43 protein-coding genes (1 of these 43 running past the window's edge) are annotated in these 47,974 nt (G+C 38.5%); 30 read left to right on the top strand and 13 right to left on the bottom strand.

The features are described from left to right. The 7 genes in view from pcnB to yjgA are tightly spaced (at most 44 nt apart) and all read left to right on the top strand, a layout consistent with a single transcriptional unit that may run on beyond the window. Positions 1–948 carry the 3' portion of a polynucleotide adenylyltransferase PcnB gene (gene pcnB, locus CDA10_RS12955; RefSeq protein ID WP_089605998.1) on the top strand. Its footprint begins 525 nt before the window's first position, so only the last 948 of its 1,473 coding nucleotides appear in the window; the start codon falls outside the window, past its left edge; it ends in the stop codon at positions 946–948. Next, positions 948–1,430, top strand: a complete 483-nt coding sequence (gene folK, locus CDA10_RS12960) for a 2-amino-4-hydroxy-6-hydroxymethyldihydropteridine diphosphokinase (protein WP_089605999.1) — start codon at positions 948–950, stop codon at positions 1,428–1,430. The genes pcnB and folK overlap by 1 nt, the downstream gene beginning before the upstream one ends. Before the next feature lie 44 nt (positions 1,431–1,474). Next, the gene (gene panB, locus CDA10_RS12965) at positions 1,475–2,284 is read left to right on the top strand and encodes a 3-methyl-2-oxobutanoate hydroxymethyltransferase (protein WP_089606000.1); all 810 of its coding nucleotides are present in this window, start codon (positions 1,475–1,477) and stop codon (positions 2,282–2,284) included. Positions 2,285–2,286: 2 nt separating this feature from the next. Further along, positions 2,287–3,132: a pantoate--beta-alanine ligase gene (gene panC, locus CDA10_RS12970; protein ID WP_089606001.1), complete on the top strand. Its 846-nt coding sequence runs from the start codon at positions 2,287–2,289 to the stop codon at positions 3,130–3,132. 27 nt (positions 3,133–3,159) lie between these two features. After that, positions 3,160–4,011: an RNase adapter RapZ gene (rapZ, locus tag CDA10_RS12975; protein ID WP_089606002.1), complete on the top strand. Its 852-nt coding sequence runs from the start codon at positions 3,160–3,162 to the stop codon at positions 4,009–4,011. Next, a complete protein-coding gene (locus CDA10_RS12980; protein WP_089606003.1) occupies positions 4,008–4,277 on the top strand; it encodes an HPr family phosphocarrier protein in 270 nt (89 codons plus the stop codon). The genes rapZ and CDA10_RS12980 overlap by 4 nt, the downstream gene beginning before the upstream one ends. A gap of 2 nt (positions 4,278–4,279) precedes the next feature. Then, positions 4,280–4,819, top strand: coding sequence for a ribosome biogenesis factor YjgA (yjgA, locus tag CDA10_RS12985; protein WP_089606004.1), 540 nt, complete (start codon positions 4,280–4,282; stop codon positions 4,817–4,819). Positions 4,820–5,179: 360 nt separating this feature from the next. On the opposite strand, the gene CDA10_RS12990 is transcribed toward yjgA, so the two are convergent. Together CDA10_RS12990 and CDA10_RS12995 are read right to left on the bottom strand one after the other, a co-directional pair. After that, a complete protein-coding gene (locus CDA10_RS12990) occupies positions 5,180–6,826 on the bottom strand; it encodes an acyl-CoA synthetase (protein ID WP_089606005.1) in 1,647 nt (548 codons plus the stop codon). Between the two features lie 190 nt (positions 6,827–7,016). Further along, positions 7,017–8,063 carry an AraC family transcriptional regulator gene (locus tag CDA10_RS12995; RefSeq protein ID WP_089606006.1) on the bottom strand — a complete coding sequence of 349 codons (1,047 nt, stop codon included), beginning with the start codon at positions 8,061–8,063 and terminating at the stop codon, positions 7,017–7,019. A 121-nt stretch (positions 8,064–8,184) separates the two neighbouring features. Here CDA10_RS12995 and CDA10_RS13000 point away from each other — a divergent pair, with 121 nt between their 5' ends. The 5 genes from CDA10_RS13000 (at position 8,185) to infC (ending at position 15,086) form a co-directional block, all read left to right on the top strand. Continuing rightward, complete coding sequence (locus tag CDA10_RS13000; protein WP_089606037.1) at positions 8,185–9,909, top strand: neutral/alkaline non-lysosomal ceramidase N-terminal domain-containing protein; 1,725 nt, start codon at positions 8,185–8,187, stop codon at positions 9,907–9,909. Between the two features lie 12 nt (positions 9,910–9,921). Then, complete coding sequence (locus tag CDA10_RS13005) at positions 9,922–11,208, top strand: D-arabinono-1,4-lactone oxidase (RefSeq protein ID WP_089606007.1); 1,287 nt, start codon at positions 9,922–9,924, stop codon at positions 11,206–11,208. A gap of 26 nt (positions 11,209–11,234) precedes the next feature. Then, positions 11,235–12,395 carry an alanine racemase gene (locus CDA10_RS13010; protein ID WP_089606008.1) on the top strand — a complete coding sequence of 387 codons (1,161 nt, stop codon included), beginning with the start codon at positions 11,235–11,237 and terminating at the stop codon, positions 12,393–12,395. 211 nt (positions 12,396–12,606) lie between these two features. Beyond that, positions 12,607–14,529 (top strand): threonine--tRNA ligase, encoded by a 1,923-nt coding sequence (gene thrS, locus CDA10_RS13015; RefSeq protein ID WP_089606009.1) that lies wholly within the window; start codon positions 12,607–12,609, stop codon positions 14,527–14,529. Between the two features lie 5 nt (positions 14,530–14,534). Then, positions 14,535–15,086: a translation initiation factor IF-3 gene (infC, locus tag CDA10_RS13020; protein WP_081399935.1), complete on the top strand. Its 552-nt coding sequence runs from the start codon at positions 14,535–14,537 to the stop codon at positions 15,084–15,086. 92 nt (positions 15,087–15,178) lie between these two features. On the opposite strand, the gene CDA10_RS13025 is transcribed toward infC, so the two are convergent. Next, entirely contained in the window at positions 15,179–15,577 is a 399-nt protein-coding gene (locus tag CDA10_RS13025) for an SPFH domain-containing protein (RefSeq protein ID WP_089606010.1), read from the bottom strand. A gap of 681 nt (positions 15,578–16,258) precedes the next feature. Between CDA10_RS13025 and CDA10_RS13030 the strand changes: the two genes are divergently transcribed. From CDA10_RS13030 to CDA10_RS13040, 3 genes are all read left to right on the top strand, one after another. Further along, on the top strand, positions 16,259–16,876 hold the full coding sequence (locus CDA10_RS13030) for a glutathione S-transferase N-terminal domain-containing protein (protein WP_089606011.1): 618 nt from the start codon (positions 16,259–16,261) through the stop codon (positions 16,874–16,876). A gap of 70 nt (positions 16,877–16,946) precedes the next feature. Then, on the top strand, positions 16,947–17,234 hold the full coding sequence (locus CDA10_RS13035; protein ID WP_089606038.1) for a hypothetical protein: 288 nt from the start codon (positions 16,947–16,949) through the stop codon (positions 17,232–17,234). Between the two features lie 26 nt (positions 17,235–17,260). Continuing rightward, positions 17,261–17,686 (top strand): YqaA family protein, encoded by a 426-nt coding sequence (locus CDA10_RS13040; protein WP_089606012.1) that lies wholly within the window; start codon positions 17,261–17,263, stop codon positions 17,684–17,686. Between the two features lie 405 nt (positions 17,687–18,091). Here the strand turns inward: CDA10_RS13040 and CDA10_RS13045 are convergent, their stop codons facing one another. Next, the gene (locus tag CDA10_RS13045) at positions 18,092–18,847 is read right to left on the bottom strand and encodes a TonB family protein (RefSeq protein ID WP_089606039.1); all 756 of its coding nucleotides are present in this window, start codon (positions 18,845–18,847) and stop codon (positions 18,092–18,094) included. A gap of 139 nt (positions 18,848–18,986) precedes the next feature. After that, positions 18,987–20,255: an MFS transporter gene (locus CDA10_RS13050; protein ID WP_089606013.1), complete on the bottom strand. Its 1,269-nt coding sequence runs from the start codon at positions 20,253–20,255 to the stop codon at positions 18,987–18,989. Between the two features lie 226 nt (positions 20,256–20,481). On the opposite strand from CDA10_RS13050, the gene rpmI reads away from it, so the two are divergent. After that, the gene (gene rpmI, locus CDA10_RS13055) at positions 20,482–20,676 is read left to right on the top strand and encodes a 50S ribosomal protein L35 (RefSeq protein ID WP_002054552.1); all 195 of its coding nucleotides are present in this window, start codon (positions 20,482–20,484) and stop codon (positions 20,674–20,676) included. A gap of 11 nt (positions 20,677–20,687) precedes the next feature. Continuing rightward, entirely contained in the window at positions 20,688–21,047 is a 360-nt protein-coding gene (gene rplT, locus CDA10_RS13060) for a 50S ribosomal protein L20 (RefSeq protein ID WP_089606014.1), read from the top strand. A gap of 75 nt (positions 21,048–21,122) precedes the next feature. On the opposite strand, the gene CDA10_RS13065 is transcribed toward rplT, so the two are convergent. Next, the gene (locus CDA10_RS13065) at positions 21,123–21,527 is read right to left on the bottom strand and encodes a DUF1398 family protein (protein WP_089606015.1); all 405 of its coding nucleotides are present in this window, start codon (positions 21,525–21,527) and stop codon (positions 21,123–21,125) included. Positions 21,528–21,586: 59 nt separating this feature from the next. On the opposite strand from CDA10_RS13065, the gene CDA10_RS13070 reads away from it, so the two are divergent. The 3 genes from CDA10_RS13070 to CDA10_RS13080 all read left to right on the top strand — a co-directional run bounded on the left by CDA10_RS13070 (position 21,587) and on the right by CDA10_RS13080 (position 23,067). Continuing rightward, entirely contained in the window at positions 21,587–21,964 is a 378-nt protein-coding gene (locus tag CDA10_RS13070; RefSeq protein WP_089606016.1) for a hypothetical protein, read from the top strand. Positions 21,965–22,092: 128 nt separating this feature from the next. Further along, positions 22,093–22,290: a hypothetical protein gene (locus tag CDA10_RS13075; protein ID WP_089606017.1), complete on the top strand. Its 198-nt coding sequence runs from the start codon at positions 22,093–22,095 to the stop codon at positions 22,288–22,290. Between the two features lie 282 nt (positions 22,291–22,572). Then, the gene (locus CDA10_RS13080) at positions 22,573–23,067 is read left to right on the top strand and encodes a GNAT family N-acetyltransferase (RefSeq protein WP_089606018.1); all 495 of its coding nucleotides are present in this window, start codon (positions 22,573–22,575) and stop codon (positions 23,065–23,067) included. Positions 23,068–23,447: 380 nt separating this feature from the next. On the opposite strand, the gene CDA10_RS13085 is transcribed toward CDA10_RS13080, so the two are convergent. Beyond that, a complete protein-coding gene (locus CDA10_RS13085; protein WP_089606019.1) occupies positions 23,448–24,467 on the bottom strand; it encodes a hypothetical protein in 1,020 nt (339 codons plus the stop codon). Between the two features lie 217 nt (positions 24,468–24,684). On the opposite strand from CDA10_RS13085, the gene pheS reads away from it, so the two are divergent. The 3 genes from pheS (at position 24,685) to CDA10_RS13100 (ending at position 28,551) form a co-directional block, all read left to right on the top strand. After that, positions 24,685–25,665, top strand: coding sequence for a phenylalanine--tRNA ligase subunit alpha (gene pheS / locus CDA10_RS13090; protein ID WP_089606020.1), 981 nt, complete (start codon positions 24,685–24,687; stop codon positions 25,663–25,665). 211 nt (positions 25,666–25,876) lie between these two features. Then, positions 25,877–28,258: a phenylalanine--tRNA ligase subunit beta gene (gene pheT / locus CDA10_RS13095; protein WP_089606021.1), complete on the top strand. Its 2,382-nt coding sequence runs from the start codon at positions 25,877–25,879 to the stop codon at positions 28,256–28,258. Then, complete coding sequence (locus tag CDA10_RS13100; protein ID WP_010117259.1) at positions 28,255–28,551, top strand: integration host factor subunit alpha; 297 nt, start codon at positions 28,255–28,257, stop codon at positions 28,549–28,551. The genes pheT and CDA10_RS13100 overlap by 4 nt, the downstream gene beginning before the upstream one ends. A gap of 197 nt (positions 28,552–28,748) precedes the next feature. Here CDA10_RS13100 and CDA10_RS13105 read toward each other — a convergent pair whose 3' ends face one another. The 3 genes from CDA10_RS13105 to trxA all read right to left on the bottom strand — a co-directional run bounded on the left by CDA10_RS13105 (position 28,749) and on the right by trxA (position 31,337). Further along, entirely contained in the window at positions 28,749–29,030 is a 282-nt protein-coding gene (locus tag CDA10_RS13105; RefSeq protein ID WP_089606022.1) for a hypothetical protein, read from the bottom strand. Between the two features lie 380 nt (positions 29,031–29,410). Then, complete coding sequence (rho, locus tag CDA10_RS13110) at positions 29,411–30,679, bottom strand: transcription termination factor Rho (protein WP_089606023.1); 1,269 nt, start codon at positions 30,677–30,679, stop codon at positions 29,411–29,413. A 331-nt stretch (positions 30,680–31,010) separates the two neighbouring features. Next, positions 31,011–31,337, bottom strand: coding sequence for a thioredoxin (gene trxA, locus CDA10_RS13115; RefSeq protein WP_010117254.1), 327 nt, complete (start codon positions 31,335–31,337; stop codon positions 31,011–31,013). Positions 31,338–31,628: 291 nt separating this feature from the next. Here trxA and ppx point away from each other — a divergent pair, with 291 nt between their 5' ends. From ppx to CDA10_RS13140, 5 genes are all read left to right on the top strand, one after another. Next, on the top strand, positions 31,629–33,149 hold the full coding sequence (ppx, locus tag CDA10_RS13120; RefSeq protein ID WP_089606024.1) for an exopolyphosphatase: 1,521 nt from the start codon (positions 31,629–31,631) through the stop codon (positions 33,147–33,149). Between the two features lie 104 nt (positions 33,150–33,253). Next, entirely contained in the window at positions 33,254–34,078 is an 825-nt protein-coding gene (locus CDA10_RS13125) for an acetyl-CoA carboxylase carboxyltransferase subunit alpha (RefSeq protein WP_089606025.1), read from the top strand. Next, complete coding sequence (gene tilS / locus CDA10_RS13130) at positions 34,015–35,406, top strand: tRNA lysidine(34) synthetase TilS (protein WP_089606026.1); 1,392 nt, start codon at positions 34,015–34,017, stop codon at positions 35,404–35,406. Before CDA10_RS13125 ends, tilS begins: the two co-directional genes overlap by 64 nt. Beyond that, a complete protein-coding gene (gene proC / locus CDA10_RS13135) occupies positions 35,403–36,233 on the top strand; it encodes a pyrroline-5-carboxylate reductase (RefSeq protein WP_089606027.1) in 831 nt (276 codons plus the stop codon). Before tilS ends, proC begins: the two co-directional genes overlap by 4 nt. Before the next feature lie 28 nt (positions 36,234–36,261). Then, positions 36,262–36,831, top strand: coding sequence for a YggT family protein (locus CDA10_RS13140; protein WP_089606028.1), 570 nt, complete (start codon positions 36,262–36,264; stop codon positions 36,829–36,831). Between the two features lie 206 nt (positions 36,832–37,037). On the opposite strand, the gene polA is transcribed toward CDA10_RS13140, so the two are convergent. Next, positions 37,038–39,803, bottom strand: a complete 2,766-nt coding sequence (polA, locus tag CDA10_RS13145) for a DNA polymerase I (RefSeq protein ID WP_089606029.1) — start codon at positions 39,801–39,803, stop codon at positions 37,038–37,040. 165 nt (positions 39,804–39,968) lie between these two features. On the opposite strand from polA, the gene CDA10_RS13150 reads away from it, so the two are divergent. Next, the gene (locus tag CDA10_RS13150; RefSeq protein WP_089606030.1) at positions 39,969–43,505 is read left to right on the top strand and encodes a DUF2339 domain-containing protein; all 3,537 of its coding nucleotides are present in this window, start codon (positions 39,969–39,971) and stop codon (positions 43,503–43,505) included. A gap of 353 nt (positions 43,506–43,858) precedes the next feature. Here the strand turns inward: CDA10_RS13150 and CDA10_RS13155 are convergent, their stop codons facing one another. Together CDA10_RS13155 and CDA10_RS13160 are read right to left on the bottom strand one after the other, a co-directional pair. Next, positions 43,859–44,797: a mechanosensitive ion channel family protein gene (locus CDA10_RS13155; RefSeq protein ID WP_089606031.1), complete on the bottom strand. Its 939-nt coding sequence runs from the start codon at positions 44,795–44,797 to the stop codon at positions 43,859–43,861. Positions 44,798–44,813: 16 nt separating this feature from the next. Then, the gene (locus CDA10_RS13160; RefSeq protein WP_089606032.1) at positions 44,814–45,635 is read right to left on the bottom strand and encodes a hypothetical protein; all 822 of its coding nucleotides are present in this window, start codon (positions 45,633–45,635) and stop codon (positions 44,814–44,816) included. A 99-nt stretch (positions 45,636–45,734) separates the two neighbouring features. Between CDA10_RS13160 and gspE the strand changes: the two genes are divergently transcribed. Then, positions 45,735–47,222, top strand: coding sequence for a type II secretion system ATPase GspE (gene gspE / locus CDA10_RS13165; protein WP_089606033.1), 1,488 nt, complete (start codon positions 45,735–45,737; stop codon positions 47,220–47,222). The last annotated feature ends 752 nt before the right edge of the window (positions 47,223–47,974 follow it).

Raw genomic sequence — 47,974 nt, forward strand, 5'->3', positions numbered from 1 at the left:
TTACGTACTTTACGTTTTGCGGCTAAATTAAATTTCAGTATCGATTCTAAAATTTTGGAAATCTTTACCGAAGACATGACCCAGTTATTGAGAGATGTGTCTCCACATCGTCTTTATGATGAGTCGCAAAAGCTTTTTACAATGGGGCATTTGCATCGTGTTATGCCAATGTTGATTGAGTTCGGTGTATGGAAGCAGTTATTTGCAGACATTGATACTGAAATCACACCATTCATTGAACGTGCAGCGAAGAATACCGATCAGCGCATTCAAATGGGTAAAACCATTAACCCTGCATTTTTCTATGCTGTGTTGTTATGGAATAATTTCTTAGCACGTTGTGATGTTTATCATGCAAAAGGTGTTGTAGCAGCGGAAGCACGCGCTCAAGCAGGTTTAGATGTGTTAAAACGTCAAGCCACACGTACCATTATTCCACGTTTTGCCGAAACCTTTATTCGTGAAGTTTGGGAAATGCAAAGCCGTTTGTTGAATCCAAAACCTCAGCAAATTGAAGCACTTTCAGGGCATGCACGTTTCCGTGCAGGTTTTGACTTTTTACTTCTAAGAGAAAAGTCAGGTGATACTTCTACCAATGGCATGGGCGCTTGGTGGGAAGCTTATCAAGACATGTCTTCGGATGAAAAAGAACGAGCAATTAGTGTTTATAATCGCCAACGTGCCAAGAGTCGTCGTAAAGTTGCAGAAACTGCTGTAGAAGAGAAAGCAACTTCTGCACATATTGAGCCATTGGTGAAAGAGCAAGAGTCTCGCAGTCGTCGTACTCGTAATAAACCAACTGCTCGTACTTCATCGAGTGACTCCCGTAATAGAAATGATTTCAAATCATCTGTAAATTCAGGTGAAATCAATGCGGATCATCCGATTACTAAGCGTCGACGTGTACAACGTGACCTTAGTCAAGTTATTTTTGGACCTACGCAGTAATGATGAAGACCTACATTGGTTTGGGCAGTAATTTAGGTGATTCTGAGCAAATTTTACGTGAAGCCGTAGAAAAGCTCAGAACATTAGGTACTGTTTCAGTTTCAAAACTGTATCAAAGTCCGCCAATGGGACCTCAAGATCAACCTCATTATTATAATGCTGTTGTAGAACTAAGCACTCAGTTAGAGCCATTGGCTTTGTTAGATGAGCTGCAACGTATTGAAAATGAAGCAGGTCGTGTGCGTCTACGTCATTGGGGTGAAAGAACTTTAGATTTAGATCTTTTGCTTTATGCTGAAAAAAACATTATAAATGAGCGACTCACAGTACCGCATATTGGTATTTTAGAGCGTGATTTTGTGGTGATCCCCTTATTAGATCTCGATCCTTCACTGCAAGTGAAAGGGCAGTCATTGCAAAATTTAGATCTCGTGCAACATTCAACACTCAGCGCTCTTGTAGATCAGACTTGGGCAGATTGATTTTGTGAATATGCAAGAATTCTCATCGATAGAGGAATATCGTCATGATTAGTCTAAGTGATTTAAGGCAGTTTAAATCTCAGAACCGTAAATTTTCATGCTTAACTTGCTATGATGCAAGTATGGCAAAGGGTATGGAAGTTGCTGAAATTGATACTATTTTAATTGGCGATTCCTTGGGGATGACCATTCAAGGGCATGATTCTACATTGCCTGTGACTGTCGCTGATATGGCATATCATACTGCTGCTGTGCGTCGTGCAAATCAGCATTCATTTATCTTCTGCGATTTACCTTTTATGAGTTATGCAACGCTGAATGATGCGTTGATAAATTCTAAAACTGTGATGCAAGCTGGCGCTCAAATGATTAAAATTGAGGGTGGTGCTTGGTTGGCTGAAACGGTTCAAGTGTTAACACGAAATGGTATTCCTGTTTGTGTACACTTAGGCTTAACGCCACAATCTGTTCATGTATTTGGTGGTTATAAACTACAAGCCAAAACACGTGAAGCAGCAGATCAGCTTATTGCGGATTGTAAAGCGGTTGTTGAGGCGGGTGCAGCGGTACTTTTATTAGAATGTGTACCTGCGCAATTGGGTAAAGAAATTACTGAATTATTCCCACATGTACCTGTGATTGGTATTGGTGCAGGTGTGGAAACGGATGGTCAAGTTCTGGTTGTACAAGATATGCTGGGTTTGACCTTTGGTAAAGTTGCACGTTTTGTCCGTAATTTTATGAAAGAACAAGCAGGTGAAACTGCTATTGTTGACGCATTTAAGGCATATCATGTTGCTGTGCAAGATCAATCTTTCCCTGCACAAGAACATACTTTCCAAGTCGAGCTGTAAACATGAAAACAGAAACTACCATTCAAGGATTAACAGCATCGCTTAACCCTGCTCGATCATCACGTAAAAGTATTGGATTTATTCCGACGATGGGTAATCTTCATCAAGGGCATTTAAATCTGGTTCGTGAGGCACGTAAGCTATGTGATGTTGTGGTGGTCAGTATTTTCGTGAATCCAATTCAATTTGGACCGAATGAAGACTTTGATAATTATCCGCGTACTTTAGAACAGGATAGTCATCTTTTGGCTGAAGTCGGTTGTGACATTGTTTTTGCACCGTCTGTAGAGCAAATGTATGGTAAACACCCACGCTTAACCAATATTAGTGTGAGTGATATCACTAATGATTTATGTGGTTTACAACGTGTTGGACATTTTGATGGTGTAGCCGTTGTTGTGACGAAATTGTTTAATATCGTGCAGCCTAATTTTGCTTTTTTTGGGCAAAAAGATTATCAACAATTGGCTGTGATTAAACAGTTGGTTCGTGATTTGAATATGCCAATTGAAGTGATCGGTGTTCCGATTGCTCGTGCAGAAGATGGCTTGGCTTTAAGTTCTCGTAATGGTTATTTATCTGAACAAGATCGTCAAACAGCACCTGTGATTTATAAGTCTTTAAAAACTGCGGAACATGATTTATTGGCAGGTCAGACTTTGTCTGAAGTACTTGCTCAAATTCGTACACGCTTGACTGAAGCAGGTTTGGTTGTAGATTATATAGAGGCTCGTAGCCCAATGTTACAAAAGGTTGATCAGTTTGACCAAGATGTTGTATTGTTTGTTGCAGCAAAATTAGGCAAAACACGCCTAATTGATAACATGCAAATTAAATTTACTGCTTAAACTTTGCTTTTTTAGGATCGCCATGCCATGAAGCGCATACTTATCGTCACGGGACAATCTGGTTCAGGTAAATCGTCTGCTTTGCAGGTGCTTGAAGATCTAGGTTATTACTGTATTGATAATCTGCCTTTGGCATTGCTTCCTGAAATTGTTGAAAAACTTGATAAAGAAAATAATTTAGAATTGCTTGCACTGGGTATTGATGTTCGGAGTGCCAAAGAAGATTTACATGGTTTTGATGATGTTTTTCAACAATTACAAAAACATGGTAGCGTAGATGTTATTTATTTAACGACACGTGATCAGGAACTGATTTCTCGCTTTAGTGCTTCGAGACGACCGCATCCATTGTCTAGTCGTTTTCAAAGTTTGAATGAATGCATACAAGAAGAAAAAAACTTATTGCTTCCAATTCAATTGAGAGCAACGGTACATATTGATACAACAGATAAAAGTGTACATGATTTAAAGGATACCTTATTGTCCAAATTAGGGCAGTCCGATAAACTCATTTTAATTTTACAGTCTTTTGGTTATAAACATGGTATTCCATTAGACGCAGATTTCGTTTTTGATGTACGACATTTGCCTAATCCGCATTGGGATTTAGAATTGCGTAAGTTTTCAGGTTTAGATGAGCCTGTACGTCAATTTTTAGAAGCCAGTGATCAAGCAAATGAGATGTATCAAGACATCTATCAGTTTTTAAATAAGTGGTTGCCTGCTTTTGCAGAGGGTCATCGTCATTATATTACGGTGTCTGTCGGCTGTACTGGAGGGCAACATCGTTCGGTTTATATTGTGGATCGGTTGAAGAAGGCTTTAGAGTCTCAATGGCCTGTTCAAGTATTACATAGAGAAATGAAGCACTGGTCATGATTGACACAACTGTTGACGTAATTAATAAATTAGGATTACATGCGCGTGCATCTGGAAAACTAATCGAAGTCACGACCAAATTTAAATGTTCTATTCAAATTGGTAAGGGCGATAAATTAGTCGATGCCAAGAATATCCTTTCTTTACTCATGCTTGGAGCTGGTAAAGGAACCACCTTGCGTTTAGTGGTCGATGGGGTAGACGAAGAAAAAGCTTTGTCTGAAGTCCTCGCACTATTTGCAGATAAATTTTACGAGGCAGAATAATCGTGGCACGTCGTCCGCAACGTTTTACTGAAGATGATTTTGATTCTTTAGAAGGGCGTGCAAGTAAAACCGAACAGAAGAAAGCTGTGCAACGCATGGCTGCTTTGGGTGAACAACTCGCTGAGTTGTCAAAGAAACAAATTGAAGCTTTACCTGTGGAAGAGCGTTTGATTGAAGCATTGCTTGATGTGCAATTGATTACGTCTTTTGAAGCACGCCGTCGTCAGTTTCAGCGTATTGGTAAATTATTGCGTAATGAAAATGAAGCAACTATTTTATCGTATCTTACACCTAAGCAAGGCATAAAAAAGTTGGCGCAACTTGATCGTTGGGTTGATCGTATGATCGAACAACGTGATCCTGCTATTAAAGAATTTTGTAAATCTTATAATGCAGCAGAGAGCCATTCTTTACGTCAACATGTATTGCGCATTCATCGGGATAGAGCACAAGAACTAACTGAAGAACAATTGGCTGAATCTAAATTAAGATTTCTAAATTATGTTCAGCAAGTCGCTTTGATTTCAGATAATTCAAAGTAGTTGTTGTTGCAGTCAAAAAAACGACCTATATAGGTCGTTTTTTATTTTAAGCTATCCCTTGCGAAGCAGTGCTTCTTCTCTCGTTGGGAAGGAGAGGTAATGCTGATTAGTTAAGCGTAATTTTATTATTACTGATTGATAAATCTCCCCTAACCCCTCTTTACAAAAGAGGGGAACACTCGTGAATTCAATGCGGTATTGAATTCAAGATACTCCCTTCTTTTTCAAAGGTGAGGAGCATAGCTCCGCAAGAGGGAGGATTAAAAATGCTTAACTGACTTGCATTAAGGCGGAGAGGAGATTTAATCCTTTTAGTAGTACATCCTCTTTGAACGAGAGGGCTTTTACTTTGAGATTGATTTAGCTTAATTCACTTTCAGCACGTTCTTTCGCCCAATCTCGTAAGATAAATTTTTGTAATTTACCTGTCGAAGTTTTTGGAATTTCACAAATCACCACATCCTTTGGAACTTTAAAACGAGCTAAATGTTGTTTGCAGAATTCAATAACTTCTTCTGTTGTGGTTTCGGCATCTTGTTTTAATTCGATAAAAGCACAAGGAACTTCTTGCCAACGTGAATCAGGTTTCGCAACAACGGCAGCTGTCATAATCGCAGGGTGGGTATAGAGCACCTCTTCAACTTCTAAAGATGAAATATTCTCACCGCCTGAAATAATAATATCTTTGGAGCGATCCATAATTTTGGCATAACCATCGGGTTGGCTTACGGCTAAATCACCTGTATGGAACCATCCTCCTTTAAAGGCTTCTTCCGTCGCTTTGGTATTCTTTAAATAACCTTTCATCACAATGTTGCCACGGAACATGATTTCGCCCATGGTCGTGCCATCATTCGGTACAGGTTGCATCGTTTCAGGATCAAGGACACGCATACTGTCTTGCAAAGGATATGGCACACCTTGTCGTGAATGTAACTGTGCTTGTTCCTGAATGGACAAGTCACTCCAGCCTGCTTGGGATGCACAGAGTGCAGAAGGACCATAGGTTTCTGTTAGACCATAGACGTGATTGACCTGAATACCAATATGATGCATGCCTTCAATAATCGCAGCAGGAGGTGCAGCACCAGCCACCATCACCTCTACACGATGAGTAAATTTAATTTGTTTCTCTTTTGGTGTATTGATTAACATGGATAAAACAATTGGTGCGCCACAAAGATAATCAATTTTGTGCTGATCAATCAGTTGGTAAACCAATTCAGGATCGACTTTTCTCAAGCAAATATTGGTGCCGCCATTGGCTGCAATTGTCCAAGCAAAACACCAACCATTACAATGGAATAAAGGTAGTGTCCAAAGATATCTACAACGTGGTGTCATGCCACAAGCAATGATATTACTGGCAGCATTGATATATGCACCACGATGGTGATAAACCACACCTTTGGGATTACCTGTCGTACCCGAAGTATAGTTTAGGCTAATCGCATCCCATTCATCATGTGGTAAGTGCCATTCAAAATTGACATCCCCACCTTTGAGCCAGTCTTCATACTCGATTTGTCCGACACCTGTCGTTGTATCATTTTTCTCATACTCGACATCTGCAACATCAATGATATAAATCTGTTGTGGGACAAGTGCAACAGCGTCTGCGGCCAGTGCTGCAAACTCAGGATCGACTAACAGCACTTTGGTTTCAGCATGTTCGAGCATGAATGCAATGGTTTTAGCGTCTAAACGAGTATTCAGGGTATTTAAAACAGCACCTGACATTGGCACAGCAAAATGCGCTTCAATCATGGCTGGAATATTGGGTAGTAAAACAGAAACAGTATCGTTTTTTTGGATCCCTAAATTTTGCAATTGATGTGCAAATTGACGACAGCGTATATAGGTTTCACGCCATGAAATACGGCGCGAACCATGCACTATTGCATCTTGGTTTGGATAAATGTAAGCGGCACGTTCAAGATAACGTAACGGTGATAAGGCTACAAAATTTGCAGGGGTGCGAGGTAATTCATCGTATGCGCTTACCATTTTAAACTCCATGTATATTATTCTAATTTCTCAACTCAAAGATATGCATAACAACACTGAAATGCAGTTATGCTTTAGTCGAGTATTCACGTTAATCATAGCTTAAATAGACAGTTTATTTTTAAATAATCTATTTAATGACTAGATTGTAAATAGATGATTTAAAAATAAAAACAGAACTAAATTACGGCTAAATGAATTTGCTTAATTCAACTTTTTTATAGTTTGTCGGTGAAAATCCTGTCCATCTTTTGAAAGCTCGTCTAAATTCACGTAACTCACTAAATCCTAGAAGATGACTAATCTCACTGATAGCATAATTTTCGCTTAAAAGCGTTTTGGCTTTATTTTCTAAAACTTGTTGTCTGATCAATTGAAAATTGATCCCTTCATTCATTAACAAACGTCTTAAATGTCGTTCACTGAGATGAAAATGTTGTGCGGCTTGTAGCATGTCAAAACGGTCAGGAAGGTGAGTTTCAATCAAATGCTGTAAAACGTGAACGAGGCTGGGTTGATTGATCTGTTTGAATTGTTCAAAAGCTAAATCACAGATTTTAATTGCCGTTTGATAATTCGCAGGACTATAGTTTTTCAGTGCTCTAGATAATATATTTTTGTTAAAACGTATTAAATTTCGAGTGCTATTGAATTGAATAGGACAATTGAAAATACGTTGGTAGTCTTCTAAATAAGCAGAACCATTGTAGCTCAGCTCTAAAAGAATAAGCTCTTGATGATCACCTAACATCATGTTTAAACAGGTAATAATACTAGAAAAGACTTCATCACAAAAAAAGGCCGTTAAAGTTCCACACGGACTGCGTTCAGAAATTTCAATTTCGCAGTAATCAGGCTGAATATGTACATCTAAGTTTAAAACACTGCCTGAAATAGGATGATAATGCAGTGCCGTTTGCATGGCTTCTGCCACAGTTTTACAGGCCTGCATCGCAAAACCAAGAATTCCCATGGCAACTTGTCCTTCATTACTGCCAAGTAATAAACCAAGGTTAGGTCGTTGGGTGTGATCGATGGCATGTTGCAACACATTGCAAATATCTGAAAAATGAACAAAGCCTTGGTTTTGAATCATTTGATCCATATTGAGATCAACGTCTTTAAACCACGATTGATAAGACCACTGTTGCTGTTCCGCATAATGAATCAAGCTACTCAGCAGTGTGGGTGGAATAAGAAATTGAGAAGTGACAAGTTCCGTTTGTTGAATAGGCATAAAGTCCGATTAGCCCCCCTTATTTTTGTTGCTTTAACCCTAGTGGGTATCGCATATTTTTGATTAACTTTCAATGTACTTCTCATGATGAGAAATAGAATTCAAATACAGGACAATGAAAATGTATATGGTTGGTTGGAGTAAACAAGAAATATCTATTCAGCCCAAAGGCTATGCCATGTTTGGTTATGGGATGTGGACACACCGTGCCGATAAAAAACGAACAGCGCTATTTGCACGTACATTTTCTATCCGTGATGTGAATGAAGTACAACCGATTTTGATTTGCTGTCTTGATTTTGGCTGTATTACCCATGCGATGCGTAGTGGTGTGGTCGAAGTTTTAAAACAGAAACTAACGGAACGCTTTGATGAGCAACAACTGGTCTTGATGGCAACACATACCCATTCAGGCCCTGGCGGCTGTGCTTATGAAGCCTTGTATAACATGCCAACGCCCGGTTTTGTCCCAGAACATTTAAATGCTGTGGTTGAAGCTGTCGTGAAGAGTGTTCTATTGGCTATAGAAACTGAACAAAAAACAGAGATTCGCTATAGCACGGGGCAATTTGACGAAAATACCCCTGTTGCATGGAATCGAGCTTTAAAGTCTTACAATCGTAATCCTGATGTGGTTCAACGAGATATTCATGAAACACATTTGGCGTTGAATCGTGAAATGCAATTGCTTGGGTTCTATCGTCAACAACAGCTTTGTGGATTGATTTCTTTATTCGGTGTCCATGCCACTTGCTTGGGGAATAAACTGAATGCCTATGATGGTGATAACAAGGGTTATGCAGCGACATTCACGGAACAATATCTTGCCGCACAAGGTATAGATCAACCCGTGGCGATTTTTGCTCAAGCTTCAGCGGGGGATGTATCACCGCATTTTCATGGGAAAAATCAGGATGCAGTCCGCAATAAAATTCAGGGCGAAGCAGAATATCAGTATGCGCAACAGAATGGACGCTATCAAAGTGATTTAGCCATTCAAGCTTTGTCATCTTCAAGTCAAACATTAGAGGGGAAATTGGATGCAGTTTTGTCTTATGTCGATTTAAGTCAGGTTGAGATTCCGACTGAATTTTCCAAAGGGATCAAAAATGCCAAGACCAGTGCTGCCTGTCATGGTGTGGCTTTTTTTGGCGGAACACCTGTTGATGGTAAAGGTGCAGCAAAACCCATCACCATGGCCATGTCTTTGTTGTCTAAGCAAGTACGTAAAAAACGTTTAGCTAATCCGAATGCGCCTGATTATGACAAATATCATGCTTTATACGCGTCACAATTTCCCAAAGACATTATTTTAGAAAGCCCTGATAACCAATTGCTTGGAAAAGGATTGGATGTGCAACCGAGCTTTTTAGATCCATTAATTCGGGAAATGAATCGTCAAGTCAAAGCAGGTGCAATTCAACACAGTCCACTAGTGCCCAGTGTTGTACCGTTACAGATTTTAAAATTAGGGCAACTGTTATTGATTTGCTGTCCAGGAGAAATCACCACAACCTCGGCACAACGCGTGATTCAAACCGTCTATCAGTCTGTGCAAGGCAATCTGTCAACGAATAAGGTTTGGTTAGTCTCTTATTGCAATGATTATATGGGTTATATCACCACCAATGAGGAGTATCAGCAACAGGCTTATGAGGGTGGGCATACTTTATATGGTCAATGGACATTGGCTGCTGTTCAGTACAAGTTTCAAGGCTTGGCTACGCAAATCAATTTAGAAAAAGCTTTGCGTAGCGATGATCAAAGCACACGGCCTGCACAGATTCCTCAGTATGAAATTGATCAAAGAACCAATTTTGGCAGTCTTAAAACCGCAGTACGTTAAAGGAATAATGAGATGAGTTCACAAGGAAATAATCAGTGGAAGAATTGGTCGGGTTATCAAAAGGCACAGCCTGAACATATTCTAAAACCACAAAATATTGAACAGTTGCAACAGTCGGTTCGAGAACATGCAAAGATTCGAGTGGTTGGTGCAGGGCATTCTTTTACGCCCTTGGTGTGTACGGATGCAACTTTGCTGTCATTGGATCATATTACTGGTGTGGATTCGGTGAATACTGAATTGTCACAGGCCAGTATTTGGTCAGGTACTCGTTTATTCAATTTGGATCAATATTTACAACCTGTAAATCAATCTTTGATGCAACAGGGCGATATTGATCAACAAAGTTTGGCAGGTGCTGTATCGACAGGGACGCATGGCACAGGTATCGATTTGCATTGTATTTCTGCTTATGTAGAAGCGTTTGAGCTACTCACTGCTTCAGGTGAAATCTTGCGCTGTAATGCGCAGGAAAATAGCGCTATTTTTGATGCAGGACGTGTGTCTTTAGGTAGTTTGGGGATTCTTACTAAAATCACCATGCAAAATAAGCCACGTTATAAATTAAAAGAACATGTTGAGTTGTGCTCTGTTGATGATTTTATTAACAATATTGAACATTGGAAAACGCAACATCGTCATATTGAATGTTTTGCTTTTTCACATGCAAAGCAGCTTATGTTGAAAACATTAGATGTTACTGATGACGAGATTCAACCACGGAAAGAAGGTTGGCCTTCGGAAGATGCTTTATTGACAATGTGTTGTGAATTAACAGGAAAATTTCCCGCATTGAATGCACAATTACAGAAATTGTTAGGCATATTTATTAAGCCGACAACATGTGTAGATTGGTCTAGTCGCATTTTCCCAACCGTTCGTAATACCAGATTTAATGAAATGGAATATCAAATTCCTGCTGAACTCGGTGTCGACTGCTTACAAGAGGTTTTGGCTGCGATGAAGCGAGCTAAATCACCGACCTTTTTTCCTGTGGAGTTCCGCTTTGTTAAAGGTGATGATATTTGGTTAAGCCCATTCTATCAAAGGGATTCAATTTCAATTTCCATTCATCAATACCATAAACAAGAACCACGATTACTTTTTGATGTGATTGAGCCGATTTTACAGCGTTACCAAGGTCGTCCGCATTGGGGGAAAATGCACAGCATGACCAGTGCACAACTGAAACCACTTTATCCTAAGTGGGATGAATTTATGCAGATCCGTGAACAACTCGATCCAACAAAGAAGTTTTTAAATCCCTATTTAGAAACACTGTTTTTATCAAAATCATAAAAATGGGGATAAGAGGAGAGTGATTTATGGATTATTTTTTTGAGCAATTAAATCATGATTTAAAACAGCAAAATAATGCGTCGCCGTGCTTGATTGTAGATGCTCAAGCATTTGAACAAAATCTTCAATATGTGGCGACCCAATTAGACGTTGCGCAACATGTACAGCCTCGAATCGTAGTGAAGTCTTTAGCTTGTCTTGAATTATTAAAACGGATTAGTCAAAAGCTTTCTACGCAACGGTTTATGGTGTTTCATTTACCACAATTGCTTCCAATACTCGAAAACTTCTCTGAGGCTGATGTGCTGTTGGGTAAACCCATGCCCGTGAGTTCAGTGCAGCATTTTTATGAGATGAATCATCATTGGCAAGACTCCAATATTCAATGGTTGGTCGATACCCCTCAACGCTTATTACAATATTTTGAGGTTGCCAAACTATTGTCTTTAAAACTGAAAATTAATATAGAAATAGATGTCGGATTACATCGTGGTGGAATCAGTTCCCTACAAACCTTGTCAGATATACTGAAAACAATTCGCAGTCACCCTGAATATTTACAGTTTTCAGGCTTGATGGGTTATGACGCACATGTGACTAAATTGCCCTCCATACTTAAAAAAGCAGACGATGCCTATCAGGAATCTCAAGAGATTTATCAGCACTATATTGCAGTGATTCAGCAACACTTTCCTGATCTTTGCGTGAATGAACTTTGTTTTAATGGTGGTGGTAGTCCAAGTTTTAATTTTCACGTGAAACATAGTGTCTGTAATGATCTGTCATTCGGTTCAATGTTGCTTAAACCGAGTGATTTTGACAGTACAAGTTTAAGTGATTTAAAAGCTGCATTATGGATTGCAGCGCCCGTATTGAAAATTTTGCCATATACGCAAGTCCCAGGGTTGCCTGTATTGAACAAGCTACCTCATCGATTCAAAGCTCTGTTTATCTATGGTGGTTATTGGATGGCAGATTATCTTTATCCCAAAAGTATTCGTCCGCATTTGCTCTATGGGCGCAGTTCAAATCAAGAAATGGTGAATGTACCGAAAGACACAGAAATTGATGTGGATGACTATGTTTTTTTAAGACCGACGCAATGTGAGGCCATTATTCCGCAATTTTCTAGATTATATTGTTATAAGAATAGGGCATTTGAAGCGTGGGAAACGTTCAGAGAGTAGAAAATTTGTTGTCTGACTGAATAAATGCTATTTGAAATGATTTAGTTGGGGTGAATTCCTCAGCAGAGGTTTATTAATCTAAGTGAAAGGTGTAAAATTTCTCACACTTTTATTTTGTTCCACCGATTTTATCTTGGGGAATTTCCTCGATCATAATCTCGCGGTGACATGCTCCATTGTACGGGGCATCACTCCTTAAGGATTTTTAAATATGCCTATTATCACATTGCCAAATGGCGATCAAAAAAGTTTTGACCAAGCTGTCTCTGTTATGGAAGTTGCTCAAAGTATTGGGCCTGGACTTGCTAAAAATACAGTTGCAGGAAAAGTAAATGGTCGCTTAGTCGATGCAAGTGATTTAATTACCGAAGACGCTACATTAGAAATTATTACACCTAAAAATCCAGAAGGTGTAGAAATCATTCGTCACTCATGTGCGCATTTAGTCGGGCATGCGGTAAAACAATTATTCCCAGAAGCAAAAATGGTGATTGGCCCTGTCATTGAAGAAGGTTTCTACTATGACATTTGGATGCCACGCCCATTCACTTTAGATGATATGGCTGCGGTTGAAGAGCGTATGAAAAAGCTCATCGATCAAGACTATGACGTCATCAAAAAAATGACACCGCGTGATGAAGTTATCGCTGAATTTACTGCACGTGGTGAAGACTATAAATTACGCTTGATTGCGGACATGCCTGAAGAAACTCAAATGGGCTTGTATTACCATCAAGACTATTTAGACATGTGCCGTGGCCCACACGTTCCGAATACTAAATTCTTAAAATCATTCAAGCTCACTAAAATCTCTGGTGCTTACTGGCGTGGTGATGCGAAAAATGAACAATTACAACGTATTTACGGTACAGCTTGGGCTGATAAAAAAGAGTTAGCTGCATATATTAAGCGTATTGAAGAAGCTGAAAAGCGTGACCATCGTAAAATTGGTAAAGCTTTAGACTTGTTCCATATGCAAGAAGAAGCACCCGGTATGGTGTTTTGGCATGCCAATGGTTGGACGATTTACCAAGTACTTGAACAGTACATGCGTCAAGTTCAAAACAATAATGGTTATCAAGAAATTAAGACACCTCAAATTGTCGATATTTCATTGTGGGAAAAATCTGGACATGCTGCAAACTATGCAGAAAATATGTTCACCACCCATTCTGAAAGCCGTAATTATGCGGTAAAACCAATGAACTGCCCATGTCATGTTCAAGTGTTTAACCAAGGTTTGAAATCTTACCGTGACTTACCAATTCGCTTAGCAGAATTTGGTTCATGTCATCGTAATGAGCCATCTGGTTCTTTACACGGGATCATGCGTGTGCGTGGTTTTACCCAAGATGATGCTCATATTTTCTGTACAGCAGACCAAGTTGCTAAAGAAGTTGAAGATTTTATTAAATTGACTTTAGACGTTTATAAAGACTTTGGTTTTGAAGAAGTGCAAATGAAACTTTCTACGCGACCTGAAAATCGTGTGGGAACTGAAGAAATGTGGGATAGTGCTGAAAAAGCATTGTCAGATGCTTTGGATAAAGCAGGTTTGCCTTGGGATTTACAACCAGGCGAAGGTGCGTTCTATGGTCCTAAGATTGAATTTTCACTCAAAGACTGTTTAGGTCGTATTTGGCAATGTGGTACGATTCAGTATGATCCAAATATGCCAGAGCGTCTTGAAGCGTCTTACGTAACTGAAGATAACGATCGTGACCATCCAGTGATGTTACATCGTGCAATTCTTGGCAGTTTTGAACGTTTTATTGGTATACTAATTGAACACTACGCTGGCTTTATGCCACCATGGTTGGCTCCAGTCCAAGCATGTGTAATGAATATTACCGATTCTCAGGCGGTTGCATGTGAGCAAGTCGTCGCAAAACTCAAAGAAAATGGAATTCGAGCAATTTCAGACTTGAGAAATGAGAAAATCGGATTTAAGATTCGTGAGCGTACTTTAGAACGTATTCCATATTTATTGGTTCTTGGTGACCGTGAAGTGGAAGAGGGTACAGTGAATGTACGTACTCGTTCTGGAAAAAATTTAGGTACTATGTCAATTGATGCATTTGTTGACCTAGTGAAAGTAGCCGTTGCCGAACGCGGCCGGTATATTGTGGAGTAAGAAAGATTAAACAGCCTGACCGTAACCAACAACAAGGTGCTAAAAGCAATCGTCCTGCGTTAAATGATGAGATTAAGGCAAAAGAAGTCCGTCTTGTCGCTGCAGATGGTGAGCAAAAAGGTATCGTAACGCTTGCTGAAGCGTTGCGTGCTGCTGAAGATGCAGATCTTGACCTTGTTGAGATTGTGGCAAATGCAGAGCCTCCTGTTTGTAAAATCATGGACTTTAACAAACATTTATTTGATCTGAAGCAAAAGCAAAAAGATGCTAAAAAGAAACAGCATCAAGTTCAGGTTAAAGAAATTAAATTACGTCCAGCGACAGACGTTGGTGATTACAACATCAAGCTGCGTGCCATTCTGAAATTCCTCGAAGAAGGCAACAAAGTTAAAGTGACTTTGCGTTTCCGTGGTCGTGAAATGGCTCACCAACAGATTGGTCTTGCTCAATTACAAAAAATTGAAGCTGATGTGGCTGATTATGGTGTGATCGAACAAGCACCAAAAATGGAAGGTCGCCAAATGGGTATGTTACTTGGACCTAAAAAGAAAAAGTAATCGTTCATTTGTATCAAAAAAGCACTGCTCTCAGCGGTGCTTTTTTATTGGGTACTGAAAAATACGATTCAATCAATTTTTGAATGCTAAGACTATTCATTGAGTTGTGGTTTACTTCCTGCTTCAACAATAGGAATGTTTGCTTCAGTTGGGACGTAAATAATTTGTTGAATTTTTCCATCACGTAAAGCTTCACCAAAAGCGCCAATGAACTCTTGTTTGCGATATTCAGGGTATTCTTTTGCAGCTTGTCCGACCAGTTTAATCGCTTCGGCACGTAATTTAGCACTTTCTAATTCTGCTTTAGCGACTTGCACCTGAATCATTTTTGATTGTTCAGCCTCAGCAAGCGCAGCTTGACCATCCATACCTTGTTTCCAAACTTTGTAATGTGGCCAAGCAAATAAAAATAGAACCATGAGCGCAACAACAAATATTGCAGCAATGAGTATAACGAACAGATCTAGATTTTTTTGTCGCATATAATTCATTTTTCACCTACTTTTTAAAATAATGTTGTCGTACATCTTATTCAAATCAATGCAAATAATTTCTATAAAGAATTTAACAGCTTATAAGCATAAAAACACTATTTTGAATATTCAGCTAGCGTTGCATCAAAATAATTTTGTTAGAAAAGTATCGTGCATTATCGTTTTAATGTTTATTTGTTGAGGTAAATCTCAGTCATAGAATACTTAACCTGAGCTCGGAATAAGATATATTCCCAACTATATGATACACGGAAGCGTCAGTCGCATTGTTCGAGGCAGAACTACATCTGTAATATACTGTTTTTGCAATATATTAGGTACTTGATAGTATCTGCCGAGTTGGCGACTGACAAATGGTTTTGCCTACTTTTCCCGAAAGAAAAGTAGGTCGAACCGAAGGTTAATCCTTACATCTGACTTTAAACGGTAAGACTCCGCTGCGCCTGATCAATCTTTTCAATAGCTTACATCAGGGTTTATCCCGAACTGACGTTACTTAGTTTAAAAATCAAATAATCTCAAAATATGATACTTATCTAAATTGTAAGCGTAGCCATAACAATTTATTTGCTCATAATTGCAAAAAACTTATATTGGCCAGTTATTGAATCATGTTATAAAAGTACTCTATTTGTCGCTATAAAATTGAAAAATGCGTGAAAATGCAAAGGATGAAACATGATTGATTTATATTATTGGGGTACACCCAATGGTCATAAAATTACGATTGCTTTAGAAGAAATGGGTTTGGATTATCAAATTTTTCCCATCAATATTTTAGAGAATGATCAATTTCAACCTGATTTTTTAAAAATCTCGCCAAACAATAAAATTCCAGCAATTGTCGATCAAGATGGACCAAATGGCGAAGCAATTTCTGTATTTGAATCAGGCGCAATTTTGCAATATTTAGGGCGAAAAACTGGATTATTTTATCCAAGCAACGAGCAAGATCGTGTTGAGGTTGAACAATGGCTCATGTGGCAAATGGGTGGTTTTGGCCCAATGCTTGGACAGAACCATCATTTCAGTCAATTTGCGAAAGAGAAAATTCCTTATGCAATCGACCGCTATGTAGCGGAAACTAAACGTCTGTATAGTGTTTTAAATAAACAACTTATAGGTCAAAAATTTGTAGCAGGAGAATATTCAATCGCAGATATGGCAATTCTGCCTTGGGCTTTACGTTACGAATGGCAACAGATTCAGATTGAAGATTATCCTTATGTGAAAGAATATATTGAACGTATGACGGCTCGTCCAGCTGTTCAAAAAGCATTATCGATCAAAGTATAAATATAATTGTATGTTAAACTCAAAAACCACCATTTTGGTGGTTTTTGAGTTTTTGTATTTGGGCATGATGATGAAAGCATTTTTTTTAAACTTAACACGTATTCTCGAATCAAATTCAAAGATTTATTGGAGTGTGATTGTTGGAATTGCAGGATGTTTAATTTTATATATTGCTGAAATTGTACATATTCAAAGCCTATTTTCCCAAATTCATTCACAAGATTCTTTAGTTGTTAGAGCTGTGATTGATCCAATTGCACAACGCTATCAATGGGCACGTTTTGCTGTGTTTTGTATTGCCGTTTTGTGGTCAGTTTTTGAATATTTTAAAGCAAAAAAGCATTTGAATTTGCAGTAATATTCTAAGCAAAGATTAAGTGTTTCATGGCTTATTTTTTACTCTTTATTTCGGCATTTGGTGCAGCAACTTTATTGCCTTTACAGTCTGAAGCTGTTTTGTTGGGGTTGTTGACACAAGCTCAGTATCCAGCATATTTATTACTCTTGGTTGCGACGATTGGTAATGTTTTAGGTTCATGTGTTAATTGGTATCTAGGTTTAAAAATAGAACAATTTAAACATAAAAAGTGGTTCCCAATTTCTGAGAAGAACATGCTGAAAGCTGAAAAAATTTATCAAAAATATGGGTTTTGGTCATTATTATTCAGTTGGACACCTGTGATTGGTGACCCTATCACTTTAGTTGCAGGTTTAATGAAGGAAAATTTCTGGCGTTTTCTATTCATTGTGACTTTTGCAAAAGGTGGTCGTTATCTTTTTATTTATTGGATTTATTTAGGATTATTTTAAGATTAAAGATACGTGTTGTATCTTTAATCTATCAGATCATCTAGCTAAGTAACCTGAGCTCGGGATAAGATATGTTCCCAGCTATATGACACGCGGAAACGTCAGTCGCATTGTTCGAGGCATGAGGAATATATTCCGCAAGATCTGTAATGTACTGTTTTTGCAATATATTAGATACTTGATAATATTTGCCGAGTTGGCGACTCTTGCGCTGCTTTAATCACAGCTCAGGTTTTGCCCTTGCGTGGCAGTGCCACTCATCCCGAAAGCCTTGCGAGGTAGTACCTCTCAGGTCGAACCGAAGGTTAATCCTTGCATCTGACTTTAAACGGTAAGACTCCGCTGCGCCTGATCTATCTTTTCAATAACTTACATCAAAGTTTATCCCGAACTGACGTTAAGTACTTATTCACAGTCATTTTTCTTAAATTGTATTTGATCACTAAAACTTGCTTGTTTATAGATCCACAGCGTGCGGTATGAACGTTTAACATTCACTTGAGCATGTTCAACAGCTTCAATAACTTGTTGGTCTATTGCGTTTACACCTGAACGTTTAGTGAGTTTTACTTGCGAAATTTCACCTTGTTTATTCAGCTTAAATTTGAATTTGACCACACGATCTTTATTTTTTAAAAGAGATGGATCGAGTGCAAGTGATGGTTGTTTGAGATAGCTGAATGCAACAGATTTGTCTTTTTCTTGTTTGATCCAATTTTTAGAATTGAATTGATAAGTACATTGTTTAGTTTGAGATACTCGATCTTCGGCATTATTCAAACTTAAAGTAAATGTCTGATAACCAATAATAGGAACAGCTTTGCCATTCTTTTGTACAGGTTTAACTTTTGCTTGTTCTACTGCTGTGATTAGTTTTTGGTCCAATGTACGAAGCCCAGTACTTTCTTGCACATCAGCTTCAACCACTTTTCCGACTTTATCTGTTTGTACACGAATAATTGCAGAGCGATCTTCATTCTTTAAATCCGCCGTTTGATAGCTGACTTGAGGGAATTTAATCCATTGAATACGTGTAGTGAGATATTGAGAATCAGATGACTCAGCCGTTGAGCCTTGAACTTCAATTGTCGGAAGTCTCTCTGCACTATGTGAATAAATAGGAAGATATAAAAGGCAACTTAATACAAGAACTTTGTTCATAGAATTGGCGATCATGCATTCATATTGCATGAGTGTTGTTGAATTGGACGAAGTATTTATCGAATTTGATGTTCAAGCAATAGAAAATGCACCCAAAGGCACATTTTTTTGATAATTTTTTAATTATTGGATAGTTGATTTAGCGCTGATCCGAAGCATCGATATGACCTTTCGTTATATCAACTCCAAATAAATCAGATGTTTTCATCCAACTTATTGCAACGACAGCCATAGTCATACAGCCACCTAAAACTGTCGCAGCAATCGTTCCCATATATTTTGCGGCTAAGCCTGATTCAAATGCTCCTAATTCATTACTGGAGGATACGAACATACCATTCACAGCTGCAACTCGCCCACGCATATTTTCAGGTGGATAAACTTGTAAAATGGTTTGGCGAACGACCACAGAAATACTGTCGCAAGCGCCAGTCATAGCGAGCGCAAATAATGAAAGCCAAAGATGATTTGAAAATGCAAATAACAAGGTAAATACCCCAAAACCTGCAACGGCTAAAAGCATATTTCTCCATGCATGATGAGTCGGTGGAAATTTGGTTAATGCAATCATGGTGATGAGCGCACCGATCGAAGGCGCAGCACGTAAATAGCCCAAGCCTTCAGGACCAATTTTTAAAATATCTTCAGCAAAGATGGGGAGCAGTGCGATCACACCACCAAATAAGACAGAAACTAAATCCAATGAAATTGCCCAAAGTACAATTTTAGTTTTCCAGATAAAACGAAAACCTTCACTTAAACTGTCCCAAAGATTATCGTGTTCCATGGTGGGGAAACTACGTTTCTTCAATAGAGCAATCAGACAGAAGCAGGTAAATAAAAGTACGGCAACAGAGAGTAAACTGGTTTCTCGACCTAACCACGCCAACATAAAACCACCGAGCATAGGCCCAATGATGACGCCACTTTGCCAGCCAATGGTCGTCCAAGTTGCACCATTGGCATACAATTCACGAGGGATTAGAAAGGGTTTTAATGACGTTGCTGATGGATTATAAAAACCTCGAATCGTACCGAGTGCAAAAATAACTGCGTAAATTCCCCAAGAAAGTGTATTTACACTGATTTGTCCTTGATCATAATTGTGAAATAACCACCACAACACTAAGGGCAAAGGAAAAGAGAAAAATAAACAAACTTTCATAATGCTTTGTTTATTCAACTTATCTGCAAAATATCCACCCCATAACGATAAAGCAATAAATGGGATGGCTTCGGCTAAACCAATTAACCCTAAAGTAAGGGGATCTTTAGTAATTTGATAAAGTGAATAGGCAACAATAATTTCTTGAATTAAAATAGCCAGTGTTAAGCAGAATTGGTTGATCGTAACGATTGAAAAATCTCGATAGCGAAGTGCAGCAAAAGCATCCTGAGCAGGGTTCATAATTATCCAGCTTTATCATAATGTGATTATTATAGTGTGAATAATGAACATGATGAATCCATTTTATTGTTAATAACGCAACTCAGTTATTTCTGAATAGATAAATAAAATAACCGCAGTTTTGCTTTTGTTTTGTACAAAGATGATTTAGAATGTTGCCTCCCTTACCTGCAGGTCGTCATCGCAATGGTGCGAACGTACCGAACAGGTGTTTAAAGAGGTTGTTATGGCTAAGTTAAAAACTCGCCGTGGTGCAGCTAAGCGATTCAAAGCGACTGCTAACGGTTTCAAGCGTAAACAAGCGTTCAAACGCCACATTTTGACCAAAAAATCTGCTAAACGTATTCGTCAATTGCGCGGTTGTGTCATGGTTCACGTAAGTGACATGAATTCAGTTCGTCGTATGTGCCCATACATCTAAGGAGATTATAAATGGCTCGTGTAAAACGTGGTGTACAGGCTCATCGCCGTCATAAAAAAATTCTTGCTCGTGCTAAAGGTTACTATGGCGCGCGTTCACGTGTTTATCGTGTAGCGTTCCAAGCAGTAATTAAAGCAGGTCAATACGCTTACCGTGACCGTCGTCAAAAGAAACGTCAATTCCGTGCTTTATGGATTGCGCGTATCAATGCTGGTGCTCGTCTAAATGGTTTGTCGTACAGCCGTATGATCGATGGCTTGAAAAAAGCTCAAGTGATCATCGACCGTCGCGTACTTGCTGACATCGCTATGCATGATTCAGTTGCATTTGCTGCTTTAGCTGAAAAAGCTAAAGGCGCATTGGCTGCTTAATCGTCTTAGATGATTAAAAAAGACCGCTTTTTAGCGGTCTTTTTTATGCTTAAAATTTATGTTTATATTTTCAAATTATTGCGGAAACTTTTCTAAATGAATTTCCCCAAGTCGCCCAAAATATTGCACATTCTTGCCTGCAATCCATACAGAATAACCAATACAGCCTGCTTGATAGGTTAATGCTTTGAAGAGCGGGTACATCACTTGTCCTGATTGCGCCCCTAAAATAGCTTGTTTAATCAGTGATGCATCAAAATGTTCTACAATGGATGTTGCATCTGTTTCAAAATGATGTCGAATGCTTGTGCCGTTTGGAAAATAATAAGTGGTTTCACCGCGGCGATAATCTACGGTGTAGGATTCAACGCCCACAGAGAGTAATTGCTGAATAACTTCGCCAAAATGAATTTCACCAGCGTTGGATTGTTCAAATACGGTGTGAATTGTTGAAATTTGTTCAGGAGTATAATCTATCATTATGGGTGCTCTAACTATTTTGTTTATGGCATTTGAATCAAATTATAGAGTGTGGTTCTATGCGCAAACAATATCATTTTCGTCAAGTTGGCGAAGACACTTATATTTGGGATATACATCACTTAGTCGAATTAAGCCAAAATTTCCCAATTCACGAGGTTCAATTATTCAATATACAAGAGCTAAATGAAGCATATTGGTTTCCAGATACTCACCCAACAACTCAGCAGATTATTGAGCACTTTCAACTGATCCAAGAAGCAGATTTAAGCTATCCCATTATTTTGTGCGAAGCAGGGCGAGTGATGGATGGTATGCATCGGGTCGCAAAGGCTCAGCTTATGAGTTTATCAACGATTCAGGTTGTGCAATTTCAGATCACGCCACAGCCTGATTTTACGAATATTGATGAAGATGAGCTTGATTATGGTGATTAATCAAGGATTTTATAATTCACATTAAAGGGATTAACTGCTGAATATATACATAAAATCAACATGAAAATCATAGGTCTTTGGTGAAGCTTGAAATAAAGTAAAGTGACAATAAAAATTGGAGTTTTGCGATGCGCGTTGAAATCGAAGGTCTACAACAAGGTTCAATCGAAGTAGAGTTGCAAATTTTACCGAGAATAGGTGAAACGATAAAAGTGATGTATGGTGCAGATGCAGAGGTTAAAGGTGAAGTCACAGGGATCGAGCACTATATTAACCAACATGCAAATGAACAGAAGGTTATTTTAACGATTCGACCATTATTCTAAGGTGGATAAAGGGCACTTATTTGCTTTATTAAAGTCATATAGGTTTATTTTTAGATTTATAGAGTAGCTAGTTTTAGCTACTTTTTTATTGGGTAAATAATAAAAATACATCAAAAAATCGTAATAAATATATTAAGTTGCTCGATGATTTAAAGTATTTAAAAATTTAATTTATTTATTTGCAATTGAGAAAAGAAACACATAGATTTTTAGAGTAACTTTAGATGATTCATCATCTTATTCAATCAAAAAGTTAACAATAAAAATACTGGGGAGAATTAAATGATTCGTATAGCTGTCGCAAATGATGCACAACAAATTGCAGAAATTCATGTACAAAGTTGGAAGGAAACCTATACAGGTATCATAAAACCAGAAGTTTTAAATAATTTGAGTGTTCCCAAAAGGTTGACGCTTTGGCAGCAAATTATTCCTGATCCAGACCATCAGCTATTTGTGTATGAAAAAAATGGACGAATTTTAGGATTTTTAGATGGTTATTTGAATCCGAATAGTAATATTGCAGAAATTCGAGCATTTTATTTATTGAAAAATATTCAGGGTGAAGGGGTTGGACGTGCGATGTTTGAAACATTTCATCAACTTGTGCATCCGAAGCAGCACAGTATCCTTCGTTTAGAAGTGATCAATAAAAACCCAAGTCGCTATTTTTATGAAAAGATGGGTGGAAAAGCTGTAGGAGAGGATGATGCTTCTGATCTCGGAGAAGGAATTACTGAAGTATTCTATCAATGGGATATATTTGAATCATTATAAAGAATAGTAAAATAGGCAGATCGGTCTATGTTAGATTTTTTGAGATATTTAGAAAATTTACAAGAATTGATCAAACATGAGCTATTTGTGTGTTTGGGAATATATACCGAAACAAAAAACATTGTTGTAATAGGTAGTCTAGTGAGTTTTGAACAAGACCATGAATTAAAGCATTTTTACTCAATACTCATGAGCGTATCCTAGTTAAAGCTTCTCCCGTGGATAAATTTAGGCAATTGGCTTGGTAGCCGATGATGAGCGGGTTCAAAAACTGAACAATGGCAAGGTTTAAATTTATTGGGTTTTTGCATTAATGGACGTAAGACAGCAACTTCTTGGAGGCAGCTTTGCTGCCTCGCAGTTACAGAATTTAAAGTAAATTACAGTCCAAAATAATAAGCAGCGATACAAATCAAGATGGTAATAATGATTAATGTAAAAACACTAGATTTTCCGACCTTATGATCGTCACTTGGTTTTGAGTTAAAAGATTGGCGTTGTTCAGTTTTTGTATTCTCAAATGGTGAGGCCACCACTTTTGGTGTTAAACGAGCAGTTTTGTAGTGATTGGCAATTTTAGTCACTGATTTGGCAGTAAGATCATCCAATTTCTGAGAAAAATGACGCAAATTCAGTTGTTCATCAGGACTGAGTGCTTGTTCATTTTCATTATAAGGATGTTGAAGTTTAGCATTTACAAATTGAGCTAAGCCATCTAAACGATGTAATGTTTCATGGGCATAATCAGCTTGATCGTCTGTTGGCAATAATGACAGTTTTTGTCCAATCTCTTCATTCAATTGTTCTGCTGCACTTAAACCTAGGTAAGGTTGGTCTTTATGGATGGGTTCTTGAAAGCCTTGAGCGTATTTTGTATTAAATAACTCATTATCCGTATAGGTATCAATATCATCCCAATTGGGTGGTGCTAAATCTTGTTCTATGCGTTTGTTGTATTTGGTATTGAGTTCATATTGCCAAAATATTTCCGAACGGAGTTTACTTTTTTGAGGAGGTGGGGCTTCATAATCGTTATCAGCGCTATACCATTCAGCCAGTTCTTTACCAAAAATCCAAGCTGTCTTTTTCTGAGAAGTATGGCTGACAATAAAATGTGTGATTGGAAGTAGCTCTACATTTGCGTTTGGATTTTTTTCGTCATTGAGTACCGATGAAAGATGAAGGCTTAAACGATAAACGCCTTGCTTTTTAAGACCTTCGAGCCAAACTTGAAAGTGCTGAGCAAGTAAGTGTTGGTTGAGTAAATCTCGAAAACCAAAAGCATGCTGATTAAATATGGCATGATTTACCCAACGATTAAAGCTAAGCTCTTGGGAAAGATATTCGTTGCCATAAGTAACGAGGGTAAGTTGTTGTTTCCAGATTTGATCGAGTGCCATTTTTTATCAATCTCAGCGACATTCGTTTCATTTTATACTTATTATAAATCAGAGTTCTAGCCTTTCATTTTTATTCGTATCGGAAAATATACAATTTATTGGGTTTAACTGATGACTAATCATCATTTTTGTCGTGGGGAAACTTCATCCAACTGCATAAAAACTGTTAGAATACCGAGTTATATTATTTTTCTAAATTGTTGCTTTGAGAGTTACTATGTCACTGGAAGCCCTGACCACTGAAGCGCTCGCTGCGATTGCAGCAGCTCAAGACCTTGCTACACTCGATCAAGTACGAGTGCAATTTACAGGGAAAAAAAGCCAGCTTGCGGAACAATCTAAGGCACTTGGTAAAATGGATCCTGAAGAACGTAAGATTCAGGGTGCTGCCATTCATGCCGTTCGTGAAGCTATCAATACAGCGCTTACAGAACGCCAAACTGAATTACAAAAAGCTGCATTAGAACAAAAGCTTGCAAGTGAAACTATTGATATTACCTTGCCGGGTCGCGGGCAAACTGTGGGTAGTATTCATCCTGTAACTCAGGTTCAAGAGCGTATTTGTCAGTTCTTTACCAAAGCTGGATTTACTGTTGCGACAGGCCCTGAAGTTGAAGATGATTATCATAACTTTGAAGCATTGAATATTCCGGGGCATCATCCTGCACGTGCGATGCATGATACTTTCTATTTTGATGTAAACCATTTGTTGCGTACGCATACTTCAGGTGTGCAAATTCGTACTATGGAAACAACAACACCGCCAATTCGTATCGTTTGCCCGGGTCGTGTGTATCGTTGTGATTCTGATCAAACGCATTCACCAATGTTCCATCAGATCGAAGGTTTATATATTGCGGAAAATACCAGTTTTGCAGAGTTGAAAGGCTTATTGGTCAATCTTTTAAATGAATTCTTTGAAAAAGATTTGAAAGTACGTTTCCGCCCATCTTACTTCCCATTTACAGAGCCAAGTGCTGAAGTCGATATTATGGATGAACGTGGTAAATGGTTGGAAGTTTTGGGTTGCGGCATGGTGCATCCTAATGTACTACAAGCTGCGGGTATTGACCCTGAGAAATATAAAGGCTTTGCGTTCGGTTTAGGTGTGGAGCGTTTTGCGATGTTACGTTATGGCATCAATGACTTGCGTATGTTTTACCAAAATGATGTGCGTTTCTTACGCCAATTTGCTTAAACAGATTTAGACCTTTCCCTATCTCTCCTAAAAGGAGAAGGACTCCTTGAAGAGGGAGACGTGGAGAGGGTTTAAAAATTTAGATTTATAGGTATTGATCAATCCCCCTAAATCCCCCTTTAAAAAAGGGGGACTTTCACAGACAAAAATGAAGTGCGAAGTTTTCCCCTGATTTTAAAAGAGGGGGTAGGGGTGATTAAGGAATGAATGTATGAAAATTAGCGAGAATTGGCTACGCACGTGGGTAAATCCTGCAATTGATAGTGAAACGTTGTCTGATCAACTCACCATGTTGGGCTTAGAAGTCGATGATTTAACACCTGCAGCTAAACCATTTACAGGTGTGGTTATCGGAGAAGTTCTAACAGTAGAACAACATCCAGATGCAGACCGTTTGCGTGTAACTACAGTGAACATTGGTACAGGCGAAGCATTGCAAATCGTATGTGGTGCACCTAATGTACGTGTCGGTATGAAAGTTCCTGTAGCTACAATTGGTGCAGTGCTTCCGGGCGACTTTAAAATTAAAAAAGGTAAGCTTCGTGGTATTGAATCACAAGGTATGCTTTGTGGTGCATCTGAAATTGACCTAGAAGATAAAATTGATGGGCTTTTAGAGCTTCCTGTTGATGCGCCAATTGGAATCAATATCCGTGAATATTTGAATCTTGATGATCATGTGATTGATATCAGTATTACACCTAACCGTGGTGATTGTTTTAGTATTCGTGGTATTGCTCGTGAAGTTGGTGTAATTAACCAACTTCCAGTGACGGCACCAGAAGTTAAAGAAGTAAGTTCAACAATAACGGATCAAAAACAAGTTATTGTTGATACCGAAGGTTGTCCTCGTTATTTGGGTCGTGTGATTAAAAACGTCAATACCAAAGCTCCGACACCAGAATGGATGGAACAGGCGTTAGCACGTTCAGGGATTCGTCAGCACAGTATTTTGGTTGATATCACCAACTATGTGTTAATGGAACTCGGTCAACCTTTGCATGCATTTGATGGTGGCAAAGTTCAAGGTTCAGTGCATGTGCGTCAGGCAACAGCAAATGAAAAACTAGTCTTATTGAATGATCAAGAAATTGAACTGACTGAAGATGTGATGGTGATTGCTGATGATGAAAAAGCATTGGCAATCGCAGGGGTTATGGGCGGTTTATCTTCATCTGTTACAGATGAAACCACTGAAATTTTCCTTGAATCGGCTTTCTTTGCACCATTACATATAGCAGGTCGCGCGCGCCGTTATGGGTTACATACAGATGCATCACAACGTTATGAACGTGGTGTGGATTTTGAATTACCTATGATTGCAATGCATCGTGCATCACAATTGATTCAAGAACTTGCGGGTGGTGAATTTGGCCCAATCACTGTGGCTGAAAAAACTGAGCTATTACCAAAGCGTGAAGCTATTGCATTGAAACAAGCTCAAGTTGATCAATTGTTGGGTTATCAGGTTGAATCTTCATTTATAACAGATGCTTTGCAACGTTTAGGTTGTGATGTAACTGTAAATGCTGAAGGTGATTGGACTGTTGTACCACCATCGTATCGTTATGATATGGCAATTTATCAAGATCTCATTGAGGAAATTGCACGTATCCATGGTTATGACAACATTCAAATCAGCTTGCCTGTGATAGATGTACAACTTGCAAAACATCAAGATCAGTTTGATCTGAATCAACTTCGTCAAACTTTGGTGACTTTAGGTTATCAAGAGGCGATTAGCTTTAGCTTTGCAGATTTGAAACTTGAAAAGCAATTAAATCCACAAGTAAATCCATTGGTATTGGCAAATCCAATTTCAAGTGATTTAGCTGTAATGCGTTCAACTTTGCTTTCAAGTTTGATTCCATGTGTACAACACAATATCAATCGTCAGCAACACCGAGTACGCTTCTTTGAGTTGGGTTTACGTTTTGATTATCAAAATGCACAAAATATTGATGATCTCAAACAAATACCTACTTTGGCGATGATCGCAGTAGGTGCTAAACAAGCAGAATCATGGCATGCTAAAGCACAGCCAATGGATTTCTTTGATCTCAAAGGCGAGGTTGAAGAAGTTTTAGCTGCTGGTCGTGTCAATGTTGAATATGTACGGACTGAACGAGAATGGTTGCATCCTGGTCAATCTGCTGAAATTATAGTTGCTGGAAAATCAGTTGGTTATTTAGGTCGTTTACACCCTTCTTTGGAAGATGCACTAGATTTGGGCATAACTTGGGTGGCAGAACTCGATCAATCGGCTGTTTTGCAAACTTATGTATCTAATTTTACAGAATTATCACGATTTCCATCGGTTAGACGTGATATTGCGCTTTTAATTAATGATAAGATTAATGTTAGCGAAATTCAGCAACTTATCGAACAAACAGGTGGAGCGTTATTGAACTCAACTTGGCTATTCGATGTGTACACCGGTCAAGGTGTTGAAAACGGTAAACGCTCTTTGGCATTTGCATTGTTGTGGCAACATCCGTCACGTACTTTGGAAGATGCTGAAATTAAATCTGGTATGGATAATATTATTCAAGTGTTAGAAAGCACTTATCAAGCGACATTGAGGGCCTCATGACAGCATTAACAAAAGCAGAAATGGCTGATCATTTAAGTGAGCTTACGAGTTTGAACCGTCGTGAAGCTAAACAAATGGTCGAGTTGTTCTTTGATGAAATTAGCCAAGCATTAATTGCTGGTGAACAAGTCAAACTTTCAGGATTTGGTAATTTCGAATTACGTGACAAACGTCAACGTCCTGGTCGAAACCCAAAAACAGGGGAAGAAATTCCGATTTCAGCACGTCGTGTTGTTACATTCCGTGCAGGTCAGAAATTTAGACAACGTGTAGGTACAGAACAAGACGATTAATTACTAATTGTATTGTGGAAGAGGCCCTGAGTTTAGCTTGGGGTTTTTTTATGTCTAGAGTTTCATTTGTTGAAATGCATTCGTTGAAATATTTTGTGTAAGGATACAAGTTAGGTTTTTATTTATCTTATTGTTTATTTTAAGCAAAAAAAAGAGAACCAAAGGTTCTCTTTTTTCGATAATAATCTAAGCGATTATTAGTGAGCAGCTGAAGCAGCAGCTGTAGCGTCAGCAGCAGCAGCAGTAGCGTCAGAAGCAGCAGCAGTAGCGTCAGCAGCAGCAGCAGAAGCGTCAGCAGCAGCATCTACAGCAGAAGCAGCAACAGCGTCAGCAGCAGCAGTAGCTTCAGAAGCAGCTTCTACAGCTTGAGAAGCAGCAGCGTTTGCATCAGCAGCAGCTTCTTCAGTTTTTTTAGCACAACCAACGAAAGCTAAAGTAGTAGCAACTGCAGCAGCAATAGCGATTTTTTTGAATAACATGGCATCACTCTCATAAATTAAATTGAGACAAAAAACCCAAGTTAGCCTGTTTTTTGCTTTTTGCATGGGCAGTCTAACTGGTATGCCAATATGCTATCACTGCGCATTTTGAATTGCTACTGCTTAAAGTAAAAAAACTGATAAAATTGATGAAAAAATGATGCTTTTTTAACAGAAAATTACAATCGACTTGTGCTTTTAGATTGGTTTGTTGATAAATAACCTATTAAAAAACATAGAATTTATTTGCTAATGATTTTGTTATTCAATTGCTTGCAATGTTGCGTAACAAGTTAAATCAGCATTTGTGTATTTATGTAAAAAATGTCAACCAAATAAAAAGCCACCGAAAACGGTGGCTTTTTATATGTTTATTTTGCTTAATTTGCAGCTTTACGCTTCATTTGATCAAAGAAATCATCATTGGTTTTGGTTTCTTTCATACGATCAAGCAAGAATTCCATTGCAGCCAACTCATCCATTGGATGTAGAAGTTTGCGTAGAATCCAAACTTTACGTAAGTTTTCTTCACTCATGAGGCGTTCTTCACGACGAGTACCAGATTTCTTGATATTCATTGCAGGGAAGACACGTTTTTCAGCAATACGACGATCAAGTGTGATCTCTTGGTTACCCGTACCTTTGAATTCTTCATAGATCACTTCATCCATTTTACTGCCCGTTTCGATCAAGGCAGTAGAAATAATGGTGAGTGAACCACCTTCTTCAATATTACGTGCAGCACCAAAGAAACGCTTAGGACGTTCTAAAGCATGTGCATCCACACCACCTGTTAAGACCTTACCAGATGAAGGAACAACAGTGTTGTAGGCACGTGCTAGACGAGTAATCGAGTCGAGTAGAATCACCACATCTTTTTTGTGTTCTACTAAACGTTTTGCTTTCTCAATCACCATTTCAGCGACTTGTACGTGACGAGCTGGAGATTCGTCAAAGGTAGAAGCAACAACTTCACCACGTACGGTACGTTCCATTTCGGTCACTTCTTCAGGACGTTCGTCAATGAGAAGTACGATCAAGAACACTTCTGGGTTATTACGCACAATAGATTGAGCAATGTTTTGTAATAACATCGTTTTACCCGCTTTTGGCGGTGCAACGATAATAGAACGTTGCCCTTTACCAATTGGAGCAACGAGGTCAACGACACGTGCTGTTAAATCTTCTGAAGAACCATTACCCAATTCCATAACCATTTGTTCAGTCGGGAAAAGTGGCGTTAAGTTTTCAAATAAAATTTTGTTACGAGAGTTTTCAGGTGTGTCGTAGTTAATTTGATTAACTTTTAATAGCGCAAAGTAACGTTCGCCTTCTTTTGGTGGGCGAATCGTACCTGTAATGGTATCACCAGTACGTAAGTTAAAACGACGAATTTGTGATGGGCTCACATAGATGTCGTCAGGGCCTGCAAGGTAAGAACCAGCAGCCGAGCGTAAAAAGCCGAAACCATCAGACAAAATTTCAAGAACACCATCACCAAAAATTTCTTCGCCATTCATTGCATGACGTTTTAAGATGGCAAAAATGATGTCTTGCTTACGGTTACGAGCCATTCCTTCGAGGCCCATAAACTCAGCAATTTTAATGAGTTCGCCGATCGGTTTTTTCTTGAGTTCAGTTAAATTCATAGATGATCAGATTGAATAAGGATGTGTGGAACACAGATAAAAAAGAAGCAAAAGTCGCCAGCAGTGCAATAGCTGAGTTGAAACTGTGTGTGAACAATAGCAAACTCAGAATCTATATAGTTGTTTCGAGGAGAAATATGTAAAACAATTTCTGTTGCCGAGCGGCGATCTTATGTGTTGTCTTTTAAGAAACAGGAAGATAATCCTAATGTTCCTTGAGCATGGAATATAAGTGAGATCAATAGATTTGTCAAATTATAGTCAAAAAAATACGCTAGAAAATCTAACGTATTTTTCATTTTTATCAACTTGTATGATCAAACTGAAAAAATTAAATGTTTTCTTCGATGAAAGCCGTTAATTTTGACTTCGGTGCAGCACCAATTTGTTGAGCAACAACTTCACCATTTTTGAACATCAATAACGCTGGGATATTACGAATATTGTAATTTACAGCTGTTGCTTCACATGCAGTTACGTCAACTTTAACGATTTTTACTTTACCTTCGTATTCGCTAGACAAAACTTCAAGCACAGGTGCAATCGCTTTACATGGCGCACACCATCCTGCCCAGAAATCTACAATCACAGGAATATCAGATTTAAGTACATCAGCTTCAAAGTTGTCGTCAGTTGTGTTTACGATATTGCCAGACATGGAATTTGCTCCAAAAATATTCTAAAGATGAACCTTCTATAAATATAAGTATTACATAGTCATCTTTAACAATGTAGGGGGATATGTGAATTTTCGAACATTATTGTAAATTTGTCCAATTGATGCTCGCGATATTTACAATCGGATCTTTAGAAAAAATAGCCAAGTTGTCACAGAATTGTCATATATGTTGAAAAAATAATATCTCAGTAAATTGTCTAAATAAATGGCTTTTAAAAAGCGTGTATGTGAATTAATCTAAGGGCACTTCTGTATGAGTTTGTATAAATAATGTCTGATTTTTTGATTGATGAAGAATTACTTGCTGCCATCGATATGGGATCGAACAGTTTCCACTTGGCGATTGCACGTGTGGATCATGGTGAAGTTAAAAAAGTTGCTTCTATGTCAGAAAAAGTTCAGCTTGCCGCTGGATTGGATGAAAATAAAAATTTAACAGAAGCTGCTCAAGAACGTGGTTTGGCATGTTTGGCTCGTTTTGTTGGGCGTTTAAGTTCAGTACAACCGACACGCTTACGTATTGTGGCGACCAATGCTTTACGCCAAGCAAAAAATGGTCAAGAATTTATTCAAAAGGCGGCAGAGATACTGCCAAAACCGATTGAAATTATTGCGGGTCGTGAAGAGGCTCGTCTGATTTATTTGGGTGTTTCACACACTATGGCAAATAGTGGTCGCCGTTTAGTAATTGATATTGGTGGCGGTTCGACTGAATTAATTATTGGTGAAGAATTCGAGCCTATTCATACAGAATCATTGCAAATGGGTTGTGTTGCATTTACCAAAGCCTATTTTTCTGATGGTGAGATCAATTCAAAAGCTTTTGACAAAGCAGTCGTTGCAGCACGCAAAGAACTTTCTGCAATTGCAAATACTTATAAGGCAGCAGGTTGGGATACCGTTGTTGGTTCAAGCGGTACGATCAAAGCCTGCCGACAAATTGCAGTCAATATGGGCTGGAGTGATGCACAAGAAAACCTGACGCGTGAAAGTTTGGATAAGCTAAAAGATAAAATGCTGAAATATAAAAATGTTTCAGATATGGAATTTGATGGTTTAAAAGAAGATCGTCGAGCAGTTTTACCTGCGGGTTTAGCGATTCTTTATGCTGTTTTTGAAATTTTAAATATCGATAAATTGGTTTATTCCGATGGCGCATTACGTGAAGGTGTCATGTATGACTTGTTGGGACGTTTCCAACACGAAGATATTCGGGATCGTAGTGTTCAAGCGATGATGGGGCGCTATGGTGCAGATGCGAAACAAGCGCAGCGTGTGGTAGAAACAGCCCAACATTTATTTGATGGTGTTGCACAACAACTTAAACTGAGTAGCGATGATAGTGATCTTTTACGCCGCGCAGCTTATTTACATGAAATTGGTTTGGCGATAAGTCATAGTGGTTATCAAAAACACAGCGCTTACTTATTGCAACATTCAGATATTCCCGGTTTTTCACAAATTGATCAAAACCATTTGTCACATTTGGTCGCTCATCATCGTCGAAAATTACGTGGTGATGCAAAAATAGATGTGCTAAAAGTCGGTGGGTACACGCTTATTTATCTTTGTTTATTGCTTCGTCTTGCTGTTTTACTCAACCATAGTCGCAGTGATGAGATGCTTCCTGCCATTGAATTGACAGTGGATAATGAGCAACAATGGCATCTCAGCGTTTCTGGCGATGCCAAACAATGGCCGTTGCTCGTTGCAGATTTGCATGATGAGCAAGTGCAATTTAAGCATTGGGACATTGAATTGAATATTCAGTCGGAACAGTTTATCGATTAACTAAAAGATTTTGTGATGATTGAATTGTATAGACCATTTGATATCACAAAATTCTAAACTTCCGATGTGTGATTCATCGGTGAATTAGGGATAATACTCGACTCATGAAAAGTAAAGCTGCTCAGTCTAAAGCTTGGAAAACGGTTCAAATTGCGCGTCATCCTGAACGTCCGCAATTTTTGGACTATGTAGGCGAAATTTTTACAGAATTCGATGCATTGCATGGTGATCGTCTGTATGGCGATGATGGTGCAATGGTGGGTGGATTAGCGCGTTTTAATGGTCAACCTGTGATGATCGTTGGTCAGCACCGTGGTCGTAGTACGCGTGAAAAATTACAACATAACTTTGGGATGAGTAATCCAGAAGGTTATCGTAAATCTCAACGTTTATTAGATATGGCTGAACGTTTTAATTTACCTGTATTTACCTTTATTGACACGATGGGCGCATACCCAGGTGTAGGTGCAGAAGAACGTGGTCAAGCGGAAGCGATTGCAACCAGTTTGGCACAACTTTCACGACTAAAAGTACCTGTTATTGCAACGGTTTTAGGTGAAGGTGGTTCAGGTGGAGCCTTAGGTATTGGCGTTGCAGACCGTGTGGTTATGCTTTCACACAGCATTTACTCGGTGATTTCACCTGAAGGCTGTGCTTCTATTTTGTGGAAAACTGCTGAAAAGGCAGAACAAGCCAGCGAAGCTTTGGCATTAACAGCTGACAAATTGCAAGAAATAGGCATTGTTGAATATGTTGTTGATGAAGGTGAGGGCGCTCATTTACATCCATTTGAAGTTATGGAAAAACTGAAGGATGTGTTAAAACAAGCGCTTGATGAATTAGAGCCAATGAGTGCAGAAGAACGATGCGAGGCACGTTACCAGCGTTTAATGAAGTTTGGCAGCGACAATTTAGGGCTCGCTTCTTAAAACAACATTCGCAATTTTCTGAAAATACACATTTTTTAATCGGATGCAGTGGCGGCATGGATTCCATGTTGTTGCTGTATGTAATGGCACAACTTTTCCCAAATCAAATTCGTGCAATTTATGTCAATCATCAACTACAAAAAGTCAGTGATGATTGGGCAGACTTTGTTGCACAGCAATGTCTAATCCTTAATATTCCTTATATTATTCAAAATGTTCAAGTTGCAAATGGCAATCTCGAAAATCAAGCACGTGAAGCACGTTACCAAGCGTATCTACAATATTTGCAAGAAAAGGAAGTGCTTGTCCTCGCACACCATCAACAAGATCAAGCTGAAACGGTGATATTACGACTACTTTCTGGGGCCGGTGTTTCAGGCCTATCTGCAATGCAAATTGTAGATCATCGGACAATAGATCAAAAAGAAATGACCCTATGGCGTCCTTTATTAGATCTTTCGCGTGAGCAGATTTGCCAATGGGTAGAACAGTTGAATATTCCCTATGTTGATGATCCGACCAATCTTGATACTCAATATGACCGAGCATGGTGTAGGCATGAACTTTGGCATATTTTGCAAAGCCGTTATCCCAAAATGCAGCAAGCTTTGGCGCGAACCAGTTATTTGATGCAGGATGCTGAGCAGGTTCTGAATGAAGTTTTAGTCGAAGATTTAGCATTTTGTGGTGATGCTGAACAGCTTGATCTAAATAAATTTCAACAACTTTCACAGGCTCGACAGCGGCAATTATTATCCGTTTGGATGAAAGGGAAACATACCTATCGTCCTGCATTTGATATGGTCAATCGAATTTTTGAAGAGGTAATTGATTCAAAAGTGGATTCACAAGCTGCATTGCAGTGGAATCATTTTTATTATCTACGCTATCAAAACTATTTGTATCGTATTGAAAAAGAAAAATATTTAGCTTCAAAATCAACGAATCATCAGTTAGAGCAACAATTGAGTTTACACCTTAAAGATGAATTAGATTTGGCATCAGGTGCATTTGTCATCGAAACGTCTAAAATGGGTCTGTCTTTTACATTGCTGAATTGTAAGCTGACATTAAAAGCACGTTTGGGCGGTGAAAAAGTTCACCTCTATGGCAGAGTAGGGGCTTGGCCTTTGAAAAAAGCCATTCAAGAAGCACATATTTTTCCTTGGATGCGTCATACAATTCAAATATTAAGTGTAGATAATGTTATGCTTGGTGTTTTTACACCAAAAGGATTTTGGTTGGCGCAATCTCAATATTGTGAAATAGGTGGATGGCAACCAAATTTAATCTCAGCGTTAAAAAATAAGGTCGAGCGTGATTCATGAGTGCAGTTTTAAATTGTAATATTACTTTTATTGGTGGTGGGAATATGGCTCAAGCCCTCATTGGAGGCTTGATTAGTCGTGGTTTACCTGCAACTCGTATTACAGTTTCAGACCCCGTAGAAAATGTGAGACAATTACTACTCGAAAAAGATGTGCATGTCACAGATGATAATGCTGCGGCACTAAAAGATGCAGATATTGTTGTTCTTGCCGTGAAGCCGCAAGTTTTAGGTACGGTACTTAAACCACTTCATGGATTATTTGACGGTAAATTGATTATTTCAATTGTTGCTGGTGCTGAAATTAAAACCATTTCAGAATTAACAGGAAATGATCGTGTGGTTCGTGTGATGCCAAATACACCTGCCTTAGTTCAAACAGGTGCGCATGGTATATTTGCTTATGACGTAGTTGAAAGCAAAGATCGTGAGCTTGCAACACAAGTACTGGCTGCTACAGGTTTAACGATTTGGGTGAATTCAGAAGCTCAAGTCGATGCTGTTACAGCGGTTTCTGGTTCTGGGCCTGCATACTTTTTCTATATGATGGAAAGCATGATTCGTGCTGGAAAAAATATGGGGCTGGATGAAAAGGTAGCAACAGCATTGACATTACAAACAGCTTTAGGTGCTGCCCAAATGGCAATCACCAGTTCGAATTCTCCTTCAGAATTACGTAAAAATGTAACTTCGCCAAATGGGACAACCCAAGCGGCACTTGAAGTATTTGATCGTGCTCAAATTTCACAAAATATTCAAACAGCTTTGGCTGCTGCGCAAAAGCGTAGTCAGGAATTGGCTCAAGAGTTAAGTGACAGTATTAAATAATTATTTAAATTTTTAGGAAAGTTCCAATATGGGTGCAAATTCTGCGCAGATTTTTGGCATTATTATTAACGTAGCGATTTTGCTCGTATTCTTCCGTTTTTTAATGCAATTGGCGATGGTAAGTCCATATAACCCAGTGGTTATGTCGACAGTAAAAGCAACGAAAATTGTGGATGTATTTAGCCGCATTTTTCCAACACTTGCAAAGGGGCGTGTAAATACTGCCGCTTTAGTGTTAGTTGTGGTTCTCTATTTACTTAAAATTTTTGGCATGATGTATTTGCAAGGGGCAATGCCAAATAGTCCTGTACATTTGCTGATTTTGACTTTTGTCACGATGATTCAGGATTTAATCCGTTTTTGTCGTTATTTAATTTTTGCAACGATTATTTTAAGCTGGGTGGTGATGTTTACTCAGTCTAGATCGCCTTATATTGAAGTGATTCAAGAGCTTGCAGAACCATTATTAGCACCGTTTCGTAAGATTATGCCAAATATGGGAATGATTGATTTATCTCCAATTTTGGCATTCCTTGCGTTGTATATTGCAGAGATTTTGATGAATGAAGTTGCCAAGGTTTTATTAACAGGTCTTTAATTTGTTGATTTAGAATTGCAAAAGGACTCGATTGAGTCCTTTTTTATTTGTTTGAAAAATTATTTTGATATGCCAGTAAAGATGTTTTTAACGACCTTTATCTCAACCTTTTTTAAAGCGCCTCCATCCCAACCTTCCTCCTGAGAGGAGGAAGGGGTTTGCACTTCACAAGCTTCTTTTTAAGAGGAGGAAGGGGTTTAAAGCGCTTAGTGTGCTTCATCCCAATTGTTGCCTTTACCGACTTCAACCACTAAAGGTACAGATAAAGTCACTACTTTTTGCATCACATCTTGGATTTGTTCTGCTAATTGATCAGCAATCGCTTCATCAACTTCAAACACCAATTCATCGTGTACTTGAAGTAGGAGTTTAGCCTGATCTTGCGGTAAGATTTTATCGACTTCAATCATCGCCATTTTAATGATTTCAGCCGCAGAACCTTGTAGTGGCGCGTTAATCGCCGCACGTTCTGCACCTTTACGCACCATCATATTTCGAGCATCGATATCAGGCGTATATAGACGACGGCCTGTAATGGTTTCAACAAAACCTTGTTCTAAAGCGACTTGACGGGTACGTTGCATGTATTCATAAATACCCGGATAGCGATGGAAATATTGCTTAATATAGTTTTGAGATTCTTCACGAGTAAAACCAAGTTGACGAATCAAACCAAATTCAGACATGCCATAAAGTAAACCGAAATTTACTGCTTTAGCTTGACGACGTTGATCATGGGTCACATCTTCAAGTACGACACCTAGAACTTCAGAAGCAGTTCGGCGGTGTACATCCTGACCATGTTTAAAGGCATCAACCAAAGCATCATCTTGTGAAAAATGTGCCATTAAACGCAATTCAATTTGCGAGTAATCGGCAGCAAGCAGCACACGACCTTTTGGTGCAATAAAGGCCTTACGAATTTGACGACCAATTTCCTCACGAACAGGAATATTTTGTAAGTTTGGATCGGTAGAAGATAAACGACCTGTTGCCGTTAAAGCTTGATGGTAACTGGTATGCACACGATGTGAGTCTGTGTTGGCTTGTTTAACCAAAGCTTCTGTATAAGTGCTTTTAAGTTTTGTTAGACCACGATACTCAATGATTAAAGAGGTAATTGGGTGATCAATTTTTTCTAAAACAGCTTCAGAAGTACTGTATTGCCCAGTCGCAGTTTTTTTACCACCTTTTAAACCTAATTTCTCAAATAACACTTCGCCGACTTGCTTAGGTGAGCTTACATTGAATGATTCACCAGCCATCTCAATGATTTGATTTTCTAAATTTTGAATGGTCTCAGCAAAATCCACACTCAATTGGTCAAGGAAGTTTAGATCGAGTTCAATCCCATTTTCTTCCATGGTAGTCAAAACACGGGCAACAGGCATTTCGATATTATGCAAAATACTGCTTAATTCAGGAATTTCTTTTAGTTTACGGTCTAAAACCTCATAAAGACGATAAGTCACATGCGCATCTTCAGCGGCATAATGTGCTGCTGTTTCGAGTTCAATTTGATTAAAGGTTTTCTGTTTTGCACCTTTACCTGCAACTTGTTCGTAGGTTGTGGTTAGGTGACTTAAATAAACTCGAGCAACATCATCCATACCATGTCGTGTTGCAACTGAATTCAACACATACGACGCCAACATGGTATCAAAATACCAACCTTGTAAATGAATGCCATGATTTTCAAAGATATGTGCATCATATTTTAAATGATGACCAATCTTTTCAACTTTTGGATCTTCTAAAATAGGTTTAATTTGTTTGAGAATAACTTCACGATTTAGCTGTTCAGGAGCGCCTTCATAATCGTGCGCCAAAGGAATGTAATAAGCATCGTTGGCATCGAAAGCAACAGAAAAACCCACCATTTCGGCAATACGATAATCTAAACTTGTGGTTTCAGTATCAATGGCAAAACGTTTTTCAGTGCTTAAACGCTGAAATAATCTGTCCCAATCTGCTTGGCTTAAAACTGTATGGTAATTGGCTTCACCTAGGTGATCATCAACGCTACTGCTGGTCGCATGGTCAGTGGTAATTTCTGCATCAGTGGCTTGTACTGATTTTTCAATCTGCTTAGAGGCTTGTTGATAAGTGCCATTATTAGGATTATTTGGGTGATCTAAAGACTGCAATTGATTACGGAATTCAAGTTCAGTGTACAAATTACGCAATGCTTCAACGTCAGGATCACACAGTTTTAAATCCTCATAAGTGAGATTCAAATCAAGATCGATGATAATACTTGCCAGTTGATGGTCTAGTGCAATTCCTTCAACATTGTCTTTAATGCTTTGACCCACTTTGCCTTTAATGCTATCAACATTTTCTAAAATACCACCAATTGAATCATACTCATTCAAGAGCCTAGCGGCAGTTTTTGCACCTACACCCGGAACACCACGAATACCATCTGATGCATCGCCCATCAAGGTTAAATAATCGATAATTTGGTCAGGACGTACCCCAAACTTTTCAATAACACCTTCAATATTCATTGGCTTATCTTTAAAGCTGTCTTCAAGGGTGACTTTTTCAGTCACCAACTGCGCCATGTCTTTATCACCTGTTGAAATCAGGACTTGATAACCTTCTTTCTCAGCTCTTTTGGCCAATGTACCGATAATGTCATCAGCTTCTGCACCGGGTAGCATGTGTAAAGGTATACCCAATGCACGGATTAAGGCATGTAAATACGGAATTTGTTGGGCAAGTTCATCGGGCATGCTTGGACGATCACCTTTATAAATCGGTGAAAGTTCATGGCGAAAAGTAGGTTCTGGCGTATCGAAAATAACCGCCATATGCGTAGGTTGAATACGGCGCATGAGCTTTTGAATGGCGGAAATTGCGCCACGGATTGCATTGGTCTGTAATCCAGTTGATGTTGTTAACGGTGGGAGTGCATGAAAGGCACGAAATAAAAAGTATGACCCATCGACCAATACAAATGGTGGCATGGCAATTTCTCTAATTGATTAAACTGGGTATAGTGTACATTGAAAATACCCACTAACTAGAGGGTGTTGTGAATAAACACAATGTAATATGATGCATTCTATAAAATGTATAATTAATTTGATAATTTGCGATTTAAATCTATAAACAGCTGATTAAGGAAATCTATGCATTCACAACAAGAAAAAAATAGCCATCAAGATTTTAATTCCAGCAGCAACAGGTCAAATCGTTATAGCTGGCTAGCTAAGTTGAATCTATTTGCACTGGCAGGGTTTATCTTGGCAATGTTTGCGATAGATGAGCAAGGATGGGTGTGCGGCATAGGTGTATTTTTCTGTTTTATTCTTATTTTTGTGTTTAGAGCATTGTCTGAACAGCAAAATATGATTCGTTTTCAGCAAAGGCAGATTCAGGATTTATTGGAGGCGCAGAAACGTAATAAAGCAGTTGAATCACCAACTCAAACTGCCGAAGTTAAAGTAGATGATATTGAAAAATTCGAACAAAATAACGTAATTAATGTTGAATCTCCGACACAGCTAAGTTCAATACCTATAAAAATTTCAACTTCATTGGGACATCACTCTAACGTTATTGATGATGTAAATGACTCTAGCCTAGCAACAACTGATGTAGATGTGCCGCAAGCGCATGCTAATTTATCCGATCATATCGATTTTGCATCTTCTCCTTTAGATACATCGCCATCATCCAATCTTGATTTAGAAATCAACAACAATTCTGATTCGCAACAAAAACAACAATCCTTATTCAAAGACAGCCAGTTAAAAGACAGTGATCTGCTCAAAGATTTAAAAGGCATGACTTCTTTATGGAGTGCTTTTGTTGATTGGTTTAAGGGCGGTAATAGTATTGTTCGGGTTGCGATTATTATCCTGTTAATCGGGATAATTTTATTACTGCGTTTTGCCAGTGAATATTGGCAACCGACTTTAAGCAGTAAAATGATAGGGATCGCCGTTGCAGGTATAGTCATGACAGTGATTGGCTATCGACTAAGGCATAAACGTTATGGTTATGCGATTAGTGTGCAAGGGGCGGGGCTGGGCATTCTATTTTTAGTGCTATTCAGCGCATTTAAATTGTCTGTGATCACTTCGATCGGAGTGAGCTATGGTTTACTGATCATTTTATTAGCAATAACCTTACTTTTAGCATTACGACAGAATGCATTAATTTTGGCTTTTATTGCTTTGGGAAGTGGTTTTGTTGCACCTTTTATTTTAAATACAGGAAGCAATAATATTCCTGCATTATTCAGCTATTATTTGGCTTTAAATATAGCACTTGCAGTGATTGCATTCTTTAAACCGTGGCGAATTTTGAATACTGTTTCGCTGTTGGCGACATTTGGAGTCGGTGGTTTAAGTATTTGGATGAAAGCACAGCCTGAACAATATGCGGTGTTAACACTTTTAGTTTGGTTACATTTTGCTTTATATCTATTTATTTCTATACGCTACAGCTTAAACATTTCAAAATATAAAATTGCTTTTAAAAATATACCTTTAATCGATACAGGTTTAATTTTTGCTACGCCGTTTATGGCTTTTACATTATATGCAGGACTGGTCTATCACAGCGCCAGTCGTTTGAGTTTCGCGAGTGCTGTACTGGCATTGGTTTATTTTGCTATTGGTTATGCTTTACATAAAAAATATCAATCACTGACTTTGTTGATTCAAAGCTTCTATGGTTTAGGACTGACTTTCCTAGCTTTGGTTTTACCTTTTGCATTTAATGCGCAATGGACAAGTACTGGATGGGCAGTTCAAGCACTGGCTTTGATTTGGATTGGTTGCCGTCATCAGCTTAAAAATAGTGTGTTGTTTGGTTTGGTTTTATTGGGACTAAGTACAGGCTCTTGGTTTAAAAGCATTTTTATCGACGAGAATATCAGCCTTGTTGCAGTCACATTCTTGTGTCTTGCATTGTTGTTGAGCTTGTATATTTTTCATACACCTGAATTGGATGAATCATCCTCTAAATCATTTTCTAAAAAAAGCATTGCTGAAAATGATCAATCAGGCTCTATTACACAAGCTAAAAGCACATCAGTTTTCAAATCATTGATTGAAATGACTCAAGTGATTGGGTTTATCGCATTGCAACTTGTTGTGCTGGTTTATAGCTGCACCTTATACAGAATGGATCAACTCGATCACAATACAATATTGATGTCGATTTTGACTATTGTTGCAATCGCGATTGCATGGCGAATACATCAAGTACAGCGACAGATTTCAGCAGCGGTTCAGTTGTTTGCGGGTTGTGGATTATTTTACTTTGCATTGATTCCTGTGATGCTGTGGCAGGCCGATATTGTTTCATTGTGGTGGACTGTTCAAGCTTTATCTATGCTGATATTCACCAGTCGTTATGCAATTGTAAGTTTGAGAAATTTTGCATCGATTCTGCTATTTTCAAGTGCATTATCCGTAGTCGTGGCAATTTTAAATGACGATCCATTACGTTATTTTGCAGCGACATTATTAATCTGTAGTTTGGCTGTTTCAGCATATTGGTTGAGGTATAAAACTCAACCTATGGCAATGTCAACAGATCGTATCTTTGCTTGTATCAGTTTGCTTATTTCATTCATGTTTACGCCGTATTTGGCGTATCAACTGTTTGATGCTCTGTCATGGGAATTACGTAGTATTGGCTTGCCGATGTTGGTCTGGTGGGGGATATTGACGGTTATTTATCGCTTTAAGCAACGTGTACTGGATCATGTCTGGTTATTTTTTACGGTTGCATTATTACTCTTCAGCGCAGTGGAAATCGCTTTGGTGAGCTTGTTTGTGGTAGATGACTTGCAGTTATGGGCAATGTCCGCTAAGTATCACTTGTCGATGCTCATGACGATTGTGACTTGGTGTGTTGCTTTTATCTTTGTTTTAAAAGTATTTACTGCACAACTCAATCGAGTACTGGCGCAATTTTTAATGTTGAGCGCTGTTTTACTTCTAGCAGTATTTGGTGGTCTGATTGCATCGAATGAGCTGTCTTTCACACCACTGCTTTTATTATTCCCAATCGTGGTGTTGCTCGCATCATTAAAAATTAAAGCATTACAATTCTTACAAGATTATTGGATTGGTAATTTTGCTATTGCTGGACTCGCTTTAGTGAGTTTATGGGTTGTCAGCCTGTTTCATAATGGGGATTGGAATCTGAGTTATGTGACCTTGTTGAATCCAATCGATATTTTGAGTATCGGTTTATTTATTATTCTCATCGTTGCAATAAAACCGATTTTGGAAGGGCAACAGCGTAGTTTGCAAATAGCCAGTATGGCTGTGGTGATACTCACAGGTTTGATGTTGATCAGTAGTATCCTGTTGCGCAGTTTACATCATTATTTACAGCTTCCTTATTGGTCAATTGAAGCGTGGCAGAACGGAACAGTTCAAGCCAGTTTAACGATTTTATGGGTGGTTTTAGCCCTTGTTCTGACCACCTTTGCAAGTAAAAAAGCCTTACGTTATGTATGGATGATTGGTATTGCAGTATTGGCATTGGTGATTGCTAAATTAATATTCTTAGATTTATCGCATACACATACCATTACTCGAATTGTCTCGTTTATTGGAAGTGGTTTGGTAATGTTAGTGATTGGTTATTTTGCACCTTTACCGCCTGCACCCAAAGATTCGAGTACTGAAAATAAAGGCTAAAGTGAAGTTGAAAATGGTGTTTCTGCACAGTGTTTTGTTTTAAAGATTGCTGTTTCTGATAGTAAAAAGCCCTATTGTGTAACAATGCTGATCAGTTAAGCTTTTTTAAATCCTCCCCCTTGCGGAGCTACGCTCCTCACCTTTGATAAAGGAAGGAGGAGCAGCACTGCTGCGTAGGAATCTAAAATTATTTTTAAATTCTCAATAGTTCCCCTCTTTTTTAAAGAGGGGTTAGGGGAGATTCTTAGATGAGTAACGACTAAATTACTCTTAACTGATTGGTATTACTTATTAATATAGGGCTTTTTCTTATTGCTAAGCTATGGTTACTTCAAAATAATCTTTGTTAGACCTTATAGCTGCTTATCCTGTTTTTTCTCAAGTTTTAAATCTTGAGCATTGGCATAGTCGTCAATATCACCATTGACTGATGTTGCTGTAGTTGGTGTTGGTCGATCTACAAAGCCAATTTTAGGTACAGCGATTTCAATTTTATTCTCAACAAAGCGATTTCGAATAAACTCGTGGATTTCATCTTTGACTTGTAAATAATTGTCCTGTTTACACCATAGAGCAAACAGGATTTCAATTGAAGATTCACCAAAGGCAGAAACAGTGACATGTGGTTTGGGGTCAGCTAACACCAATGGATAAGCATTTGCAATGTTGATCAAAACTTCACGGACTTTGTTAATATCTTCATCAAAATTAATTGGAACAATAATAGGGAGTCGCCGTATAGGGAATTTGGATAAATTATGCACAGGTGCGCGAATCAATTGTTCATTGGGAAGTCGTACATAAACATTGTCTAAGGTTAAAAGCTTGACTGAAAGAAGGTCAATTGAAATCACTTCACCTTCAATGGTATGCCCACGAATTAGCGTGAGTTGAATGGTATCGCCGACTTCAAAAGAACCTTCACCAATCAAAAATAAACCACTAATCAAGTTCGATGCAGATGTTTGAGAGGCAAAACCTAAAGCAACCGTCAAGATACCTGCTGCGCCTAAGAATACGCTGAGTTTAAAGCCTGCTTCTTTTAAACTGGCAATGACAAACAGTAAGAAAATAAAATAGAAAATACCTCTACGCCAAACCAATCGTTGATGTGCATTAAAACGTACACCAATAGTTCGAATGAACGTATTAGAAACCACTCTTGCCAGAACAAAACCGACAAAACATAAAACCAAAGCAACTGCAATTTCGCTTAAGCGATCAACATTTACATTGGTAAATACGCCTTTCAAACTATCTATAATATCTTTGGGAATATTGGATTCAGCCATATTTTTACCTCAGCCCTTAGAAGAATGAATCAAACATATTGAACAATGCGCCACCTGGAGAGCGTGGTGGATGTACATAAGTCACTTCACCTGCGAGTGGAGGAGTGCGATTTTCGATTCTGACACGGGCAGGGCGGTCACTTCCCTCATACAATACTTTGATTTGTGATGTCCAAAGTCGTTTGGTACTTTCACTATAGAAAAGGGGAAGAGCAGGAACAGGAACATTCATTCGGTCAAAACGCAATTGATGGTTACTTACATTGTGAAAATCAATCGGTGTTACTGCACGGAAAGCACGTGGGCGCAGCAAACTAAGTTCTGTGCGACCATCTACAGAAGAGGCATAACACATTTCACCATTACGATGATCAGGGCCAAACCAAGTATCTTTAGGTTGGATGACTGGAATATCAAACAACGGTTCTTTTTGCGCTTGCACAAAACCAGAAACCCAAAGCGGGGTACTGATATACAATGTTCCACGTTGTCCAGCAGGAATATAAATTGGATCGACAGGGCGGATCACCACAGAACGATCTGCCAAACGTGGCATTAACTGGAATGTATTATGCGTTTCCCTAAACATATAGCGTTCAACATGTACAGGTTCGGGAAATCCAAAATTGACATCATTAATTTGATGCCATTGTTGTTCATAGTCATATTGAAAATGCGGGCGATAGTATTCCAAACGCCATTCTTGTAAACCACGTGTGAGTCGTAGCATCATTGAGCCAAATTGCCATGCTTTGCATTGCGAAAGTTCAAAGTGTTGTTCTCCCCACCATTTTAAATTAGGGAGCTCTGGCTCTAGATGTTCATTCTTTTTAGACAAAAGTGTTCATCCTTCTCATTAAATCTTCAAAAACAGACTTCACGCTGTCATACGCATAGAGTACACTCAAAGCAATTTTAATCATTAATATAAGTTGTAATGCAAGTCCTTAAACAATTACAAATACCATATAGTTTTGCAAAACGGCATGGAGTGCTGTTGCGTTATGAGGGTGATCAAGTTTTTATTGTTCGCCGTCAGGATACCGCACAAATTGCGATTCAGGAAGCACGTCGCTATCTTGGTCGTACAGCACAACATCAATTATGTAGTGAAATTGAGTTTAATCATATGCTCAGTTCAAGCTACGCAGGTGAAACTGGGGAATCTCAGCAAGTGGCCGCAGGTTTGGAGGATCATCCAGATTTATTGAGCCTTGCAGATCAAGTCCCTGAAACTGAAGATTTGATGGATCAGGAAGATGATGCACCCATTGTCCGTTTGATCAATGCTTTATTGTCTGAAGCGATTCGAGTCGGGGCTTCCGATATTCATATTGAAGCCTTTGAAAAGAAACTATCTGTGCGTTTACGTGTAGATGGTCAATTGCGCGAAATTGTGCAACCACGCCGTGAACTTGCACCGTTATTGGTGTCACGTATTAAAGTCATGGCGAAACTGGATATTGCCGAAAAGCGTGTTCCGCAAGATGGTCGTATTTCTTTGCGTCTTGCTGGACGTGAGGTCGATGTGCGTGTTTCGACTTTACCGTCATCGCATGGTGAACGTGTGGTGATGCGTTTGCTCGATAAGCAAGCTGGGCGTTTGAATATGACGCATTTGGGTTTAATGAATAATGATTATGAACGATTGACGCAATTGGTTCATCGTCCGCATGGCATTATTCTCGTGACTGGCCCTACAGGTTCAGGTAAGACCACAACACTTTATGCGGCTTTGTCTGATTTAAATGATGGTTCGAAGAATATTCTCACTGCCGAAGATCCGATTGAATACCAACTTGAAGGGATTGGGCAAACGCAGGTCAATACCAAAGTTGATATGACTTTCGCACGTGCTTTAAAAGCCATGTTGCGTCAAGATCCTGATGTGGTGATGGTCGGTGAGATTCGTGATTTGGAAACCGCAGAAATTGCAGTTCAAGCGTCTTTAACAGGTCATTTGGTTTTATCTACGCTACACACCAACACTGCGATTGGTGCAGTGACTCGTTTAAAAGATATGGGTATTGAACCTTTCTTATTGTCTAGTTCTTTGATTGGTGTGATTGCACAGCGTTTGGTACGAACTTTGTGTTCGCATTGCCATACATGGCGTGATACAGATCAATTTGAGAAAGATGTTTTTAGACCTGTAAGCACAGATTTGAATTTACAATTACCTGTACCGAATGGTTGCGACTATTGTTCGCATACGGGTTTTACTGGTCGTACTGCGATTTATGAAATTGTCCCGATTGATGAGCAGATGCGCCGTTTGATTCATGGAAATGCAGCGGAGTATGAGCTTGAGGATTATGCACGTAAAGAATCAGGTTCGATTCGTGATGATGGTTTACGTAAAGTTTTGGCAGGTAAAACTACGATGGAAGAGGTTTTACGTGTGACGAATGAAGCGGCGGAGTGATGTGTTTATTTTCTTAACCTAACTAAAATTGTGGAACAATGATCAAATACTTAGGCGTGAAACGTGAATAATGACAGGAAAGCCGCTCCAGTGCGCTGAACCATGGAGCGGCTTTAACTAAGATATTGATGCTTATAGGAAAAGTTTAAGCATTTCGCATAAGGTGTATTATGTTAATTTCAGGAAAATTTAAAGATCATTGATCTTTAAAAAAAAGAGGACAATCTTTTTTTTCAATTTAATATGAGTTCTTATGATAACTATTTATTACTATCTCTCGTGGGTAAGTTTTATCTTATTTATTTTCTTTTCTTTAGTTTTAATAATTTTTAGAAAGCCACTATATGGCCTAGGGCTCTTATTTATTATTCCTACATTGTTTTTTTGCATAAAATATAATCGATTATTACCGCCTCCTAAATATATGAGTTCTGAAATATTATGTGCTACTTACACTTATAAAGGTATTGATCCAACATCCAGTTCTAGAGGAAGAAGGGCTGAGGTGTACTACTTTCAATTTGATAATAATATTGAATTTTATTTCAGAAATGATATAAAAAAGCATAAGTTAGATTTTAATAAATTATATATAAACGATAAATTTTGTTTTACACTTCAGCGTAATAAGGATTACAAAAATAATTTACGTAGGGCAAAAATAATTAAAGTTGAAAAAAATCACAAATCTAACTCCATTTAACATAATGGTGCTTATGCGAAATGTTTTTGTTAGAACCCATTTAAAGTGT

It is taken from the genome of Acinetobacter piscicola (assembly GCF_002233755.1).
GTDB classification, from domain to species: domain Bacteria; phylum Pseudomonadota; class Gammaproteobacteria; order Pseudomonadales; family Moraxellaceae; genus Acinetobacter; species Acinetobacter piscicola.

Excerpts from the sequence above, each read along its gene's own strand:
- folK (WP_089605999.1), top strand. The coding sequence starts at position 948 with ATGATGAAGACCTACATTGGTTTGGGCAGTAATTTAGGTGATTCTGAG.
- panB (WP_089606000.1), top strand. The coding sequence starts at position 1,475 with ATGATTAGTCTAAGTGATTTAAGGCAGTTTAAATCTCAGAACCGTAAA.
- panC (WP_089606001.1), top strand. The coding sequence starts at position 2,287 with ATGAAAACAGAAACTACCATTCAAGGATTAACAGCATCGCTTAACCCT.
- rapZ (WP_089606002.1), top strand. The coding sequence starts at position 3,160 with ATGAAGCGCATACTTATCGTCACGGGACAATCTGGTTCAGGTAAATCG.
- CDA10_RS12980 (WP_089606003.1), top strand. The coding sequence starts at position 4,008 with ATGATTGACACAACTGTTGACGTAATTAATAAATTAGGATTACATGCG.
- CDA10_RS12990 (WP_089606005.1), bottom strand. The coding sequence starts at position 6,826 with ATGGTAAGCGCATACGATGAATTACCTCGCACCCCTGCAAATTTTGTA.
- CDA10_RS12995 (WP_089606006.1), bottom strand. The coding sequence starts at position 8,063 with ATGCCTATTCAACAAACGGAACTTGTCACTTCTCAATTTCTTATTCCA.
- CDA10_RS13000 (WP_089606037.1), top strand. The coding sequence starts at position 8,185 with ATGTATATGGTTGGTTGGAGTAAACAAGAAATATCTATTCAGCCCAAA.
- CDA10_RS13005 (WP_089606007.1), top strand. The coding sequence starts at position 9,922 with ATGAGTTCACAAGGAAATAATCAGTGGAAGAATTGGTCGGGTTATCAA.
- CDA10_RS13010 (WP_089606008.1), top strand. The coding sequence starts at position 11,235 with ATGGATTATTTTTTTGAGCAATTAAATCATGATTTAAAACAGCAAAAT.
- thrS (WP_089606009.1), top strand. The coding sequence starts at position 12,607 with ATGCCTATTATCACATTGCCAAATGGCGATCAAAAAAGTTTTGACCAA.
- CDA10_RS13025 (WP_089606010.1), bottom strand. The coding sequence starts at position 15,577 with ATGAATTATATGCGACAAAAAAATCTAGATCTGTTCGTTATACTCATT.
- CDA10_RS13030 (WP_089606011.1), top strand. The coding sequence starts at position 16,259 with ATGATTGATTTATATTATTGGGGTACACCCAATGGTCATAAAATTACG.
- CDA10_RS13035 (WP_089606038.1), top strand. The coding sequence starts at position 16,947 with ATGAAAGCATTTTTTTTAAACTTAACACGTATTCTCGAATCAAATTCA.
- CDA10_RS13040 (WP_089606012.1), top strand. The coding sequence starts at position 17,261 with ATGGCTTATTTTTTACTCTTTATTTCGGCATTTGGTGCAGCAACTTTA.
- CDA10_RS13045 (WP_089606039.1), bottom strand. The coding sequence starts at position 18,847 with ATGAACAAAGTTCTTGTATTAAGTTGCCTTTTATATCTTCCTATTTAT.
- CDA10_RS13050 (WP_089606013.1), bottom strand. The coding sequence starts at position 20,255 with ATGAACCCTGCTCAGGATGCTTTTGCTGCACTTCGCTATCGAGATTTT.
- rpmI (WP_002054552.1), top strand. The coding sequence starts at position 20,482 with ATGGCTAAGTTAAAAACTCGCCGTGGTGCAGCTAAGCGATTCAAAGCG.
- rplT (WP_089606014.1), top strand. The coding sequence starts at position 20,688 with ATGGCTCGTGTAAAACGTGGTGTACAGGCTCATCGCCGTCATAAAAAA.
- CDA10_RS13065 (WP_089606015.1), bottom strand. The coding sequence starts at position 21,527 with ATGATAGATTATACTCCTGAACAAATTTCAACAATTCACACCGTATTT.
- CDA10_RS13070 (WP_089606016.1), top strand. The coding sequence starts at position 21,587 with ATGCGCAAACAATATCATTTTCGTCAAGTTGGCGAAGACACTTATATT.
- CDA10_RS13075 (WP_089606017.1), top strand. The coding sequence starts at position 22,093 with ATGCGCGTTGAAATCGAAGGTCTACAACAAGGTTCAATCGAAGTAGAG.
- CDA10_RS13080 (WP_089606018.1), top strand. The coding sequence starts at position 22,573 with ATGATTCGTATAGCTGTCGCAAATGATGCACAACAAATTGCAGAAATT.
- CDA10_RS13085 (WP_089606019.1), bottom strand. The coding sequence starts at position 24,467 with ATGGCACTCGATCAAATCTGGAAACAACAACTTACCCTCGTTACTTAT.
- pheS (WP_089606020.1), top strand. The coding sequence starts at position 24,685 with ATGTCACTGGAAGCCCTGACCACTGAAGCGCTCGCTGCGATTGCAGCA.
- pheT (WP_089606021.1), top strand. The coding sequence starts at position 25,877 with ATGAAAATTAGCGAGAATTGGCTACGCACGTGGGTAAATCCTGCAATT.
- CDA10_RS13100 (WP_010117259.1), top strand. The coding sequence starts at position 28,255 with ATGACAGCATTAACAAAAGCAGAAATGGCTGATCATTTAAGTGAGCTT.
- CDA10_RS13105 (WP_089606022.1), bottom strand. The coding sequence starts at position 29,030 with ATGTTATTCAAAAAAATCGCTATTGCTGCTGCAGTTGCTACTACTTTA.
- rho (WP_089606023.1), bottom strand. The coding sequence starts at position 30,679 with ATGAATTTAACTGAACTCAAGAAAAAACCGATCGGCGAACTCATTAAA.
- trxA (WP_010117254.1), bottom strand. The coding sequence starts at position 31,337 with ATGTCTGGCAATATCGTAAACACAACTGACGACAACTTTGAAGCTGAT.
- ppx (WP_089606024.1), top strand. The coding sequence starts at position 31,629 with ATGTCTGATTTTTTGATTGATGAAGAATTACTTGCTGCCATCGATATG.
- CDA10_RS13125 (WP_089606025.1), top strand. The coding sequence starts at position 33,254 with ATGAAAAGTAAAGCTGCTCAGTCTAAAGCTTGGAAAACGGTTCAAATT.
- tilS (WP_089606026.1), top strand. The coding sequence starts at position 34,015 with ATGCGAGGCACGTTACCAGCGTTTAATGAAGTTTGGCAGCGACAATTT.
- proC (WP_089606027.1), top strand. The coding sequence starts at position 35,403 with ATGAGTGCAGTTTTAAATTGTAATATTACTTTTATTGGTGGTGGGAAT.
- CDA10_RS13140 (WP_089606028.1), top strand. The coding sequence starts at position 36,262 with ATGGGTGCAAATTCTGCGCAGATTTTTGGCATTATTATTAACGTAGCG.
- polA (WP_089606029.1), bottom strand. The coding sequence starts at position 39,803 with ATGCCACCATTTGTATTGGTCGATGGGTCATACTTTTTATTTCGTGCC.
- CDA10_RS13150 (WP_089606030.1), top strand. The coding sequence starts at position 39,969 with ATGCATTCACAACAAGAAAAAAATAGCCATCAAGATTTTAATTCCAGC.
- CDA10_RS13155 (WP_089606031.1), bottom strand. The coding sequence starts at position 44,797 with ATGGCTGAATCCAATATTCCCAAAGATATTATAGATAGTTTGAAAGGC.
- gspE (WP_089606033.1), top strand. The coding sequence starts at position 45,735 with ATGCAAGTCCTTAAACAATTACAAATACCATATAGTTTTGCAAAACGG.